This window comes from Solidesulfovibrio aerotolerans (assembly GCF_009856865.1).
GTDB lineage: Bacteria > Desulfobacterota > Desulfovibrionia > Desulfovibrionales > Desulfovibrionaceae > Solidesulfovibrio > Solidesulfovibrio aerotolerans.
The window spans coordinates 1-57,671 of record NZ_WVUD01000016.1 but is presented as its reverse complement, the minus strand read 5'-3'; the positions used below and the strand labels follow the sequence as shown (position 1 = coordinate 57,671).

General features: G+C 63.8%; 44 protein-coding genes (1 of these 44 running past the window's edge). 24 read left to right on the top strand and 20 right to left on the bottom strand.

Translation table 11 applies throughout. The features are described from left to right. The 6 genes from GTA51_RS10530 to GTA51_RS10505 all read left to right on the top strand — a co-directional run. Positions 1–183, top strand: the 3' portion of a protein-coding gene (locus tag GTA51_RS10530) for a hypothetical protein (protein ID WP_160960920.1). The gene continues 102 nt to the left of window position 1, outside the view; only the last 183 of its 285 coding nucleotides appear in the window; its start codon lies beyond the left edge, outside the window; the stop codon is at positions 181–183. 22 nt (positions 184–205) lie between these two features. Continuing rightward, positions 206–1,378, top strand: a complete 1,173-nt coding sequence (locus GTA51_RS10525) for a CpaE/TadZ family protein (protein WP_246198083.1) — start codon at positions 206–208, stop codon at positions 1,376–1,378. Positions 1,379–1,594: 216 nt separating this feature from the next. After that, positions 1,595–2,965, top strand: a complete 1,371-nt coding sequence (locus GTA51_RS10520; RefSeq protein ID WP_160960919.1) for a TadA family conjugal transfer-associated ATPase — start codon at positions 1,595–1,597, stop codon at positions 2,963–2,965. Positions 2,966–3,025: 60 nt separating this feature from the next. Next, positions 3,026–4,006: a type II secretion system F family protein gene (locus tag GTA51_RS10515; protein ID WP_160960917.1), complete on the top strand. Its 981-nt coding sequence runs from the start codon at positions 3,026–3,028 to the stop codon at positions 4,004–4,006. Positions 4,007–4,015: 9 nt separating this feature from the next. Further along, on the top strand, positions 4,016–4,960 hold the full coding sequence (locus GTA51_RS10510; RefSeq protein ID WP_160960916.1) for a type II secretion system F family protein: 945 nt from the start codon (positions 4,016–4,018) through the stop codon (positions 4,958–4,960). 150 nt (positions 4,961–5,110) lie between these two features. After that, positions 5,111–5,497, top strand: coding sequence for a hypothetical protein (locus GTA51_RS10505; RefSeq protein ID WP_160960914.1), 387 nt, complete (start codon positions 5,111–5,113; stop codon positions 5,495–5,497). Between the two features lie 236 nt (positions 5,498–5,733). On the opposite strand, the gene GTA51_RS10500 is transcribed toward GTA51_RS10505, so the two are convergent. From GTA51_RS10500 to GTA51_RS10485, 4 genes are read right to left on the bottom strand one after another with little or no spacing between them, the layout of a single operon-like run. Then, on the bottom strand, positions 5,734–6,060 hold the full coding sequence (locus tag GTA51_RS10500) for a hypothetical protein (protein WP_160960913.1): 327 nt from the start codon (positions 6,058–6,060) through the stop codon (positions 5,734–5,736). A gap of 20 nt (positions 6,061–6,080) precedes the next feature. Then, positions 6,081–6,536: a TadE/TadG family type IV pilus assembly protein gene (locus tag GTA51_RS10495; protein ID WP_160960912.1), complete on the bottom strand. Its 456-nt coding sequence runs from the start codon at positions 6,534–6,536 to the stop codon at positions 6,081–6,083. A gap of 25 nt (positions 6,537–6,561) precedes the next feature. Next, complete coding sequence (locus GTA51_RS10490; protein ID WP_160960910.1) at positions 6,562–8,004, bottom strand: VWA domain-containing protein; 1,443 nt, start codon at positions 8,002–8,004, stop codon at positions 6,562–6,564. Beyond that, on the bottom strand, positions 7,952–8,383 hold the full coding sequence (locus tag GTA51_RS10485) for a TadE/TadG family type IV pilus assembly protein (protein WP_160960909.1): 432 nt from the start codon (positions 8,381–8,383) through the stop codon (positions 7,952–7,954). The genes GTA51_RS10490 and GTA51_RS10485 overlap by 53 nt, the downstream gene beginning before the upstream one ends. A gap of 329 nt (positions 8,384–8,712) precedes the next feature. Between GTA51_RS10485 and GTA51_RS21245 the strand changes: the two genes are divergently transcribed. From GTA51_RS21245 to GTA51_RS10455, 6 genes are all read left to right on the top strand, one after another. Then, positions 8,713–10,029, top strand: coding sequence for a tetratricopeptide repeat protein (locus GTA51_RS21245; protein WP_343039504.1), 1,317 nt, complete (start codon positions 8,713–8,715; stop codon positions 10,027–10,029). A gap of 34 nt (positions 10,030–10,063) precedes the next feature. Further along, a complete protein-coding gene (locus GTA51_RS10475) occupies positions 10,064–12,175 on the top strand; it encodes an ATP-binding response regulator (protein WP_160960906.1) in 2,112 nt (703 codons plus the stop codon). A gap of 72 nt (positions 12,176–12,247) precedes the next feature. Further along, positions 12,248–13,840, top strand: coding sequence for an ATP-binding protein (locus tag GTA51_RS10470; protein ID WP_160960904.1), 1,593 nt, complete (start codon positions 12,248–12,250; stop codon positions 13,838–13,840). Between the two features lie 46 nt (positions 13,841–13,886). Continuing rightward, the gene (locus GTA51_RS10465; RefSeq protein ID WP_160960902.1) at positions 13,887–14,609 is read left to right on the top strand and encodes a lytic transglycosylase domain-containing protein; all 723 of its coding nucleotides are present in this window, start codon (positions 13,887–13,889) and stop codon (positions 14,607–14,609) included. Further along, positions 14,606–15,094, top strand: coding sequence for a peroxiredoxin (locus GTA51_RS10460; protein WP_160960901.1), 489 nt, complete (start codon positions 14,606–14,608; stop codon positions 15,092–15,094). The genes GTA51_RS10465 and GTA51_RS10460 overlap by 4 nt, the downstream gene beginning before the upstream one ends. Positions 15,095–15,209: 115 nt before the next feature. Then, positions 15,210–16,199, top strand: a complete 990-nt coding sequence (locus GTA51_RS10455) for a radical SAM family protein (RefSeq protein ID WP_160960899.1) — start codon at positions 15,210–15,212, stop codon at positions 16,197–16,199. 288 nt (positions 16,200–16,487) lie between these two features. Here GTA51_RS10455 and GTA51_RS10450 read toward each other — a convergent pair whose 3' ends face one another. From GTA51_RS10450 to GTA51_RS10425, 6 genes are all read right to left on the bottom strand, one after another. After that, on the bottom strand, positions 16,488–18,188 hold the full coding sequence (locus tag GTA51_RS10450; protein ID WP_160960897.1) for an FAD-dependent oxidoreductase: 1,701 nt from the start codon (positions 18,186–18,188) through the stop codon (positions 16,488–16,490). A 667-nt stretch (positions 18,189–18,855) separates the two neighbouring features. Then, positions 18,856–20,013 carry a BaiN/RdsA family NAD(P)/FAD-dependent oxidoreductase gene (locus GTA51_RS10445; RefSeq protein ID WP_160960896.1) on the bottom strand — a complete coding sequence of 386 codons (1,158 nt, stop codon included), beginning with the start codon at positions 20,011–20,013 and terminating at the stop codon, positions 18,856–18,858. 163 nt (positions 20,014–20,176) lie between these two features. Next, positions 20,177–20,821 (bottom strand): cytochrome b/b6 domain-containing protein, encoded by a 645-nt coding sequence (locus GTA51_RS10440; RefSeq protein WP_160960894.1) that lies wholly within the window; start codon positions 20,819–20,821, stop codon positions 20,177–20,179. Then, on the bottom strand, positions 20,818–22,488 hold the full coding sequence (locus GTA51_RS10435; protein ID WP_160960893.1) for a tetrathionate reductase family octaheme c-type cytochrome: 1,671 nt from the start codon (positions 22,486–22,488) through the stop codon (positions 20,818–20,820). Before GTA51_RS10435 ends, GTA51_RS10440 begins: the two co-directional genes overlap by 4 nt. 402 nt (positions 22,489–22,890) lie before the next feature. Beyond that, entirely contained in the window at positions 22,891–23,127 is a 237-nt protein-coding gene (locus GTA51_RS10430; RefSeq protein WP_160960891.1) for a YMGG-like glycine zipper-containing protein, read from the bottom strand. A gap of 16 nt (positions 23,128–23,143) precedes the next feature. Continuing rightward, the gene (locus GTA51_RS10425) at positions 23,144–23,518 is read right to left on the bottom strand and encodes a hypothetical protein (RefSeq protein WP_160960890.1); all 375 of its coding nucleotides are present in this window, start codon (positions 23,516–23,518) and stop codon (positions 23,144–23,146) included. 199 nt (positions 23,519–23,717) lie between these two features. Here GTA51_RS10425 and bioB point away from each other — a divergent pair, with 199 nt between their 5' ends. Next, positions 23,718–24,716 carry a biotin synthase BioB gene (gene bioB, locus GTA51_RS10420; RefSeq protein WP_160960888.1) on the top strand — a complete coding sequence of 333 codons (999 nt, stop codon included), beginning with the start codon at positions 23,718–23,720 and terminating at the stop codon, positions 24,714–24,716. Positions 24,717–24,817: 101 nt separating this feature from the next. Here the strand turns inward: bioB and GTA51_RS10415 are convergent, their stop codons facing one another. From GTA51_RS10415 to GTA51_RS10390, 6 genes are all read right to left on the bottom strand, one after another. After that, positions 24,818–28,093 (bottom strand): PAS domain S-box protein, encoded by a 3,276-nt coding sequence (locus GTA51_RS10415; protein WP_160960886.1) that lies wholly within the window; start codon positions 28,091–28,093, stop codon positions 24,818–24,820. A 275-nt stretch (positions 28,094–28,368) separates the two neighbouring features. After that, the gene (locus tag GTA51_RS10410; protein ID WP_160960885.1) at positions 28,369–29,148 is read right to left on the bottom strand and encodes a YkgJ family cysteine cluster protein; all 780 of its coding nucleotides are present in this window, start codon (positions 29,146–29,148) and stop codon (positions 28,369–28,371) included. A 123-nt stretch (positions 29,149–29,271) separates the two neighbouring features. Further along, positions 29,272–31,203: a HAMP domain-containing methyl-accepting chemotaxis protein gene (locus GTA51_RS10405; RefSeq protein ID WP_160960883.1), complete on the bottom strand. Its 1,932-nt coding sequence runs from the start codon at positions 31,201–31,203 to the stop codon at positions 29,272–29,274. 152 nt (positions 31,204–31,355) lie between these two features. Beyond that, positions 31,356–34,028 (bottom strand): ATP-binding protein, encoded by a 2,673-nt coding sequence (locus tag GTA51_RS10400; RefSeq protein WP_160960882.1) that lies wholly within the window; start codon positions 34,026–34,028, stop codon positions 31,356–31,358. After that, positions 34,025–35,038, bottom strand: coding sequence for an ABC transporter substrate-binding protein (locus tag GTA51_RS10395; protein ID WP_160960880.1), 1,014 nt, complete (start codon positions 35,036–35,038; stop codon positions 34,025–34,027). Before GTA51_RS10395 ends, GTA51_RS10400 begins: the two co-directional genes overlap by 4 nt. A gap of 226 nt (positions 35,039–35,264) precedes the next feature. Continuing rightward, positions 35,265–36,395, bottom strand: a complete 1,131-nt coding sequence (locus GTA51_RS10390) for an acyltransferase family protein (protein ID WP_160960878.1) — start codon at positions 36,393–36,395, stop codon at positions 35,265–35,267. Between the two features lie 145 nt (positions 36,396–36,540). Between GTA51_RS10390 and GTA51_RS10385 the strand changes: the two genes are divergently transcribed. Beyond that, the gene (locus tag GTA51_RS10385; RefSeq protein ID WP_160960877.1) at positions 36,541–39,990 is read left to right on the top strand and encodes a polysaccharide deacetylase family protein; all 3,450 of its coding nucleotides are present in this window, start codon (positions 36,541–36,543) and stop codon (positions 39,988–39,990) included. A gap of 107 nt (positions 39,991–40,097) precedes the next feature. On the opposite strand, the gene GTA51_RS10380 is transcribed toward GTA51_RS10385, so the two are convergent. Beyond that, positions 40,098–42,050 carry an autotransporter outer membrane beta-barrel domain-containing protein gene (locus GTA51_RS10380; protein WP_160960875.1) on the bottom strand — a complete coding sequence of 651 codons (1,953 nt, stop codon included), beginning with the start codon at positions 42,048–42,050 and terminating at the stop codon, positions 40,098–40,100. Between the two features lie 630 nt (positions 42,051–42,680). Here GTA51_RS10380 and GTA51_RS10375 point away from each other — a divergent pair. Genes GTA51_RS10375 through glpK form a run of 4 tightly spaced genes read left to right on the top strand, consistent with a single transcriptional unit; the run spans position 42,681 to position 47,667 of the window. Further along, positions 42,681–43,628, top strand: a complete 948-nt coding sequence (locus GTA51_RS10375) for a sugar-binding domain-containing protein (protein ID WP_160960873.1) — start codon at positions 42,681–42,683, stop codon at positions 43,626–43,628. 14 nt (positions 43,629–43,642) lie between these two features. Next, positions 43,643–45,370 carry a glycerol-3-phosphate dehydrogenase/oxidase gene (locus GTA51_RS10370; protein WP_160960871.1) on the top strand — a complete coding sequence of 576 codons (1,728 nt, stop codon included), beginning with the start codon at positions 43,643–43,645 and terminating at the stop codon, positions 45,368–45,370. A gap of 15 nt (positions 45,371–45,385) precedes the next feature. Further along, complete coding sequence (locus GTA51_RS10365) at positions 45,386–46,177, top strand: MIP/aquaporin family protein (RefSeq protein WP_160960869.1); 792 nt, start codon at positions 45,386–45,388, stop codon at positions 46,175–46,177. Next, positions 46,174–47,667 carry a glycerol kinase GlpK gene (glpK, locus tag GTA51_RS10360; protein ID WP_160960868.1) on the top strand — a complete coding sequence of 498 codons (1,494 nt, stop codon included), beginning with the start codon at positions 46,174–46,176 and terminating at the stop codon, positions 47,665–47,667. The genes GTA51_RS10365 and glpK overlap by 4 nt, the downstream gene beginning before the upstream one ends. A 571-nt stretch (positions 47,668–48,238) precedes the next feature. On the opposite strand, the gene GTA51_RS10355 is transcribed toward glpK, so the two are convergent. The 3 genes from GTA51_RS10355 to GTA51_RS10345 are packed head-to-tail and all read right to left on the bottom strand — an operon-like array spanning position 48,239 to position 51,629. Next, the gene (locus GTA51_RS10355; RefSeq protein WP_160960866.1) at positions 48,239–49,396 is read right to left on the bottom strand and encodes an iron-containing alcohol dehydrogenase; all 1,158 of its coding nucleotides are present in this window, start codon (positions 49,394–49,396) and stop codon (positions 48,239–48,241) included. A gap of 50 nt (positions 49,397–49,446) precedes the next feature. Then, complete coding sequence (locus tag GTA51_RS10350) at positions 49,447–50,655, bottom strand: serine hydrolase domain-containing protein (protein ID WP_246198082.1); 1,209 nt, start codon at positions 50,653–50,655, stop codon at positions 49,447–49,449. Between the two features lie 14 nt (positions 50,656–50,669). Next, positions 50,670–51,629 (bottom strand): YbgA family protein, encoded by a 960-nt coding sequence (locus tag GTA51_RS10345; RefSeq protein WP_160960864.1) that lies wholly within the window; start codon positions 51,627–51,629, stop codon positions 50,670–50,672. 129 nt (positions 51,630–51,758) lie between these two features. Between GTA51_RS10345 and GTA51_RS10340 the strand changes: the two genes are divergently transcribed. The 6 genes from GTA51_RS10340 to GTA51_RS10315 all read left to right on the top strand — a co-directional run bounded on the left by GTA51_RS10340 (position 51,759) and on the right by GTA51_RS10315 (position 57,347). Then, positions 51,759–52,391: an HAD family hydrolase gene (locus GTA51_RS10340; protein ID WP_160960863.1), complete on the top strand. Its 633-nt coding sequence runs from the start codon at positions 51,759–51,761 to the stop codon at positions 52,389–52,391. Then, positions 52,384–53,028, top strand: a complete 645-nt coding sequence (locus GTA51_RS10335; RefSeq protein ID WP_160960861.1) for a phosphatidylserine decarboxylase family protein — start codon at positions 52,384–52,386, stop codon at positions 53,026–53,028. The genes GTA51_RS10340 and GTA51_RS10335 overlap by 8 nt, the downstream gene beginning before the upstream one ends. Positions 53,029–53,071: 43 nt before the next feature. Continuing rightward, entirely contained in the window at positions 53,072–53,845 is a 774-nt protein-coding gene (gene pssA, locus GTA51_RS10330) for a CDP-diacylglycerol--serine O-phosphatidyltransferase (RefSeq protein WP_160960860.1), read from the top strand. A 121-nt stretch (positions 53,846–53,966) separates the two neighbouring features. Then, entirely contained in the window at positions 53,967–55,508 is a 1,542-nt protein-coding gene (locus GTA51_RS10325) for a 2-isopropylmalate synthase (protein ID WP_160960858.1), read from the top strand. Next, positions 55,493–56,752 carry a 3-isopropylmalate dehydratase large subunit gene (gene leuC / locus GTA51_RS10320; protein WP_160960857.1) on the top strand — a complete coding sequence of 420 codons (1,260 nt, stop codon included), beginning with the start codon at positions 55,493–55,495 and terminating at the stop codon, positions 56,750–56,752. The genes GTA51_RS10325 and leuC overlap by 16 nt, the downstream gene beginning before the upstream one ends. Before the next feature lie 97 nt (positions 56,753–56,849). Then, positions 56,850–57,347 carry a 3-isopropylmalate dehydratase small subunit gene (locus tag GTA51_RS10315; protein ID WP_160960855.1) on the top strand — a complete coding sequence of 166 codons (498 nt, stop codon included), beginning with the start codon at positions 56,850–56,852 and terminating at the stop codon, positions 57,345–57,347. Positions 57,348–57,671: the final 324 nt, after the last annotated feature.

Sequence of the window (57,671 nt, the reverse complement as noted above, 5' to 3'; positions counted from 1 at the left end):
TACGGCAAGGCCTACCATACGGTTTTTGAAAACCAGAAGCTCGATCCGGGCGCCGGCAACGATATCCCGATTGCCTCCATGGACGGCACCCGGGCGCAGTCGGCCTACGAGCGTTTGGAAAAGGCCGCGCCCGAAGAGAAAAAGGCATCCGGGGGCTTTGAAGCCTTTATGCAGCAGCGATGAGACGGCTGGCCGGGAAAGGGGCATGACCATGCAAGAAAAGCTCACCGTGATCCTGGATATGGATGCCTCGACCGCCCGGGGGGTGTTCGAGGAATGTTTGTCCGAAGACGGCGATTTCGAGGTGCTTGGGGCCGGGGAGGAATACGCCGATCTGCTGGTGCGCGAGATGGTGGCCGGGGGCGGCGAGGCGGAACTGGAGGCTGTGGCCGAGATGGTGGCCCGGCGCGGGGAGCGTGAGGTCTTTTTAACCGCTGCGGTCTACGACGCCGAGGTGCTTATGCGTCTCATGCGCCAGGGCGTGCGCGAATTTTTCCCCCAGCCCATAAACCATGAAGAAGTGCGCATGGCCTTGTGGCGCTTTAAAGAGCGCCGGGAAACCAGGCTTGGCCCAAGGCACAGCAAACAGGGCCGCATTATCAATATTTTCGGGGCCAAAGGCGGGGTGGGCACCACCTCCCTGGCCGTCAATCTGGCCGCCGCCTGCCAGACCCACAAGCCCGGGGCCACCGTCGCCCTCATGGACATGAATTTGCCCTTTGGCGAGGCCCAGCTCTTTCTCGACCTCTCCCCCAAATACCACTGGGGCGAGGTGCTCGGAAACATCAGCCGCTTAGACGCCACCTATCTCATGAGCGTCATGTCGCGCCATCCTTCGGGCATTTATCTGCTGGCCCCGCCCAGCCGCCTGGACGACCTGCAGATGGCCACACCGGAGAATATCGCCAAGCTGCTCGATCTCATGCGCCAGGTCTTTGATACCGTGGTCATCGATCTGGGCATGTACCTCGACGAGATCACGCTGAAGGTCATGGAGATGTCCGACGCCATTGTGCTCATTGGTGTTCAGAATCTGCCGTGCCTGGCCAACGTGCGCCGGTTTCTGGACAATATCCGCCACGCCGAGGCCGGGCTTGAGGAAAAACTGAAGATAGTGGTCAACCGCCACCTGGAAGAAAGCGATCTGGTGGTCGAGGATATGGAAAAGGCGCTGGGGCTGCCGGTCTTCTGGCGCATCCCCAACGACTACCAGACCACGCTTTCGGCCATAAACCAGGGCAAGACCCTGCTGGAGACCGCTCCCCGGGCGGCGGTGACCCGCTCCATTGGCGAATTGGCCGCTGTTCTGGCCCCCGCGACAGAGGCAAAACCGAAAAAGAGCCTGTTCGGACTCAAATTTTTACGGGGCCGGTCCTAGCGGCGCAGTGTTTGCCAGAGCGTTGCCGTATTGCCGAAATGCGGTGTTACACGGGATGGCTTGCCGGGCGACTGCTCCTGCCGGGAGTTGTCCTGCGCCAGGAGATGAGCCCGCCCGGCCGCCGGGACGCCCGGCCTGGACGGTGTGGCGGCTGGCACGGATCGGTGGTAGGGATAGGTTGCGGCGGAAGAGCCAGAACAGGGAAGGAGTTAAGACATGGAACGCGGCCGACCGCCGATTTTGCGCCACCAGATGCCCCGCACCCAGACGCCGGCGACGGAGCGCAAGGAAGCGGGCATCGCCCGGGATGAATATTACGAGATAAAGACCCGGATTCACGACCGGCTCATCGACCTGATCGATCTGTCGCTGCTCGATACCCTGGACGAATTGGCCCTTGGCAGCGAGATCAGCAAGCTCGTCGAGCGCCTGCTGCGCGACGAATTTTTCCAGACCGCGCTTAATCTGGTCGAGCGCGATCGGCTGATAAGCGAGGTCAAGGACGAGATGCTCGGCCTTGGGCCGCTGGAGCCGTTTCTCAAAGACCCCAGCGTCAACGACATCCTGGTCAACTCCTACCGCCAGATCTACGTGGAACGGCACGGCAAGCTCGTGCTGACCGAGTCGCGCTTTAAAGACAACGACCACTTGAAAAAGATCATCGACCGCATCGTCTCCCGGGTGGGCCGGCGGGTGGATGAATCTTCGCCCATGGTGGATGCGCGCCTGCCCGACGGCTCCCGCGTCAATGCCATCATTCCGCCCCTGGCCATCGACGGGCCGGCCCTGTCCATCCGCAAATTTGCCAAGGAAAAGCTCACCATCGAGGATCTCATCCGGTATAAGGCCATGACCCGCGACATTGCCGACGTGCTGCGCGGCATCGTCCTGGCCAGACTCAATATCCTCATCTCCGGCGGCACGGGCACCGGCAAGACCACCATGCTCAACTGCCTTTCCGGCTTTATCCCCCACGACGAACGCATCGTCACCGTGGAGGACGCGGCGGAACTGCAACTCAAGCAGGAGCATGTGGTGCGCCTGGAGTCGCGCCCGCCCAACATCGAAGGGCGCGGCGAAGTGACCCAGCGCGATCTGGTGCGCAACTGCCTGCGTATGCGCCCGGACCGCATCATCGTCGGCGAAGTGCGCGGAGCCGAGGCCCTCGACATGTTGCAAGCCATGAACACCGGCCACGACGGGTCGCTGGCCACCCTGCACGCCAACACCCCCCGCGACGCGCTCATGCGGTTGGAGACGCTGGTGGCCATGGCCGGGCTCAATATTTCGGCCCTGTCGCTTAAACGCTACATCGCCTCGGCCGTGGACGTCATTATCCAGATTTCGCGTTTCTCCGACGGCAGCCGCAAGCTCGTGAGCTTTCAGGAACTCACCGGCATGGAAGGCGAGGTCATCACCATGCAGGAAATTTTCGCCTTTGAGCAGCGCGGCATGTCGGCCGATGCCAAGGTCAAGGGCGCCTTTGTGGCCCGGGGCATCCGGCCCAAGTTCGCGGTTCGGGCCGAGACCAAGGGGATCAAGATGCCGGAAGGCATTTTCGATCCCCGCAACGTGGCCGAGGTCTGATCCGCCGTGTGCGGCCAATCCCCAACAGCCGGCCGGCGGCCGGGATAGGAGCGAGACGCCATGGCGGGCGGCCTGCCAAACATCCTGTCTTTGGCCTTGCTGTTGTCGCTGGTCTATCTGTTTATCGCCTTGGCCGTGGCGGCCATGCGGCTGACGGATACGTCGGACAAGGAAATGCGCCGGCGCATCGAGCAGTTGACGCGGGGGGAGGGCCTTGGCCTGGAACCCGCCGATATCGTCAAAAAGCACGAGCTCAGCGGCCTGCGCTGGCTCGACGTGTTTTTAGCGCGCCATGCCTGGAGCGGGCGCATGAACAAGGTGCTCAACCAGGCCGACATAAAGGCCCCGCTGGGCATTTTTGTGCTGTTGTCCCTGGTTTTTGGGCTGACAGGCTATCTCGGGGCCGGGCTTTACATCGACAACCGGCTGATCCGGCTTGGTCTGGCCCTGTTCCTGGGCTTTTTGCCCTTTAAATGGGTGGCCCTGCGCAAGGCCAAACGCATGGGCGATTTCGAGCGCCAGTTGCCTGAAGCGCTGGAACTGGTGGGCCGGGCGCTGCGGGCCGGCCACACCTTCACCAGCGGCATGGGCATGGTGGTGAGCGAATTCGCCGATCCCATCCACACCGAGTTTCAGACCACCCTGGAAGAAATCAACTTCGGCCTGGGCGTCACCGTGGCCCTGGACAACCTCATGGACCGGGTGGATTGCCCGGACCTCAGCTTTTTTGTGGTGTCGGTCAAAATCCAGAACGAATCCGGCGGCAATCTGGCGGAAATCGTCAGCAACATTTCCTGGCTCATCCGCGAGCGCTTCAAGCTCAAGGGCCGCATCCAGGTGCTTTCGGCCGAGGGCCGCATGGCCGCCTGGGTGTTGTGCCTGCTGCCGTTTGGCGTGGGCGGCGTGGTGCAGATGCTCAATCCGGGCTATATGAACCTGCTGTTTTCCCACCCCATCGGCATCATGATGATCTATTTGATCTTCGGGCTTGTGGTCATGGGCGTCCTGGTCATCCGCAAGATGATCCGCATTGAGGTTTAGGAGGCCGCCATGGACTTGCTTGTCATCGCTTTCCTGGTTGCCGCAAGCGTCGGTCTTTTCGCCTACGCCGTGGCCACCTTGCGTGAAGAGGGCCGCAAACGCCAGGAGATCGCCGGCCGGGCCTATTCCGTCCTCAATCCGGTGCGTTCGTCCGATGCCGGCCGGCCGGGGCTGCTTGGCTGGCTGGAAACCATAGCCCGGCGGGCGGCGGCCTGGTTTGGCGATGTGGTCAAGCCCAAGGAGGCGGTGGAGCTTTCCAAGGCGCGCACCACCCTGATCCAGGCCGGCTACCGCCAGGCCAGTGCTGTGGAAATCTATTGGGGCATGAAGGCCGGGGCCGGGCTGATCGGGCTGGTGCTGGGGGCGCTGGTGGCCATGTCCGGCCGGGTGTCCGGGCAGTACAAAATGATCGTGGTGGTCCTCCTGGTCGCCATTGGCTTTTATCTGCCCGGTTTCATTTTAAATTCGAGGGTCAAAGCGCGGCAAAAGGCCATCACGCGCAGCCTGCCCGACGCCTTGGACATGCTGGTGGTCTGCGTTGAGGCGGGCATGGGCCTGGACGCGGCCATTTACCGGGTCTGCACCGAGCTGTCCCAAAAAGATCCCATCTTAAGCTCCGAACTGCGCCTGCTCACGCTCGAGCTGCGGGCCGGAAAATCCCGGCGCGAGGCACTGAAAAACCTGTCCACCCGGGTCGGCCTGGAAGATCTGGGCAGTTTGGTGGCCATGCTGATCCAGACCGATATGTTTGGCACCTCCATTGCCCAGACGCTGCGGGTTTATGCCGATTCCATGCGCACCAAACGGTTCCAGCTGGCCGAGGAACTCGCCGCCAAACTGCCGGTCAAGCTCCTCTTCCCACTGATGTTTTTTATCTTTCCAACGCTGTTGATCGTTATTTTGGGACCGGCCGGCATCCGCATCGCCGAAATGTTCGGGGGCATGCAAAAATAAGTCGCGTCGGTGCGGGCGCATACCGGCCCGGTTCAGGCCGGCCGGCGCGGCCGGCCTGAGGCTCAACGCGGCCGGCGCGCGCATCCGGTGTGCCGGACAAGGATGGCAGCGGGCCAAAGCGCCCGCGATGCTCGGGCAGGGGGAGGGAGTATGGGCCAGGCGGCCGACATCGCGCGCTCGGCAAAGGAGCTGCAAGGCGGCCAGCAACAACTGCTCGACGCCGTTTCCGGGCTGGGTTCCGGGAGCAGCGGCTTTTTTTCGGGCGTAAACGCCTTTTTCCACAATATCGACAACCTGCTGGCCCTGGGTATCTGCCTCGTTTCGGTGGTGGGCATCTATCGCCTGTTGCGGGCCGAGCATATCATTCCGGCCCCGTCCCGGCCAAGCGGCCCGGACCTGACCGGTCTGCTGTCCGGTCCTTTGGCCCGCCGCATGGTGGTGCGGGCGCTGTTTGCCCTTGTCCTGGCCGCCCTGGGGCTGGCGGCCGCCTCCGGCCGTCTGGCCGGGTTGGTGGAGCGGTTGCAAGCCTTCTTCTAAGCCCGCACTGCCGCTTGCGGCCTTACCGGCCGGACGGCGCACGCAGAAAATCCTTCGGCTGGCTCCTGGCCGGCAGGCGGCCAATAAATTGAGCAGGGCCGGCCGGGAGTGCTCCTCCCGGCCGGCCCTGCTGTGTCTGTGCCGCGCCGCCCGGGAGGCCGTCCCGAAGGCGCGGCGCGCGCCTGTCTGCTCTCCCGCGCCCGCGCCGCTGCCGCGACGGGCCGCCACACCGCCTTTTACTCCCGGAAGGGCCTGTATTGCAGCAAAATCTTGTCGTTGACCGCGAGCTTGAGCGCGGCGACATCGGTGTCTGCGGCATAGCTTTCGGCAGCGGTCAGGGCGTCGGCCGCATCCTCGAAGCCGGCCTCTTTGGCAATGGCGTCGAACTTGGCGTCATAGGCTTCGGGCTGGTCCCGGGACAGGGTCACGAAGTCGCTGGCGCTGACCAGGGTGAGATAGCTTTGGTAGAATTTGACAACAGAGTCCTTGGTCGCGGCCGCACTCGCCTGGGCGGCGAGCAGGAGCAGGGCGGCCAGGGCGATGGTGGCAACTCGGTTCTTCATGGCGGCTGTCCTTTGGCTGCCTACCACGGCTCGGAAATCTTGCGGGCCGAGGCGGTGAGCTTGATGTTGTCGAAAAACGGCTGCATGAGGGCGGTCATGGCCTGGTAATTGTAAGTGATCTTTACTTCGTAAGGCGTGCACGGCGTGGCCTTGCAGGTGGTGGTCGTTGCGGGCGTGAGCGTCAGGACCGGGGTCGGGGCCGCAGGGGATTGCTGCACCCCGGGCAGCAGGCCGTTGGCGTTCATATACTGCTCGGCCGAACCCTGGGTCGTCTCATGCATGGCCGCATCATGGGCGATGGCGGTCACGGCGCTGTCCATGGTCAACTGGATGCGCATGATATTGGCAATCTCGATGATGCCAAGGACCAGACTGAGCAGAATCGGCAGCACCAGGGCCATTTCCACAGTCAGGCTGCCTGCCTGGCTGCGTGTGCCGTGGGGCGGCTTTGGGTGCGCGTGGTATCCGGTCTTCATGGCGGGCTCGCTTCCGTATTGCCTGTTACGGCGTGCCGGTGGTGGCTTCTTTCTTGGTCATAAGGCGCTGGCCGAGCTGCTGGCCGATCTTTTTAAACATTTCCTGGATGCCCGCTTCGTTCGGTGCGTCGAAGTAATGGTCGTCGGTGCCGGCCTTGGACGAGGCGATCTGCTTCATGAGATTTTTATCCGTGGTGTCGGAGTCGCCAAAGCGGATGGAAAAGATTTCCACGGGATAGTTGAGGTCGTTTTTGGCCAGGGTGGCTTCGTTGAGCACGTACTGGTTGAGCAGGCCGCCGTCCTTGCAGTCCGGGATCTGGGCCAGGGTCAGGGCCGCCGTGGAGAGGGTGGAGTAGGGCGAGGCGCCCGTGTCGGGCTTAAGGCCCTGGCCGAAGTAGGCGTTGGTCCAATAGGTGTTCACGGTCTTGGAGCCTGAGGCGAAGTTGCCGCCGCACCGGCCGTCCTCGGTGTCGCCGTCGGTGAGCACGATCATGATCTTGCGCACCTTTTTATCAGTGCTGCCCTCGACGTAGGGCGCTTCGGGGGACAGCACCTTGCGGCCCCACTTGATGCCTTCGGAAATGATGGTGCCCGAGGTCACGGCACCGGCATTGAGGGCAGTGATGTTGCTGAGGATGTTGCTCTTGTTCGAGGAGAGGGCCCGGATGGGCGACATGCCGGAGCAGGTCTTGTCCGTGGAAGTGCTCACGCCGCTTAAGGTATAGCCGTAAAAGATGTTGGTCTTGGTGGTGGTGCGGGAATATTCCACCTTGAGCTTGCCGTTGTTGACGGTATCGTCGGCGTTGCGGCAGCCCGGGCCCTTGCCGTCGGGGTTTTGCTCGGCGGCCACCGGATCGTTGCCGTCGATGCGCACCTTGCCCTGAAAGGGCACGAGTCCGATCTTGGACCGGGTGGCGGCGTCGGAAGAGGCCGGCATGATCAGATTGACCAGACTGGTGGCTGCTTCCTTGACGTTGGCGATGGGCGTGCCCTTCATGCTGCCCGTGGCGTCGAGCACCATGACCAGCTCAATGTCGTTGTAGCCGGCGCAGGCCTCGGCCGCAACGATCTGGTCCTCTACGCCGATGACTTGGGAAATGGTCATATCCACGGTCGCCTTGGCCGATACGCACACGCTGCGGGTGGCCCCGCCGGATTCCACCACGATATTGGTGGCGTCGGCGTCATTGGCCAGCAGATTGGCCGTGGCGGCGGCGGCCGCCTTGCCGTTGCTGACATCGGGATCGTCGGGCAGTTGCAGACTGCCGGCCAGGGCTGCCGAGTCCACGGCGTTTTGCAGGCGGGTGTGCTCCACATAGAGACGGCCATAGTCCACGGCCACGCCGGCAGCGGCCATGACCGCGATGAGGCTGGCGGCCACCAGGACGCTGGAAGCGCCGCAGGCGTCGCTGCGTTCAGTTGGCGGCTGGCAGGGCCACAACGGTTGTGGTCGAAAGGGTGAACGCATTCGAGCCCAGAAGGCCGAAAATGCCAGAACTGCCGGACTGTTGCGAGAGAAATGGCGTGAAAACATGGTCCACCTGCACTGTTACGTTGTTGTTGGCATCGCGTGGGCCGATTGCAACCGTGGGCGCGGAGCCTTCGACGGTCGAGGAACCATCGGCGTTGCTGAAAAGACTGTTGATATAATCGGCAACGCCGGACGTGTCTCCGTTTTGCCGCGAAAGCATGCGCGCCCCTTCCATGGTTGCGTTTTGCAGCTGGGAATATTCCATCAAGGCCCGTGAACCTTCGATGAGGACAAGCAGCAGCGGGACCAGGATCAGCAACCCCAGAGCCGCTTCCACGGCTGCAATGCCTCGCTCGTCTGTATGCAGTCGTTTCATGGTGTTTTTCCTATGTTGCGCGTGGTTGGCTCTGGCGCGGTCGGATTTTTCTTAAAGTCTAGGAAGAATCGTGCCAAAACGCGATTTCCCGCTGTGTTGGCACGATCACCCGGTATTTAAGAGGGTTGCCGTGCACTGCAGCGAGCCGGACCGGCCTTGGAAAAAGCAGCCGTTCCAAGGTTTGTGGAATGGCCTGCGGCCAAGGGCCATTTTCCGGGAAACAGGAATCGGGCCAAATCCATTGGTCATGGAGCGCCCGGCCACGGCTCGTGTTTACCCCTGTGCCCGGGTCTGCTATGACCCGGGCTGCTCAGACAGGAGAAGGCAGGGTGAAAAGTCAATTCCGGGCGGCGCTGCTCGCCGTGGTCGTTGTGGGGTGTCTGCTGGGACTGGCCGGTTGCGGCGGCTCGGCTGCCAAGGGCAAGGCGACGGCAACGCCGGTTACAAAAAATAACGCCGGCAGTGACGCCGGCATCGCCGCCGGTGATGCCGCCCTGGCCCAGGGCAACCGCAGCGAAGCCGGCCGGCTCTATCTGGCGGCGCTCAAATCCGGGGCCGACGCCGCCACGGCCCATGGCCGCCTGGGCGACCTCTATCTCGGCTCAGGGGCCTTTCCCCAGGCCATGGACGCCTACCAGCAGGCCCTTAAAGCCAATGGGAAATACGCCCCGGCCCTGCAAGGGATCGGCTTTGCCCTCTATCTCGGCGGCAACAAGGGGCAAGCCGGCCAGTATCTGGCCCAGGCCCTGGCCCTGGACCCGTCTTTGTCCCGGGCGGCGGCTCTCTTGGGCACTCTGGAAAACCGCGACGGACGGCCCGAGGCCGCCCTGGCCGTGTCCGACGCCTCCCTGGCCGTCGCTTTTGACGCTGATGTGGAAAACAATCGGGGCATTTCGCTGCTGCTGCTGGGACGCGGCGAAGAGGCGGCCAGCGCCTTCCGCAAGGCGGCCTCAGTCAAGAAATCCGCCAAATTCTCCAATAATCTCGGTCTAGCCTTGTGCCGCCTGAACCGCTACGACGAGGCCTATGCCGCCTTTGCCGGGGTCGCGACGGAGTCTGCGGCCTTAAACAACCTCGGCGTGTGCTACATGGAAGCCGGCAATAAAGCCAAGGCGCAGGAATATTTTGAAAAAGCCATTGCAGCCAACTCCCGGTTCTATCCCCAGGCCCACGACAACCTGACCCGGCTCTCGGCCATGGAGGAAGTGACCCTGCCGGTCGTTCCCCAGGCGCTGCCGGCGGCCCCGGCCGGCCAGCCGGCTCCGGCCCCGCCGGCCCAGCCCCATCCGGCCCCGCCAGCCAAGGCGCAGCCGGCTGCACCTGCCCCGGCGCATCCGGCGGCTCCAGTCCCGGCCCTACCGGCTGCTGCTGCCCCGGTTCAATCGGCTGCGCCGGCTCCGGTCCAACCGGTTGCGCCGGTCCAGATGCAACCGGCGGCCCCGGCCCAGTCCGTCCCGGCCCAGCCGGTCCCGGTCCAATCCGGTGCGGCCCCGGTCCCCCCGACGGCTGGCAAAGCCGGCCAGGAACCCAAGCCGCTGACGGTGCAAAGCACCCCGGCCGGTGAGGCGGCCCCGGTCCCGGCCAAACGCCCAGCCACTGCCGCGCCCTCCGCTGTCGAGAAACTCGACCGGTCGGAGATGCCCTAACAGTGCCACAACAGGCCACGACGCAAGGAATGCCATGGGAGCTGCGCCAGCTGCACTTGAATCGATCCGCCTGCTCGTGGCCGACGACGAACCGCGTATCCTCGACCTTTTCAGCGAAATCCTGGCCCCGGACGACGATTTTCTCGACGGCCTCGATGGTCTTGGCGTCACCCAGCCCGCAGCGCAACAGCGCTTTGAACTGACGCTGTGCCGCCAGGGCGAGGAGGCCGTGGCGGCCGTGCAGGCTTCCCTGGCCCGGGGCCGCCCGTTTGCCGTGGTCTTTATGGACGTGCGCATGCCCCCGGGGCGCGGCGGACTGGCCGCGGCCGAGGAAATCCGCCGCCTCGACCCCTGGGTCCAGATCGTGGTGGTAACGGCCTTTACCGACGTCGATCCGGTGACCATCGCCCGGCGCGTGCCCCCGGCCGACAAGCTCCTCTACATCCAAAAGCCCTTTCATCCCCAGGAAATCCTCCAGTTTGCCACCTCGCTTACCGCCAAATGGCAGGCCGAGCGCGATTTCAAGACGCTCAAAAGCCGGCTGGAAACCCTGGTCTACGAACGCACCGCCGCCCTGGCCAGCGTCAACCGCAAACTCACCCAGGAGATGGAGGAGCGCGAGCGCGTCACCGGGCTTATCGAGTCGGCCAAGCGCGAATGGGAGGGGATCTTCGACTCTGTCCAGGATCTGGTGGTGGTCATCGACCGCGACGGGGCCGTACGCCGCCTAAATCTCGCCATGGCCCACCGCCTGGGCCTTCCCCCCCGCGACGTGGTGGGCCGGCCGTGTTCCTTTGTCTTTGACGCCGAAGATGCGCCCGGCCAGCTCTGCGCCGACATCCTGACCATGACCGACGGCTGCTACCATTCCCGGGAAATTGCCATTCCCCGGCTGCACGGCGAATTTCTCGTCACCTCCTCGCCCCTGACCCACGCCGATGCCGCGCCGCTGGGCACCGTGTTTGTGGCCCACGACATCACCGAGCGCAAAAACCTCGAACAGCGGCTGCGCCAGAGCCAGAAAATGGAAGCCATAGGCACCCTGGCCGGCGGTATCGCCCATGATTTCAACAACATTCTTGGCATCATCATGGGCTTTGCCGAAATGATCGAGGGCGAGGCCCAGCCGGAAAGCGGTTTGGCGCGGCGCGTCGGCCATATCCTGTCCGCCTGTCGCCGGGCCCGCGATCTCGTGCTCCAGATCCTGTCGTTTAGCCGGCAAAGCGATCAGGCCGCCAATCTCCTGCACGTCGGTCCCCTGGTCAAAGAGACACTCAAACTCATTCGGGCCACCGTGCCCAATGCCATCGCCATCCGCGAAATCATCCGGCCGGGCCGCGACGCCATCCTGGCCGAACCCTCGCAAATCCAGCAGATCCTTATGAATCTGTGCTCCAACGCCGCCCACGCCATGCGCGAAACCGGTGGCACCCTGGAAGTGGGCCTGGAGGAACAGCCGGCCGGAGCCTGTCCGCTGCCGGGCGATGCCGCCATGGGCGAGTGCCTGCATCTGTGGGTGCGCGACACCGGTCCGGGCATTTCACCGGCCATTATGGAGCGTATTTTCGATCCCTTTTTCACCACGAAAAAACCCGGCGAAGGCACCGGCATGGGCCTGTCCGTGGCCCATGGCGTGGTGCGCAAATACGCCGGCGAGATCAAAGTCAAAAACAACCCCGAGGGCGGGGCCGTCTTTGATGTCTATCTGCCCCTGGCCCGTGACGTGGCTGATGTGCCGGTCGTCGTCCCGGGGGCTGCGGCCATGGGGCGCGGGCGCATCCTGCTGGTGGACGACGAGCCGGCCCTGGCCGAAATTACCCGGGAACTCGTGGAATCGCTGGGCTATAGAGCCCAGGCCGAAAACGATCCGAAAAAGGCCTTGCAGCGTATGCGCGCCGATCCCGCCGCTTTTGATCTGCTCATTACCGACCAGAACATGCCGGGGCTGACCGGAGCGGAACTGACCCGGGCCGTCCTGGCCCTTCGCCCGGATATGCCGGTAGTCATGCTGACGGGCTTTAGCGAAACCATGGGCCAGGACGGGGCGCGGGCCTTGGGCGTGCGCGAGCTGCTGCTCAAGCCCGTCTTGCGCCGCGATCTGGCCGCCGCCATCGAGGCGGCCCTCAATCCGGCCGCGAGGGTGTAACGTTTATGGCGTAGGCCGTGCCCCTGGCCGCAGCAGCGCCGGGGAAGCAAACCAAGGGATGCGGGGAGGCACATGGACAGGCGGGAAATCGGCTACGTGGCCACGGTGGAAGGCGCGGAAGTGACGGTGGTGCTCGGGGCCGACGTTTTTGAGCAGGTGGCCGTGGGCGATATGGTCGTCATCCCGTCGCCGCGCTCCATGGTCTTTGGTCTGGTGCAGACCCTTACCACGCCTGCCCCTTCGGCGCTGTCCACGCCCGGGGACCGGCATCTGGCCCGGGTGGCCCTTTTGGGCGAAAGCCTTGGCACCGAGGACAGGGAGTTTACCTTTCAGCGCGGCGTCTCCCACAACCCGCGCCTGGGCGCGGCGGTGCGCCAGGCCGCCACCGGCGATCTGGCCCGCATCTATGCCAAACCCACCAAATCCAGCGTCATGGTCGGCAGCCTGCACCAGGACCCGGACGTGCCGGCCTACATTATCGTGGACGATTTTCTGGGCAAGCATTTCGCCGTGCTCGGCACCACCGGCTCGGGCAAATCCTGCACCGTGGCCGTGCTGCTGCGCTCGGTGCTCACGGCCCATAGAAACGGCCATATCGTGCTGCTTGATCCCCACGACGAATACGCCGCCGCCTTTGGCGACATGGCCGAGCTGGTGACCCCCGACACCCTGGTGCTGCCCTATTGGCTGCTGGATTTTGAGGAGATGGTGCAGGTCTTTTGCAGCTCGGGCCAGCCGTACCGCGAGGTCGAGGCCAATATCTTAAAAGAATGTGTCATGACGGCCAAGGCCGAGTATCTGCGGGGCGGTGCCGCTCCTGGCGGGGCCGACGAGATGGGGCTGACCATCGACACCCCGGTGCCGTACCGGCTGGCCCGGGTGGTGGAACTGCTCAAGGTCAATATGGGCAAGCTGGACAAGCCGGAAAGCTCCATCCCCTATCTGCGTCTGACCGGCCGCATCGACGCCCTGCGCCGTGACCGCCGGTTTTCTTTCATGTTTGGCCAGCTCACCGTGGAAGACATCATGGGCGATGTCCTGGCCCGCTATATCCGCCTGCCTACTGAAGGCCGGCCCATGACCATTTTCAATCTGGCCGGCGTGCCCTCGGAAATCGTGGATGTGGTGGTGTCGGTGCTGTGCCGGCTCATTTTCGACTTCGCCCTGTGGAGCAAGCGGGGCAGCGGCGTGCCGGTGCTGCTGGTGTGCGAGGAAGCCCACCGCTATGTGCCGCGCGACTCGGCCGCCGCCTTTGCCCCCACCCGCCGGGCCCTGTCGCGCATCGCCAAGGAGGGCCGCAAGTACGGTGTGTCCCTGGGGCTGGTCACCCAGCGCCCCTCGGAAATTTCGGAAACCGTGCTGTCCCAGGTCAACACGCTGTTTTCCCTGCGCATGAGCAACGAGCAGGACCAATTGTTCGTGCGTCGGGCCATGCCGGAAAACGCCGCCGGCCTTTTGGCCGCCCTGCCGGCGCTGCGCACCCAGGAAGCGGTGGTGGTGGGCGAGGGCGTGCCTGTGCCCATGCGCATCCGGCTGCGGGAACTCTCCGGCGAGGAGCGCCCCCGCAGCGACACGGCCCGATTTTCCGAAGTCTGGAGCGGACCGAGTAACGAAAAGGCCTTTATCCCCGACACCCTGGAACGATGGCGTCGGCAGGTGCGCTAGCGCCTTCCTTGTAAAAGCCTGCCGAAGGGGGTAGGGGGGGCGGATAATGGACCAAACAAAGAGTTTTCTTCTCCGGGCGGCCGTGCCCGTGGCAACGATCCTGGCGGTCGGTCTGTGGGCGTGGCCAGCCTTGGCCGCCGGCCCGAAAATGGTGAGCGCGCCGGCAGCCGGTGCCATTGAAATCCACGGCATGACGCTGCCTGACCCGGTGGCTGCCGGGCGGCGCGACAAAATGTTGCGGGAGGCCGGGCATAAGTTCACCGACAAAAAAACCGTGGCCTGCAAATACCCGGAAGTCATCGTCGATACCAAGCTGCTGGGGCTGGTCAACAGCCACAGCAAGAAAAACGGCCTGGACCCCAGGCTCGTCTATGCGCTTATCGAGCAGGAGTCGCGGTTTAATCCCTGCGCCGTGTCGCCCAAGGGTGCCCAGGGGCTTATGCAGATCATGCCCGACACCCAGAAGATGCTGGGCCTGACCGAGCCTTTTGATCCCGAGCGCAATATCGCTGCAGGGACGCGGTATCTGCGCGCCATGCTGGACAAATTTCAGACCGAGGTCATGGCCCTGGCCGCCTACAACGCCGGTCCCGGTGCCGTGGCCAAGCACGGCGGCGTGCCGCCGTATGAGGAAACCAAGGATTACGTGCTCAAGGTCGTTGACCGCTATTTCATGTTGCGGCTACGCTACCCCGACGAAGGGATCGGCGCGATCCACCAGAAATTGGTGGCCGGGGATTTGCAACCGGCCAAAACGGAGAAGCCATGAGCGAAACCCCCTGGCCGGTCGAAGGCGATCCGGCCCCGGATTTCAACCTGCCCGACGCTGACGGGCGCAGGCGCGCCCTGGCCGATTATACGGGCAAGTGGCTGGTGCTCTATTTCTATCCCAAGGATTCCACCAGCGGCTGCACCACCGAGGCCGTGGAGTTTTCCGGGCTCCTGCCCCGGTTTCTGGCCCTTGGTGCCGACATTGTGGGTGTCAGCCGCGACAAGCCGGCCAGCCATCGCAAATTTATCGACAAGCACGAACTGACCGTGACCCTGCTCTGCGATCCGGAGTTGGCGACCCTTACCGCCTACGGTGCCTGGCGCGAAAAAAAGGTCTGCGGCAAGGACTGCGTCGGTACGGTGCGCTCCACTTTTTTGATCGACCCCAAGGGCGTGGTGCGCGGCATCTGGCCCCAAGTGGGCAAGGCGGCCGGGCACGCCGAAATGGTGCTCACCACCCTGACCGGGCTGGCCGGGAGCTAGAGTCGCATTCACACAAAAGCATTGCTGTTTTTTTGTGAATAAAAAGCATAAATGCAACGTGTTGCTGCCGGACAGACCATATCGGAAATTGCCGAACGCAACATGAGGACGCCGCATGTCGTTTGCCGTCGCCCGTCTGCGCGCCGGGGGGCTTATCACCTCCTACCAGTGCCAAAGCGCCTGCCCGCATTGCCTGTATCGTAGCGGGCCGGGGCGGGAGACGGCCTCTATTTCCCAGGACATAGCCGCTGCCTGCTTTACCAAGGCCCTCTCGCTTGGGGCCGGGACCATGCATGTGGGCGGCGGCGAACCGCTGGCCGACCCGTTGGCCCTGGCCGGGGTGCTGGCCGCTGCGGCCGAGACAGGCATGGGTATCGAATACGTGGAGACGAGCGGCTCGTGGTACGACGACGCCGAGGAAGCGGTGGAACTGTTAACCGAACTGCGCTCCATGGGGCTCACCACCTTGCTCGTGTCCATAAGCCCCATGCACAACGGCTTTATTCCCCTGCAAAAGACCCGGGGCGTCCTTAACGCCGCGAAGCAGGCCGGGGTGGCGATCTTTCCCTGGCAAGAGCATTTCCTCAAGGATCTGGAAGTCTTCGCTCCTGACACGACGCATCCGTTCGCCGAATATCTGCACCATTTCGGGCCGGACTATCCGGCCGCCATCCTGCGCCGCACCTGGATCCATATGGGCGGGCGGGCTTTCGATCTTTTCGCCCCGGTGCTCGGCCGCCAGCCGGTGGAAACAATCCTGGCCCAGGCCTCGCCCGACTGTCTGGCCGAACTGACCGACACCAGCCATTTTCACATGGACCTTGCCGGCGACTACGTGCCCGGCCTGTGCTCCGGGCTGGCATTGCGCGTGGACGATCTGGGCGTGCCGCTCGACCCCGAGCGCTATCCCATCCTGACCACCCTGGCCGAATCCGGCATCAACGGCTTTTACGAATACGCCGCCGCCCTGGAAGAATACCTCCCTCGCCCGGATGGCTACGTCAACAAATGCGAACTGTGCCAGGACATCCGCCGGCATCTGTCCGAACGCGGCTGGTTCGAGTCCACGGAGTTATCTCCGCCCGAATTCTACGCTGTGCCGTAACGACGAGGCGAAGGCAGAAGATGCCTCCGGCGGCCGGGGGGATGATCCCCCCGGCCCCCCCAGCGGGAAAAGTTATAATGGGTTTTGGGCGTTGGTTTTCAGTTCTTTCGACTGCGGACCGGGAAAACTGCAAGAGCGCTTAACGGGAACCACTGTCACGGCAACGCCGTTCCCCTTTAACCTCCTGCCTTCCATGAGGGATTCCAAAGGGGCCACCCCTTTGGCCGCCGGAGGCATCTTCTGTCTTCCGTCTTCGCTTCTCTTCTCTCCGCTCCGCTTCTCGTCTGCCTAACTGACCGCGCCTTTTTTCCAGTAGGGATTGGCGATGTCTTCAAAGGCTGACAGCGCCGCTGTGGAACCGTCGCCTACGGCGTTAACGATTTGCTGGGAACCGCCGGTGACGTCGCCAGCGGCGTAGATGCGCGGGATGGAGGTGCGTTTGCCCGGATCGGTGACGATGTAGCCGTGGGCGTCGATGGTCAGCCCCAGTTCCTGGGCGATTTCGGTGTTGGGATTAAGGCCGATGGCCACGAACACGGCGTCGGTCGGGATATCCCGTTCGTTGCCGCTGGCCGTGTCGAGCAGCCGAACGCCGGTCACTTTCGCTTCGTCGCCGACAATTCCGGCCACCGTGGCACCGAGAATGGTGGCGATGCCTTCCTTGGCCACGGCATCCTGCAAGTGCTTTTCAGCCCGAAATTCCGGTCGCCGATGCACCAGCGTCACGTCCACGCCGAGGTTTTTCAGATGCAGCGCGTCGGTGAGCGCCGTGTTGCCGCCGCCCACCACCACCGCTTTCTTGCCCCGGTAGAGATAGCCGTCGCAGGTGGAGCAGTAGCTCACGCCAAAGCCGAAATAGCGGTCCTCGCCCGGCGCACCGAGCTTTCGCCAGGTCGCGCCCGTAGCTAAAATCAGCGCCTTGGCCACGTACACGGCCTTGGCGGTATAGATCTCGATATGCCGGCCCACCTTGACCTCGTCGATGCCCTCGCCCTCGTGGATTTCGGCATAGGCCCGGGCCTGCTCGGCGATCATCTCCATGAGCCGCTTGCCCGGCACATTGGCGAACCCGGGATAGTTCTCCACCACGGGTGTGACGGCCACTTGTCCGCCGATGACGTTTTTTTCCAGCACAACTGCGGTCAGGCCACTGCGAACGGCGTAGATGGCGGCGGTCAGCCCGGCCGGTCCGGCTCCGGCCACCACCACACCCACTTCGCGCACTTCCAGGCCTTGGGGCGCGGCCACGCCGGCGGCGCGTTGCTGGGCCAGCAGATCTTCGGCATGTTTGAGCGTCACCAGTTCCACCGCGAAGCGTTCCTCGGGCAGCAGCCCCATGGTGGTAAAGGTCTCGTTGATGGTAGTCTGGGGCACGCTGCCCACCTGGAACCGCTCGGCCAGGGCGGGATGCTGGGAGGCATCGACGCACACGGCCGAAACGAGGTCCGGGCGTTCAATGGCGCAGCGAAAGGCGTTGCCGACCTGGCCCGGACAGTAGGGGCAGGACGGATTGACGAAAACCTGGACGTCGCGCTTTTCTTCAAGCTCCTGGAGCAGTTGCCGGGAAATCTGGGTGAGGCCGCTTTTGCCGAGTGATAAACGCATAATGGTTTCAATGAGCGTGCGGGCTTCTTCACCCAACGGCGCGCCGAGATAGCGGATATGGTAGCGGGCCGGGGAGAGTAGCAGGGTGGGGGAAAAATCCACGCCGTGGCTTTTGGCCTCTTCGCTGTCGAGGCTTAAAAAGCGCGCCGTGATCTTGGGGGCCAGTTCTGCCAGCTCCCGGCACAAGGATTCCATGAAGCTGTTATAGGGCGCGTTGTGGTCGGCGTCGGTAAAGACAAGCAGTTCTACCGGCTCCTGCATGCCGTCGAAGAATTTGGTCAACTCCGCCAGATTGTCTTCCGGGATAAGCCGCTTGGGCGCGTCTTTGGCCTTGGCGTCCTTGGCTGCTTTTTTCTTCTTTGTATCGTTTCCGAAAAGGGCCATGTCGCCGCTCCTTGGGTCGTTCTTTGTTGGTCTTGCTCCATTGTGTAGCCCAAGCCGTACCGTTAGGCAAACAATTGCAGGGCAGGGCGCTGGTTTCTCTTGCGGGCCGCACAAAAAAGAATACAACGAGGTTCAGGGAACCAGGGAATCCGGTCCGGGGGGACCGGGATACGACACGGGGGATGAGGCCATGAAGGATGGGCTGGTTGCGGCCGCATTGGTCTTTTTTGCGGCCATCATGATGATTTTTCCGTTTGCGTGGGAGCGGGTCTCCGAAGCCGAGGCCCAACGTCTGTTTAACGAGTAACATCACCGGCCGGGAGGTTATGCCCCCCGGCCGGTCCTGCGTTCGGGCGACGACTTTTTGGCTGTGCGGTGTCTTTGTCTTTAAAAGAGGCCCGCGCCGCCGCAGTCTCTTTTTGTCTTTCGGCTGTCCCGGCCCACACCCGACCAGCTTGTCATCCAGCGACAACAACCCCTTGAAATACTTTCCCCATTTCAGGTGGTCCGGGGGGGGTGATCCCCGGACCACCGTCACGGCAACGCCGTTCCCCCTGAACCCCTTGCCTTCAGGTGGGATTCCAAAGGGCTCAGCCCTTTGGCCGCCGGAGGCATGCCTTTCGTCTTCGTCTCCCTCTCCCCCTCTCTCTTTCTCCCGCCCTTACCCTTACGCATACTCCCCGGCGGCGAAGCCGGAGGCGTAGGCCCAGTGCAGGTTATAGCCGCCCAGGCGTCCGGTCACGTCGAGCAGTTCGCCCACCACATAGAGGCCGGGGACGCTGGCCACTTCCATGGTTTTGGACGAGACGCTCGCCGTAGCCACGCCGCCGATGGTCACTTCGGCTTTGGCGAAGCCTTCGGCCTTGGCCGGGGTGAAGGGGAAGGCGGCGAGTCTTTTGGCCAGTTCCTGCCGGGCTTTGGGGGAGAGGCCGGCCACCGGCCCGGTCAGGCCCAGTTTGTCGCTGACCGCACTGGCCAAGCGTTTGGGCAGCACCCGGGCCAGGGCGTTTTTGATTTCCAGGCGCGGGGTTTCGGCCAGGAGCGCTTCGAGGTCGATGCCGGGCAGGAAGTCGATGGCCAGCGGGCCTTGCCGCCAGAAAAGGGACGCGTCGAGTACTGCCGGGCCGGAGACGCCCTTGTGGGTGAACAGCAGGCTGCCGGCGGCCTCGCAAGGGCCGCTTAAGCGCACCGGCAGGGACACGCCGGACAAGTCGCGGCACAAATCCGCCAGATCCGGCCCGGCCAAGAGTGGCGTCAGGCCCGGCAGCAGCGGCGTTATGCCCAGGCCAAAGCTGCGGGCCAGGGCGTAGCCAAAGTCCGTGGCCCCAAGGCCGGGCCAGGATTTGCCGCCGAGGGCCAGCACCAGGGAGGCGGCCCGCACCGGCCCGGCGTCGGTGTCGATGACAAATACGTCGCCGTCTTTGCGGGCGGCGGCGATGGTGGCCCCCAGGCGCATCTGCGCCCCGACGGCCTGGGCCTGGGCGGTGAGAAAGCGCACCAGACTGAGCGCTCCGTTAACGCAAAAATGCTTGCCGTTGTCTTCTTCCCGGGTGGCCACGCCGCCGGTGTGAATCCAGTCCAGGAATTCCCAGGAAGAAAGCCGGGCCAGGGCGGATTTGACGAAATGCGGGTTGGCGCAGACGTAGTCGGCCGGACTGATATCGATATTGGTGCAATTGGCCCGGCCGCCGCCTGAGGCCAGCACTTTGCGTGCGGCCTTGCGGCCGTGATCGATGACTAGGACGGAGCGTTTGCGCCGGCCGCAGGCAATGGCGCAGCACAGGCCCGAGGCCCCGGCTCCCAGGATGGCGACATCAACGTTCATGGGCAGCTTCCTCCGCTAGGCCGGGCTGCTACCCCAGGCCGGGGCAAAGGCCAACTGCTTTTTATCGTCGCCGGCCGATGTTGGACAAGGAAACGGGCGGGACAGCCTTGCCGTCCCGCCCGTTGTTTCTCGATTATGGGGCCTGGGCCTCTGAAAGCGGCGGCTAGGCCGTGCGCTTCTCCCATTCCTCGGGCTTCTCGGTAGCGACATCTTCCCAGCCCGTGCACATGGCTTTGACATGGGCCAGGGGGGTGTGCCCGGTGGTGGTCATATAGACGTGCACCACCAGGAAGGCCAGGATGGCGAAGGCGCCGATCAGATGGGCCAGGGCCACCACTGAAAGGCTCAACCCGCCAAGACCCAGGGCGGCCCAGTCGTTGTAGGCGTAGTAGAGCAGGCCCGTGGCCATCATAAAGGGCAGCAGCACGGCGGCCAGGGCCAGATAGGTCAGGCGCTGGAGCGGATTGTGCTTGGCGTCGGGCGTTTTGGGGCTGGGGTGCGGCTGGCCGATGAAGATGCCGTAGCCGTAAAAGCGCATGACCTCGAACATCTTCTTGGTTGTCGGCACGTACTGCTTCCATTCGCCAGTGGTGGCGACCCAAAAGACAAAGAAGGCAAAGGCAATAAGCCAGGCCACGCCGAGAGCCGAATGGACGGCCACGGCTTTTTTGTAGCCCAAAAGGGCAAACGTGCCATGCACTTCAAAGCCGGTTGCGGCCAGGGCGATGATCAGCGCCGCTTGCAGCCAGTGCCAGAAGCGCTCGTAGCGGGTGTAGAGATAGAACTTGCCGTTGGCGTCGCCGCTCATTGTCCCTTCCTCCTTGCGCTGGAAATCATGCGTCCGACACCGTGCCCGATAACGGCCAGCAGGGCGGCAATAACGGCCCCCCAGCCGACCATGGTCACGCCGGCATGGACATCGCGGCCGGGGATATAGACGCCGGGCAGGCCCTTTAAGCGTCCTTCCCGGGCATGGCACTGATCGCAGGCCACAACCTTGTCCTTGGGCGCGACCATATGGGTGATGGGGAAGAAGTATTCGGTCTCCACAAAGCCGACTTCGCCGGAAAAGGGCAGATCGACATACTTCATGCCCGAGGTGACGGCCCGCTTCCAGTCGTAGTTGGCCCAGTAGGCCTCGGAATCCTTGGGACCGAACAGGTGGGGGATGACCATGGTCGCATTGACCGGATCAAAGGGCTGTTTGCCGGTGTGGCGCTTAAACGGCATGATGCGCGACTTGGGATCGTCCGGCGAACCGGCCGGATGGTTGACGCTGAGCCGCTTGGACGGGTCCACGGTGTCGGTGACGAGCATGTTGCTCATGGCCCCGTTAAACCAGTAATAGGCCGGCTCGACGTTTTTTTCCCAGACGAAATCGCCCTTCTTGGAGTCGTAGACCGACTTGCCGTAGGGGCCTTCCTTCTTAAACGGCTTGCCGTCGGCGTTCATTTTCCCGGCCGTGGACCAGTCCCAGGACATCTTGGTGGGCAGCACCCGGGCGAATTCCGGGATATGGCAGGACTGGCAGGCCACCTTGTCGGTGTGGTCGTTGGCCTTGGCATCGGTCTTGTGGGGCTTTTGGCCGTGGCAGGATTCGCAGGCGATCTTGGAAGCCAGATCGGCTTCGGTGAGGCTGATGCGCTCGGGCGCGGCCGGCGAGGTGTAGAGCCGTCCGGCGATCTGGTGTTCCTTGGTGGTGTGGCAGCGTTGGCAGGCGAAGTTGAGCCCGTCGGCGTCCATATGCACGTCGAGGGACTTTTTGGGCATGCCCATGGAGCTGTCCAGGTCGCCGTGCTTCACGCCGTCGCCACCGCCGCCGTAGAAATGGCAGGCCCCGCAGTTGAGCCGGTCGGGCCGGCCCACCTTGGCCACGATCTTTTTGTAGTCGGGCGGCAGGTAGGTCTTGCCGTCTTCGGGAAACAGCGTCGGCTCGGTGACCGGATAGCCGGCCTTGGTGGGGAATTTTTCGTAGGTGTGGGTGGTGTCGTGGCAGGCCAGACAGTCGATGCGGTTTTTGGCCGTGAAATCAAACGACTTGTCCTTCCAGCCGTAGCCGATGTGGCACGAGGTGCAGCGCGGCTCGTTGGAGGGCACGGCAATGCAGAAATTGTTGATGGTCTTGCCGTACTTGCCCATGGACTTGCCGTCGCCGCAGTCCGGGCAGATCCAGGTCCAGTGGATGGAATGCTGGATCTGGTCCGCCGCCATCTGGTGGCAGGACAGGCAGGCGGCCGTCACCTCTTCGGGCTTGGTGAACTCTTTTTGCAGCGCCTCGAATTTGGAATGATCAGCCGTGGTCCAGCGGGCTCCCGGTGCCTGGGTGGCGCTTCGGGCCAACTGGCGTCCCGGAGCCTTCTCGGCCTCTTTTTCCACCCCGGCCGCGCTGAGCAGCCCTGGCGCGGCGGCATAGAGCAATGCGGCCACGATGGCCAGAGCGCCGGCTAAATGCCATGGTCGCTTGCACTGTCGCATGTTCCCTCCTCGTTTCGGCCCGCCAGCGGCGGGCTGGGCGGACGCGCAGCCAGCACGCAACAGCGCGCCCTGGTTTCGTGATGAACAGCAGGGACCGTGCCAGACGGAGAACTTTGGGAAAACCATAGCACATCATGAAATCATTGGGAATTATTTTTACTGTCAGCGGGGAAAAAGAATGGCGGCAGGGCAGGTGCGTAAGTTTTTGTACAAGTGCTTAAGCATGTGCACAAGTGTACGCCATAAAAAAGCCGGCGACCGAAGTCGCCGGCTGGACGCCGGCCGGAAGGCCGGCCGGCTCGTGGGGCGTTCTCAAAACGCACGGATGCTTTTTGAGAATAATACCAATGGTTACAGTTTATGGTTACTTCATAAAGATGCGGGCGTTTTCTGAACGCGAGGCTAGTAGCCGCGTTTTTCCTGGGAATTGCCGATCAGCGCGCCGGCCATGCCGCCAAGCGCCCCGCCGATGCCGGCACCGATGCCGGCATTGCCGCCGGACAGCGCGCCGATGGCCGCGCCGGCTCCGGCTCCGAGAGCAGCGCCAGACAGCGCCCCCTGCTGGGTTTTGCTCATATTGGTGCAGCCGAGGCTGCCGATCAGGGCCAGGGCCGCCACCGCGACAGACAGTCGTTTCATCATTGTTCTCCTTGGCCTAGGACTTGCCGGCCTTGGGCTTGGCCAGTTCATACCACATGACTTCCACCACCGGGCGGGCGAGCTTGTCCGGGTTCGCTGCGTACCACGCGTCTATGGCCGCAGTCATCTCGTCAAAGTTGTAGGCGCTTAAGCCCTTGCTCCAAACACCAATGGTGGTCTTTGGGGGCGGCGTGGCCCCTTGCACTTCCTGCTCCAATTCGATGATGGTGGCCGCGCCGATCAGAAACGCCTTGCGCTCCCGGGGCGTGGATTGGGTCCAGTTCTCGCCGGTCACCACCGGCACCTCGTAGTCCGCCGCCACAGCCGGTACAGCCACAAGCAACGCCAGCGTCAGCCAGCCCAACAGAAACCGCAGGGATTTTCGTTTCACGGGGAAACCTCCTTTCTCAGTCCAGGTGCGTATGACGCGCGGTGCGTCTCCTTCGGTCGCAGCCCAGGCGACCGCGAGCCTTATTTGGAATTACTGTGTGAAATAGCGAAAAAAAGCAAGACAGCTGCTGCCCCGGGGCAACACCTTCGCCCTTGCCCAAACGCTGCGCCAGGGCTATGCCGTGCTCCGAGGACGCCCTATGCCGCTTTTTTCCACCTTTGCCGATGCCCTGGTCCGCCCCCTGCTTGCCGGGGGTTTTCTCGCTGCTGGCGAGCGCGACCGCCTGCTGGACGAACTGCCCCGGATAGCCGGTGCCGACCTCGACGCCCTGGGCCGGGCCGCTGCGGCCGTGCGCTTAGCCCGGGTCGGTGACGCCGTCTCGCTGTGCGCCATCATCAGCGCCAAATCCGGGCGCTGCGGCGAAAATTGCGCTTTTTGCGCCCAGTCCGGCCATTTCCAAACCACCTCGCCGCAGCATGCCTTCCTGGCACCGACCCGCATCGCCCAGGCTGCCGCCGTCATGCAGGCCGCCGGCGTGGCCCGCTTTGGCCTGGTGGCTTCAGGCAAGGCCCTGCCCGAGGCGGAACTGGCCCAGGCGGCCACGGCCCTGGCCGCCATCGCCGCCACCGGCATGGCTGCCGACGCGTCGCTTGGCGTACTCCCCCGCGACGCCCTGGCCCGGCTCAAAGCTGCCGGCCTTGCCGCCTACCATCACAATCTCGAAACGTCGCGCGCCCATTATCCAAATATCTGCACCACCCGCACCTTCGAGGACAACCTCGAGGTGCTGCGCACGTGTCGCAGCCTTGGCATCCCCACCTGTTCCGGCGGGCTTTTCGGCCTGGGCGAATCCTGGGCCGACCGGGCCGATCTGGCCCTGACGCTGCTTGACGCGGCCGTCTTTTCCGTTCCGGTCAACTTCCTCTCTCCCATTCCCGGCACGCCGCTGGCGGAGCAGCCCGTCCTGTCCCGGGACGACGCCCGCCGCATCGTCATCCTGTTGCGCCTGCTTTTGCCTGATCGCCACATCCGCATCTGCGGCGGCCGGCCCACGGTCTTTGGGCCAACCACGGCCAATCTGGCCCCCCTGGCCTGCGGTGCCGACGGGCTTATGGTCGGCGATTACCTGACCACGGGTGGTGCTTCCCTGGAGCAGGACAAGGCCGGGTTGCAGCAGCTCGGTTTCGTCGGGGTCTAAAGAGGCGCAGGGGTCCGGGGGGATCATCCCCCCGGTGGGGTTCGGGGCAAAGCCCCGATTCTCTTCTCTTCACCTCGCCGTACAGCGTAGCGCGGCACCGTTTAGGGGCGCAGGGCCAGCCAGGTTTCCAGGGTGCTGACGAGGCGGGCTTTGGGGATGGGTTTGACCTGGAAGTCGTCGCAGCCGGCATCGAGGCTGCGCTGCCGGTGTTCTTCAAAGGCGTGGGCTGTCAGCGCCACGATGGGCGTGCGGGGGCGGCCCGTTTCCTGTTCGAGCTGGCGCACGGCCCGGGTGGTCTGGTAGCCGTCCATGCCGGGCATTTCCACGTCCATGAGGATGACGTCGAAGCGTTTGTCGCCAAGGGCGGCCAGGGCGGCCTCGCCGCTGGGAGCCCAGGTGATTTCGAAGGGGGTGCCTTCAAGCATAAGCCGCATGACTTCGGCGTTGGTGGGGCTGTCTTCAACGAGGAGCACGTTTGCGGGCTGGCTTTTGCCGTGGCGCGGGTTTGGCTGAACGTGGTCGGCCTCGGGGATGGAGGCCGGGCGCAGGGGCAGGGTGAGGGTGAAGGTGGAGCCGTGGCCTTCGCGGCTGGTCACGCGGATGCGGCCGCCCATCATTTCCGCGAGTTTTTTGCAGATTGCCAGTCCCAGGCCAACGCCGCCGTATTGCCGGTTGGCAGCGGCATTGGCCTGGGTGAAGCGGTCAAAGATCAGGGCTTGCTTGTCCAAGGGGATGCCGATGCCGGTATCCCGGACGGCCAGGCGGAATCTGGGACCGTCAGGCTCTTCTTCGCGGCCGATTTCAAGGACGATTTCCCCTTTGGGGGTGAATTTGAGGGCGTTGCCGAGCAGATTGACGAGGATTTGCCGGATGCGGTCAGGGCAGCACAACAGCCGTGGTGGCAGTGTCCCGTGAATTTCCAGGTGCAGGTCGAGTTGTTTGCGGGCGGCGTCGGGGCGCATCATATCCAAGAGTTGGTTGGCCATTTCCAGCGGATCGCAGATTTTTTCCTCCATGATGACGCCGCCGGCTTCAATCTGGGAGAGGTCGAGGATGTCGTTGAGCAACGAGAGCAGATTGCCGCCGGCCAGTTCGATGGCTTTGATGGCGTGGGCCTGTTCGGTGGTCAGCGGGGTGGCGGCGAGCACATCGACCATGCCGAGGATGGTGTTCATGGGCGTGCGGATTTCGTGGCTCATGGTGGAGAGGAATTCGCTTTTGGCCTTATTGGCGGTTTCAGCGGCATCCCGGGAGCGGCGCAGGGCCTGTTCCATGGCTTTGCGTTCGGAGATGTCCATGAGCACGGACAGGATGCAGGGTTCGCCGTAGGAGTGGTTGGGCACGGCCGAGTACAGCACGACAACAGAGGTGCCGTTATTGTGGCGCAGCTCCAGTTCCTTGCCGAGGATGGAGCCGTTGCGGGCCATTTCGGCCAAAAGCGTTTCGCGCTCCTGCGGGCTGTGCCACAGGCCTACTTCGGCGGTCGTGCGGCCCATGACATCGGCTTTGACATGGCCGAGCATGCGGGCGCAGGTTTCGTTTAAATCCAGGATGCGGCCGTCGCGCCGGGTGGTGACGGCAAGACCCACAGGGGTGAAGCGGAAGATCTTGGAGAGCTGGTCCTGGCTTTCGCGCAGGGCTTCTTCGTCGCGTTTGCGGCGGGTGATGTCGGTGTGGGTGCCGGCCATGCGGATGACGATGCCGCGCTCGTCCTTGAGACTGGCCCCCCGGCCGTGAATCCAGCGGTAGGCGCCGTCTTTGTGGCGCATGCGGTATTCCACGGCGAAATTGTCCACTTCGCCGTCGGCGCAGCGTTTGTTGGCCCGGATGACGGTTTCGGCGTCGTCGGGATGGATGCGTTTGGTCCATTCGTCGAGGAGCTGCTGGATCTCGTCCGGGGCATAGCCCAGAATTTCCAGATAGCGTGGGGAGTAATAGACGATATTGGTGCGCAGATCCCAGTCCCAGATGCCGTCGTTGGCTCCCCGCACCACCAGGGCGTAGCGGGCCTCGCTGGCGCGCAGGGCTTCTTCGGTGCGTTTCCGGTCGGTAATGTCGTTGCCGATGCACAGGATTTCCACAGCAGTGCCGGAGGCGTCGCGCAGGCTGCGCACCGCCCAGGCGATCCAGACGGATTCGCCATTGCGGCGCAGCTGTTCCCGGGTCATGGACACAACGCCTTCGGGGGCGTCGGCCAGTCCGGCCAGGATGGCGGGCCAGGGCGGATCAGCCGTCTGGGGCGGATCGATGAGCAGGCCAAGTTCCTTATCGAGGGTTTCTTCCAGGAAAAAACCGAAAAATTGCAGGCCGAAGGCATTGCAAAAGGCGACCCGGCCGGCGATGTCCAGGCGCAGGATGATGCTGGCGGCGCTTTGCACGAGTTCGCGATAGCGTTCTTCGCTTTGGCCCACGGCGGTGAGCAGTTGGTTGAGTTTGGACGACTGGCGGCGCACGGTGCGGCGCAGCATGGCGTTAAACGCCACCAGGATGGCGGCGATGGAGACGACCAGGACCAAGGCCCACAGGGAATAACGCATGGTATTGGACTGGAACAGCGTCGAGCCGCGCCATTTCTTGTCGATGTCGTCGTATTGGACCGGGGTGATACGGGAAAAACCGTCTTCGACGAGCTTTAAAAGGGCCTCGTTGCCCTTGCGCACAGCCCGGTGGAATTCACCCTGGTAGAGGGTGAAGGCCAAGCGGAATTCGTTTTCCAGACCATATTTGTATAAATAGTACAGGGCCGGCGGCTTATCGATGCAAAAAACCTTGACGTCGCCGTCCCGGGCGGCCCGCACGATGTTCTCGTAGCCGTCAAAGGCGACCAAAGGCAGGATACCCCGGCCGGAGAGGTAATCCACGGCGCTGTCGCCGCGTTTGACGCCCACGGTAAAGCCCCGCAACGTCTCCAGATCATGGATGCCGCTTAAATCGTTGTGGACGAACACCGGCACTTCAATGGTCGCGTAGGGCTGGGAGAAGCTGTAGAGCTTTTCCCGGTCGGCATTGCGAAACAGGGTGTCAATGATGTCGGCTTTGCCGTCCAGGAGATACTGTTGGGCGGCGTTCCAGTCCATGGGCCGCAAGAGAACCGGCACCCCGGTCTTTTCCTCCCACAGTTTCCAGGCATCCACCAGAATACCTTGGGCGGAGCCGTCGGAAGCCATGAAAATATACGGCGGATAATCCTTGTCCATGACGACGGTGATGGCTTTGGGCGAGGAGGGCTGCCGGGCGTCCGGCTGGGATTCGCCCCGGGCTGGCGAGGGGGGGGCGGTGCTGACGAGGAGCAGGACGCACACAATGCGGGACAGCGTTTGCAGCCGCTGGCGCAGCGTCCTGGGCGTGGCGGCAGGGCGGGGCAACGGGAAGGTCATAGGCAACCGGAACCGTGGCCGGGACCACGGCTGGGCAGGGGAAAACAGCCTGAAAGCACCTGTGCGAACATGACTATGGCTTTTTGTTTGTCGGGCTTTGCAGAAATACGACAGTCAACTCGCCCCTGGCATGCAGTCTTTGAGGCCAAGACCAGAGTCACTCTACGCCAAACTGATCCTGCCAGCAATGGGGGAAGGCGACGGTGTTGCGAATTCACTGGTGCCTGACCCGCCACACGCCGCCATATGGCGCGGCGACACACCGGGGCGGGGACTTAGCGGCTGAAATGGTCTGCCGTATGGCGTAGAAATGCGGTCAGCATGGCCGTTGCCGTGGTTTGGGGCGGCGTGTGGCGTTGGAGCAGGCCATTGACCAGCAGCAGGGCGGGCAGGGGGACCGGCCGGGACATCTGGGCGCGTAAGCCGTCAAAGGAGGCGGCGGCGCTGGCCAGATCGTAGGCCAGGGGCAGCTTGTGCACGAGGTGGTCGGCCAGGAAACTGCCATGGCACTGCACTGGGGGCGAGGTGGCCAGGTATTGCCGGCACAGCAACGGGCGGTAGGGATAGATGGCGCACCGTTCGTCCAAAAGAAACGGGCAGGGCAGTTGCATTTCCCAGTATCGCCGTTGCACGGCGACGATGCGGTTGCGGTCGGCAAAGCTGTTGGCGTGGCTGTCGAGCAGTTCGGCCAGCAGGCCGTGCGCTTCCAAGCGGGCGACGGTCGTCTGGAACGCCTGTCGGATGCGGGTTTGCGTCTCGTCTGGCAGCAGGCCGATCATGTGGGCGGCCAGCAGGGCCTCGTGGTCGGAAACGGCCACGAGATGCCGGCAGCACAGGGCGCAGCCTGCGGTGCAGGTCACGGCCTGCCCGCGCTCGGCCGCCTGCCGGGCGGCCTGGGCGAGCATGGCGTCGGCCACAGCGAACACGTCGGGCAGGATGTCCACAAAGGCCACCCTCCCTGGGGGCGGGCTGATCCGGCAGGTGATTTCCTGGCCGGGACCAAGGGCGACAGTCAGTGCATACCCGTCTGGCAGGCTGGCGAAACGAATGTCCATGGTGGCTCGCAGAGTTGGCCGGGTCGGGGTTGCCTGGGGCAACCCCGACCCGGCGGGGCGTGGGGCCGCAGCGTCGCTGGGCTTCCTCATTCCCCACACCGGCCAGGCGTTGGTGTCTCCGCTTTAAAATGTCTCGAAATTGCGGTCGTCGTCATCGTCGGCACCACCGGCCTCCCCGAGGTTGATGCGGACCTCGCCGGCGGCTTTCCGGCCGGGGCTGGGCAGCGCTTTGCGCGATCTGGCCGGCAGGGCCGATCTTGGCGACCTGATGGCGCGCTGGGACCGGGTCGGGCGCTGGGTTTCAATCTGAAAAAACGCAATTGTGCTGCGCAGTTGCTCGGACTGCCCGGAAAGCTCCTCGGCTGTTGAGGCCAGTTCTTCCGAGGCGCTGGCGTTTTGCTGGATGGTCTGGTCAAGCTGCTGCAGGGCCTTGTTGACCTGGGCCGCGCCAGCGCTTTGCTCCTGGCTTGAGGCGCTTATTTCCTGCACCAGTTCGGCGGTGTGCTGGATATTGGGCACGAGCTGGGTGAGCAGGGCTCCGGCCCTGACCGCCACATCGGTGCTGTCCTTGGCCAGTTTGGTGATTTCCGAGGCGGCTTGCTGGCTGCGTTCGGCCAGCTTGCGCACTTCCGAGGCCACCACGGCAAAGCCCCGGCCGTGTTCGCCGGCCCGGGCCGCTTCCACGGCGGCATTTAAGGCGAGCAGATCGGTCTGGCGGGCGATTTCCTCAATGATACTGATCTTGCCGGCGATCTCCTTCATGGCCGCCATGGTCTGCACCACGGCTTCACCGGACTCTTTGGCGTCGTGGGCCGCCTTGACGGCGAGGGCTTCGGTCTGCCGGGCATTGTCGGCGTTTTGCTGGATGGCCGAACTCATCTGTTCCATGGAAGCGGAGGATTCTTCCACGGCCGAGGCCTGTTCCGAAGCTCCCTGGGAGATGGACTCGGCCGAGGCCGAGAGTTGTTCACTGCCAGCGGCCACATTGTCCGTGCCGGTTTGCACTTCGATGATGACTTCGATGAGGGTTTCGATCATTTTGCTCAACGATTCGAGCATGATGTCGTCTTGAGACCGTTTGGCGACCTTGATGCGCAGATCGCCTGCGGCCAACTGTTGGGCGGCGGCGGCCACGGCACGCTGCGAAGCGACCAGTTCGCCCATGGACAGGAGCAGGGTATCCTTGGGGCTACGCGGATTGATGGTCACGGACAGGTCGCCTTTGGCTATTTGGGCCGTCAGTGCGGCCACGTCTTTTTCCGAGGCGGCCACCAGGCGCAGGGCATCGGCGAGCTGGCCCAGTTCGTCGCGCTGGTTGACCTCCAGGGTCTGTTCCAGGTCGCCCTGGGCCAGATGCTTGGCAAAGGCGATGCCGGCGGTCATGGGCCGGGTGACGGCGCGCGCGGTCAGGATGGAAATCACCAAGGCCAGAAGGGCTCCCAGGCCGGTCATGATGATGGTGACGCGGCTGGCGGAAGCCCGCAGGGCGTCAAAGGCCTCGTCGCCGGCGATGTTTTCCTTGGCCAGGGACTCGGTGATGGCTTCCAGGGGCTTTATGGTGGCGGTACGGATGGTGTCCACCTGGCCGTCCAGTTCCTTGGATTCCGCTTCCAGGGCCGCGATGTCTTCATTTTTTTGAGCGGCCTGGGCGAGTTTTTCCAGGACGGGAAGCATCTTTTTTTCAAAATGCTCCAGGTAGTTTTTGTAATCGTCGGTAAAGCGGCCGGCGAGCGCGCGTTCCTCGGCGGTGTCGGCCAGGGATTCCACCAGCCGCATGTCCTCCTTGGCCTGATCCTTGGCCTTGGTGAAATCCGCTTTGGTCTGGGCCAGTTCCCGGTTGATTTCCCCGTCGGCGATGATGGCGTACAGGCCTGCCAGGCGCACGGAGACCTCCATAATCGCCTTGGAATCCTGGGCTCGCTTGGCCCCGGCGTCCTGGATGGCCCCCAGGTGTTCGATGGTGGTCAACTGATAAACGGCCAGAGCGACGAAAATGGCGATGACGAGGGTAAACCCGCCGAACAATTTGTAACCCACTTTGAGATGCTTAAACATTTTGATCCCTCACACTAGGTGTTCCACTGTTCGGGTTGCGTCATCAGCCACACGATACACCAAGACACTCGCCGAATACTACTACGTTTTACACATTGCACTGGACGGTTGTCCATAAAAACAAAGGCTCACCGCCTGTTGCCGGGTGCAGCTCAAACCCGGCCCGTTGCCCGCGCTCCCAGCGCACAAGCGACAACCTCCTGCAAGGTGAAGAGATCCACCGGCTTGGAAATGTAGCCGTCCATCCCGAGGGCCAGAAACTTTTCCTTGTCCCCGGTCATGGCACAGGCGGTCATGGCCACAATGGGGACATCGGCCTTGCAACCAAGATCGGTCGAGTTTCGGATCAACCGGGTGGCTTCCACACCGTCCATGACCGGCATCTGGATGTCCATGAGCACGAGGTCGATGTCGTGCCCGGCCAGTCGTTCCACCGCCTGCCAGCCATTGGCCGCGACGATGACCTGGTACCCGGCCTTTTCGAGGATTTTGCGGCCGGCCATGAGGCTCACCGCATCGTCCTCGGCCAGCAGGATGCGTAGCGGTACATGGTCGCTGCCCGGCAGGGCCAGGGGGGCAGGGCAGCGCAAGGCCTGCCTCGCCGCCCCGGGGCTGGCGGGCAGGGCCAGCGGCAGGCTCAGGTACAGGCTCAGGCCGCCGCCCGGAGGGTTGTCGATGGCCAGTTCGCCGTCCATGAGCCGCACGAGTTTGCGCACGATGGAAAGGCCGAGCCCGGCTCCTTGATGGTGGCGCGTAAACGTCGCTTCCGCCTGCACAAAGGGTTCGAAGATGTCTTTAAGCTGTTCGTCGGAAACGCCGATGCCGCTGTCTGTGACGGTAAAAAGAACCCGCACCGGTTTGGCCGGGGCGCCTGGCAGGGGGGCCAGGGAAACGGCCACCGAACCCTGGTCGGTGAATTTGATGGCATTGCCCACCAGATTAAACAGAATCTGGCGGATGCGGGCCTCATCACCAATGAACCGGGGGGGCAGATCGGGGCTGATCGTGAACTCCAGCACAAGGCCCTTTTCCTGGGCAGCGGGGCGAAACAACTCCAAAATGGCGTCCCGCAGATCGACCACCGCGAATTCCTCGCCGGCAATTGCCATCTTGCCGGCTTCGATTCTGGAAATGTCGAGGATGTCGGAGAGCAGTCCGGTCAGGCGCTTGGACGCCGTCACGGCCTGGAGCAGATACTCCTGTTGCTCCGGGGACAGCGGTGTGGTCTGGAGCAGGTGCAGCATGCCCAGAATGCCATTGAGCGGCGTGCGGATTTCATGGCTCATGTTGGCCAGAAATTCGGATTTGGCGTGGCTGGCGGCCGTGGCCGCAGCCGTGGCCGAGCGCAACGCCTCCATGGCCCGCTTGCGTTCGGTGATGTCGGTATGTGTCCCCAGCATGCGCAAGGCCCTGCCCGCAGTGTCTTTTTCCATCACCTGCCCGCGCGTCATGATCCATTTCCAGGTGCCGTCACAGGTGCGCATGCGAAGCTCCGATTCATACGGCTCACCCGTTTCCAGGTGGGCCAGAATCAGCGCTTCAACCTGGGGCAGGTCCTCGGGATGGAGCAGGTTGCGCCATGTTTCATAGCGTGGGGCAAAGGCGTCCGGCGGATAGCCCAGCATGGCGAACCAGCGGGGACTGAAATAGACGTCGCCGGTGTCCATCCGCCAGTCCCATAAGCCGTCGCTGACGGCGGCCAGGGCCATTTCCAGGCGTTCCTGGCTGTTGGAAAGGTCGGCCTGGGCCTTTTGGCGCGTGGCGATTTCGGCTGTAAGATCGTGCATGGTCCCGAGCAGTTTGCCGGTCATGTCGTTAAACGTCTCGGCCAGCCGTTGCGTTTCGTAAAAGGAGCCCCCCGGGGCCTTGGCCCCGATCTCGCCCCGGCCAATGGCCAAGGCGGTGCGGGTCAGGGCCTGGATCGGGGCCACGATACGCCGTCGGGCCGCCAGGGCCAGGACCGTCGCCCCGAACAATGCGCCGCACAGCACCAGGGCGTAGACGCCAAGCATCTGGTAAAACGGGCGCAAGACCGCCTCACCAGCCACCACGACCACGGCCGAGAGGACCGGCTCGCCCAGAAGCACGGGCGTGGCCACGGAAAGGGCAGACTCGCCGTTGAGATCGGGGGCCAGTATGGGCCGGTCCTGGGCCGTAAAATGCCGGCCGGCCAGGGCCAGGGAAAAATCCGGGGCAGCCAGAATCCGCCCGCTTGGGCCGGTAATGAGCACCTCGACGTCCGGGGGATGGCTGAACTTTGTCACCAGATCCTGAAAAACCCCCAGGCGCAGCATGCACAACATGACTGCCCGGGGTTCCCCCGTGCGGGGGTCGGACAGGGCGATGGCCAGGGGCATAAGCGGCTCCCCGACATCGGCATCGATGGTCACGGGGCCGAAGGCGCTGCCCTGGGAGCGCATGACTTCCCTAAATTCCTGGCGAAATGCAATATTTTCCGGTATATAAAGGCCATAGGCCTTGAAATTGGATACTTTGAGGCGCTGTTTTCCATCCGGGCCGGCAAAGGTGATTTCGTGCACGGCCGGCAGGCTGGCCAGCAGTTCCAGCAGCCACTCCCGCTGCATCTCGGGCGAGGCGCTGAAAAAGTCGCGATAGCGGTTGATGGAGCGGATGTCGTTTTCGATGCCGGTCAGTATTTCCTTGACCTGGAGCGACACCGAGACGGAAAGCCCCTGGGCCTGCCGGTATTCGGAAGCAAGCTGGTTGTGGTAGAGGCTCACGCCCAACACACCGCCCAGGGCCAGCAGGGGAAGCAGGGCCAGAACCAGGAAGGTGGAGGTGAGCAGCGAACCCAGGCGCGTCATGGAACCGACCTCTCCGGGTGGGCGACAACGATGCGTTGGGCCTGTTTGAGAAAGGACTCCGGGACGTCAAGGCCGATGCGGGCCGCTGTTTCCAGGTTGATGGCCAGATAGTCGCGGGCGGTCTCCACCGGAATCCCCGAGGGTTTGACGCCTGTCAGGGCCAGCCGGGCCATGCGGGCGGCCTGTTTGCCGATGTCGGGGCCGCTAAAGCCGTAGCCGGTCAGGACGCCCTGCTCGACATGGTCCAGGCGGGGGGAACTCATGGGCAGCCGGCGCGCCTCGGCCACCGTCATAAATTCCCTGAATCGGGACAGAACCAGCCCTTCCCGGGGCAGAAAGATCGCTGAGGCCTGCGGCGGAACCAGGGCGGTGTTGATGGCAAAATCCGGGGCCGCACTGATGGGGGCCACGGCCAGTTCCACGCCAAGGGCGGCGGCCGCTTCCCTGATCTGGCGCAGGCTCGCCAGGGCGCTGGCCTCGGCGGGGTTGTAGGGCACGAAAACGGTCTTGGTCCGGGGGGCGAGCTGGAGCAGGGCCTGGAGTCTGCGGCCTTCGCTCGGGGCCAGACGCACGCCGGTCAGGTTGGCCTCGGGTTGGTGGATATTGTTGACCACACCCGAGGAGACGGGATCGTTGACCGGCCCAAAAATCACCGGGATGCGGTTTTGGGCCGTGGCCTCCTTGGCCGCCACGGCTGCGGCGGTGGGGGAGGCGAAAATGAGGTCGGGGTTTTGGGGCAGCAGGGCGTCCAGGGTCTGGCGCAGCTCGGTTGCGGAGGTGGCTGGTTCGGGGATCAGATAGGTCACATCATGGCCTGCAACGAACCCGGCTGCGGCCATGTCTTCCTGAAACCCGGCCAGGGTATCAAGGTTATTGGCGGTAAATTGGACGACACCGATAACCAGCGGGCGTGGGGGTTGCTTTGGCACAAGTCCCTGCCAGGCGGCCAGTCCACCGGCAGCCAGGACCAAAACGAGGAGGGCTGTGGTCTTATACATCGCTACCGTCATGCGGATGGTGCCGGCCTGAGGCCAGCAACTGCCTGGAAAACGTCTCGCGCCCAGGGCGCGGCGTCGGCCCGCCAAAGACACTTTCGGTAACACTGTCACATTTACACAGTTACGCCAAGGCGGAACTGGCCGCATGAACAGGGTGCTGTGGGGCAGGCCGGTTTGGCGGCAACCGCAGCGGCCCGAGGTGACGAAGCGGTTGGCTTTGGGCGGAAACGAGCGGCGGTCACAGCGTGATAACGATGCGGCGGGCAGAAAGCGCCCAGGCCCCCAGGAGCATGACCAGCAGGCACAGGAGGGACCAGCCCAGCGACGCCCAGTCGCTCGGTGCCTGACCGGCGAAAAGGCCCTGGTACAGATACGCCTGCAGGCGCATAGAACCGTTCGGGCCGCCGGGCAGGTGGATATGGCGCAGGCTGGCGGCCAGAAACGAGGCGGTGGCATAAACGGCCAGGGCATTTGTCCCCAGCATCGTCAGCGGTCTGGCCCAGGCAGCCCAGGCAGGCCAGACGGCCCGGCCGCGCCCGTTCAGGAGCCAGTGCGTCGCCGCGAGGAGCACCACCCCGGCCCCGCCAAGGACCAGCACAAACGAACTGGAGCAAATGGATTTGTTCAGGGGAAACCAGAGGCTCCAGAGACGCCCCAGGCCCAGCACGGCCAGCCCCAGGCCGGCCGCACGGCCGGGTGCCGGTGCGCCCCGGCGCAGCCAGCGCCCGGCCAGCACCCCGATAAGGCCCAGGGCGATGGCCGGAAGGGTGGACAAGACACCCTCCGGGTCCCAGGTGGTGCCGAATTTCCAAATATGGCTGCCCAGCAGCAACTGATCCAGCCAGCCTTGCAGATTGCTGTCCGCGTCGAGGCTTGGCCGGCCAAGCCCCGGTACGGGCACCCAGCCCAGCAGCAGCCAGTATCCCGTGAGCAGTGTGAGGATCAGCGCGGCAAGGGCCCGGCTGCAAAGGCGCACATGCAGCCAGGCCGCCACCAGATACACGATGGCGATGCGCTGCAGCACGCCGGGAAGGCGCAGACTTTCAAAACTGAAACGCCAGTAGGCGTTTTCCAAAAGGCCCAGGGCGAATAGTATGCCGGTGCGTCTGCCGACCTTGGGCCAAAAGCCCGCCGCCTGCCCGGCCCGCACCCGGTCCCGGTCGATGGACAGGCCAACGCTTGTGCCAACAAGCACTAAAAACAAGGGAAAAACGCAGTCGGCCAGGGTCAACCCGTTCCAGGCGGCATGGCGCAGTTGCGGGAAGACGTGTTGGCTGTCGCCGGGATTGTTGACCACGATCATGACGGCCACGGCCAGTCCGCGCAGGCAATCCACACAAGTCAACCGCGCTTTGCGTTCTGTGCTCATGGAATTTCCTTTATTGCCAGTTGGCAGCGTTAACAAGGGCGCGCCCGGCCCCTTCGCCGCGTCTGCCAGTACCTCTCCTTTGCGCCGTCGTCGGTAACGGCGAACCCGCCTGCCTGGGCCAAATTCAACCTCTGACGAGAATGACGTGTCCCAACCAAGAAATCGTCCGGTCTTTTTTGATCCCAACCACAAACGCTGGCCCAGGGTCAAAGCGGGGGTCTTTCTGGCCGCCGCCCTGATCTCCGCCATCCTGGTGGTGCTCGTGGCCAGCGTGCTGCTCAACCCGGCCCTGGAATCGCTGTCCCTGCCCTCGGCCCGTTTTTTGCCCCGGCGCAACCATACCGCGCCACCTGTGGCCAAGGACGCGCCGCCTGCGGTCGATACCCGGCTGGCCAAACTCAAAAAGGGGCTGGCCAAGGAAATAAAGGCCGCCAAACAGGTCGCGCCCCTGGTGGATACGACTCCAAGTCAGCCGTATGCCACCAAGGCCATTGGCTTTTTTGTCAATTGGGATGATGCCAGCCTCAGTTCGCTCAAAAAAAACATCGACAACCTCGATCTGCTCGTGCCCGAATGGCTGCATCTGGTCGGGCCGGACGGCACCGTCGTTGCCGACGACCCGGACAAGACCCGGGAGGCCCTGGACTTTATACGGCAGCGCAAGCCGTCCCTGCCCGTTATGGTGCTGGTCAACAACTTCACCGACCAGATCTGGCACGGCGACGCCGTGGCCCGCATGACGGCCAAAAGCGAGGCCCGGGCCAAATGTATCGGGATGCTCCTGGATTTCGTCCAGAAAAACAATTTTGCCGGGGTCAGCCTCGACTTTGAAGACATCCCGCCGGCCGGGCTGAAAAACTATCTGCGTTTCGTGACCGAAGTCGCCGCCACCTTCCATGCCCGGGGGCTCACCGTTTCCATAAACGTCCCGGCCGATGATCCGGCCTTTCCCTACAAGGCCATAAGCGACGTCGTCGATCAGGTCATCGTCATGGCCTACGACGAGCACTGGCCCGCCGGCAAACCCGGCCCCATCGCCAGCCTGCCCTGGTTTACCAAAGTCCTGCGGGCCCGGGCGGCCCAGATTCCGTCGCAAAAGCTCGTGGTGGCCCTGGGCAGCTACGCCTACGACTGGGCCAAAGGCAAACAGGGCGAAGAAGCGACCTTTGAGGAAGCCGTGCTCACGGCCAAGGACTCCGAAGGGAGCATTGCCCTGGACCCGGCTTCATCCAATCCCCATTTCGACTACCAGGACGAAAACGACGTGACCCACGACGTCTGGCTCATGGACGCCACCACGGTCTATAACGGCATGATTGCGTCCATGCCCCTGCAACCGGCCGGCTTCGCCCTGTGGCGGCTTGGCGGCGAAGACCCCTCCATCTGGACCTTTTTCGGCGTCGATTGGAAGTTCGGACCCCAGGCCGCCAAACGGCTGGAAGAAATCCGGTTCGATTACGACCTGGACTACGAAGGCCAGGGGGAAATCCTCAAGATCGCCCAGACGCCGCGCATCGGCCGGCGCACCGTGGCCGTCAATGACAAGACCGGATTGATTACGGCCGAGAATTTTGAAGTCTACCCCTCGCCCTATGTCATCGAGCGGCACGGCTTTGTGCCCAAGACCGTGGCCCTGACCTTCGACGACGGCCCCGATCCCAAATACACCGCCCGGATTCTGGATGCGCTCAAAGCGGCCGACGTCAAAGCCACGTTTTTCATCATCGGCGGCAATGCGGAAAAATATCCCGAACTGGTGCGCCGCACCTTTGCCGAAGGCCACGACATCGGCAACCACACCTACACCCATCCCAATATTGCCGACGTCTCGACCACCCAGCTCAATCTCGAAGTCTCGGCCACGGCCCGGCTCCTGGAAAGCGTGCTGGGCCGCCAGACCCACCTGTTTCGGGCGCCCTATGGCGAGGACAGCGAACCGGAAACCCAGGATCAGGTGCGGCCTATGGATGTGCTCAGCCAACAGGGCTACGTTTTCGTGGGCATGCGCATCGACCCCAATGACTGGAAACAGCCGGGCGTGGACGCCATCGTCGATGAGGTGGTGCGCCAGGCCGAGACCGGCGAAGGCAACGTCGTACTGCTCCACGATTCCGGCGGCGAGCGGGCCCAGACCGTTGCCGCCCTGCCGCGCATCATCGAGAGCCTGCGGCAGCGCGGGTATCGGTTCGTGACGGTATCCGAATTGTTGGGCCAGAGCCGGGATGCCGTCATGCCCGAGGTCAAGGATGAAAACCCGGTGGTGTCCTACGGCAACCGGCTCGGATTTTTCCTGCTGTTTGTCTGGTCGGCCGGGTTGCGCACGCTCTTTATCGTAGGCACGGTCCTTGGCATCGGGCGGTTGCTGATCCTGGTGGTGCTGGCTGTCTGGGAGAAGCTCTTCGGCCGCCGGTGTCCCGTGGCGGCAGGCGTAGCAGGCATGGTTGACGCGGCAGGCATGGAAGACGCGGCCGAGCTGTCCGTGGCCGTGGTGGTGCCGGCCTACAACGAAGAGAACGTCGTGCTCCAGACCGTGCAATCGCTTTTAGCCTGCCAGCATCCCAAACAATTTGAGATCATCGTGGTGGACGACGGCTCCAGCGACGACACCTACGGGGTATTGTGCCAGGCCTTTGGCAACAACCCGCTGGTGGTTGTGGTGACCCAGCCCAATGCGGGCAAGCCGGCGGCGCTCAATCACGGCATTTCGCTGACCAAGGCGGATATCGTGGTGACCCTTGACGCCGATACGGTCTTTGCCCGGGACACCATCCTGCGGCTGGCCGCCTGGTTTGGCGATCCCAAGGTGGGGGCTGTGGCCGGCAACGCCAAGGTGGGCAACCGGATCAATTTCCTCACCCGCTGTCAGGCGCTGGAATACGTCACCAGCCAGAATCTGGACCGGCGGGCCTTGACCGTTTTGGACAGCGTCACGGTGGTTCCCGGGGCGGTGGGGGCCTGGCGGCGGGACGTGGTGGAACGTGCCGGCGGCTTTTCCGGCGAAACCCTGGCCGAGGACGCGGACCTCACCATTCGCATCCAGCGCATGGGCTACGCCGTGACCTACGAAGAGCGGGCCATTGCCCTGACCGAGGCACCGGATACCCTGCGCGGCTTTTTGCGCCAGCGCTTTCGCTGGATGTTTGGCACGTTGCAAGTGGCCTGGAAACACAAGGACGCCCTGCTGCGGCCGCGCTACGGCCTGCTCGGCTTTTTCGGGCTGCCCAATATCTGGCTCTACCAGATCATTTTCCAGTTCATTTCGCCGATCATGGACCTGTGGCTGGCCTACACCTGTCTGGCCGCCGGGGTGATGTGGGCCTGGCATCCCTTGGCCTGGGAGCCGGACACGCTGTTGCGGGTGGTCTTTTACTATGCGCTGTTTATGGCCGCCGACATCCTGGCCGGCATCGTGGCCTTTCTCCTGGAGCGCGACGAGGACAAGAGCCTGCTCGTTTGGCTTGTGCCCCAGCGGTTTCTCTACCGCCAGCTCATGTACGTGGTGGCCCTTCGCACCTTTGTGGCTTCGCTGCGCGGCCGGGAAATGGGCTGGTCCAAGCTTGAGCGCAAGGCAACGGTGGATTCGCGCCATTTGTAAGACTGGCGGCAGGCTCGGCCCCAAGACGCTGGGGAGCGCCTGGGAAACGGACGGCACGGTCTTGGCAGGCTGCTTTTGCGGCCCACGCTCGACCGTTGTCGCACCTTTTAGAAACTGACGCTGAGCCCCAGTTCCCCGCCATAGCTGACGGTCTGGGGATTAAAGGCCATGGCCGAGGCCGCGCCCCGGACCATGACCCGCTCGTTGATTTTATACGTTGTGCCGACCATTCCCGTGGCCCAGTCCGTGGCCGTCGGGGCGGCGTCCAGGGTATAGGGCGCGGCCGTGGCCGAGGTCAGGGCCGCTTTGACCTGCCGGCTGCCCTGATCGATCAGCTCATGGTTCCACTTGGCTTCGACAAACGGCCGCCAGTCGGCCAACGTGGCCGACACCCGCCAGCCGAGTTGGCTGACGGCCGAATCCCGCAGTTGTTGGCCATACGACAGGGCGGTTACGCCATTGGCCCCGGTGAGCGCGCCGCTGGTGCCGGTCTCGGCAAAGCCGTTTATGCGCACCTGCTGGAGCACCAGCCCGGCCACCGGGCCGGTGGTCAGCGGCCCGAGCGGGATATCGCCGCCGGCCCGCAGGGCCAGGGCCAGGGAGTTGCCCTGGGTGGTCGCGGTATTGTGATCCGTAAAAAGTCCCAGGGTAACATCGCGTTCGATCTTGTCCTGCAGCCAGCCGTAGGAGGCCACGGCGTTGCCCCATACCGGCCCGGCCTGGTAGGCGGCGTAGAGGCTTAGGGCCTGATCGTTTTGGTCGAAATGTCCGCCGCCCAGGGAGAACTCCTGGGTTTGGGTGCCGGCCGAGAAGGCCGCGCCCAGGATCAGCCCGCCGGGCGTCTGGTAATCGGCTCCCAGCGACCCGGCAAACGGCACACCGGACAGGCCTGGAAATCCCGAATCATTCTGCAGCGTAAGCGCCGAGGCCCCACCGCCGATCCAGACGTTGACGCCGGCCCTGCCGCGATGCTGGCTGGTCAGCTCGATTTGGCCTTGCAGGCTGGCGGCCCGGGCCAGACCGCCCTGGACTGCCAGCTCGGGCAAAAGCGCCATGAGCCGTGGCGCAACGAGCAGGCTGGTCTCATAATCCGACTCGATCTGCTGGCCGGCCGTGGTCAGATGCTTGCCGTCCAGAAAAAGATAGGTCTGGAGCTGGAGCGGGGTGACGTTGGCCCAGCTGGTCGTCAGCGCGCTCACCGAAGATGGGGCGTTGGCCGCCAGCACCGAGGCCGGGGTGAAGCCGAAAAGGGCCGGGTTGGTGGTCACAAACCCAAAGAGGCTGGTCAGGTCGGCCGGGATAAACCGCACGCCGGCATTGGTCAGGTCCGACCATTTGAGATTCCCATAGCCCACGGCCCGCAGATAATTGTCCAGGTTGGCGGCCGGGACAAGGCCGCCAGGGCCGGCCAGGGCGGCGGTGTAAAACGTATTGGGAACCATGATGGTGCGCGCCCCGGCAGCCTGCAGGGCGGCCACGCCGATTGTCAACTGGGCCGAGACGCCGCGCAGGAAATCGGGGTTGGCGGCAATCCAGGCCGCGCCCTGGTTTTGCACGAAAATCAGATCATTGTTGCCGCTGTTGACAACATAAAGGGCGTTGGCATTGGCGGCCCCGCCCGTGGTGGCGAGGTAGTTGGCGATCTGCTGGGTGGTGGCCACGTTGCCGGGCAGGGAACCCGGGATGGCGGCGGTCGTTGTAGAAGCGGTGAGCGGGGCGGTGTAGGCGCTGCCGTTGGCAAAGTTGGTGCCGCCCAGGCTTGACGGTTCGACCCCCAGGCCAAAGCGGCCGGCCAGCAGGGTGCTGGTCATGATGCCGGGTCCGGCAAAGCCGCCGGCAGCGCCATGGGCCACGGCAGCAACGAGGGCCGCATCGACCGCCGCATTCCCGGTCGTCGTGTAGCGGAAATAGCCGGAATCCAGAGTGCTGTCGCCAAACCCCACGAACTGGTTAAAGGCCCCGGCTGCGGCGGCTGGGCCGGCGCTGACAAGGACGGCCAGGAGTACGATGGCGGCCCGGACCAGGGACGGGAAGGGCGGGGACTGCGAAAGCTGGGGCATGGCGTTGTCTCCGGGATTGCCGCGCAGGCGGTCGGCGGCCAGGCTTGACCCCGCCGCACAAAGTTCAATTTTCTAAATAAATAAGCAATTTTAGCCTAGCACATATTCAGGCTGTCGTAAAGCTGGCGGCCCAAACGGGCCGGTGGGAAAGCGCCAGCCGCCCCAGGGATTGGGGGACCGGAGGCGTGGTGCCGGCCCGAAGGCGCCGTCGGGAACCGGAGCCGCCGCGTCTGGGCATCTGCTCTTTTTTGTCAGCCCAAGGCTTGGCTGCCCGTCTGCCGCAAAGGCAGCCTGACCGGGTCGCACGGCGGCCTGGCCCCGGCCGCGCCCAAGCGCCTGGGGCCGATCTGCCCGGCAACAAGTTGCACCAAAAAAATACAGATGATTCAAGGGTTCGCCAGTTCTCGTGGTGGCCGTCGTTTTCTCAGGTATTCCGGGAGCGGTTTCCATGTCGGCTGTCGCCCTGTTTCGGAAAAGCGCAGGAACATTCGCGCCTTTGATCAAGTTTGTGAAGAAGGCGAATTTTTGCTGATGAACTATTGACCTGATCGTTTTACAATTGTAACAAGACTGCCAAAGCAGCCCGCCCGAAATGCGCGGCAAAATGGACCAACGGCAGCGGAGGCCCCCGTGGCATGGATTGATGTAAGTGAACACCAGCTCATCTCCCGGGTTGCCTGGCTCTATTTCAATGAGGAGCTGACCCAGGCCGAAATCGGCGAGCGCCTTGGCCTGACCCGGCTTAAAGTCAACCGCCTGCTCCAGGCCGGACGCGAAGCCGGACTCATCCGCGTCGTTATCAATACCGCCTTTAAAGACTGCGTGGCCCTGGAAGCCGGACTGGTGCGCGAATTCGGTCTGGTGCGCGCCATGGTCGTGCCTACGCCCGAACGCGACGGCCTGGCCCGCTACGACACCATCGGCCGGCCGGCCGGTGAATACGCCTCCCTCCAGCTTCAAGACGGCCAGCGCCTGGGCGTGGGCTGGGGCTATACCCTGTGCGCCGCCATAAACGGCATGGTCATCCGCAATTTCCGCAACGTTTCCGTCACTTCCCTCTACGGCGGCGTGCCGCGCAGCCCGGTCAATCCCTTTGATTCAACGGCGATGTTCGCCAGAAAGCTGCAAGCCGTGGTCTGCAACCACCTGCCCGCCCCCATGTTCGTCTCCACTCAGGAAGTGCGGGCCACCATCGCCGACCAGCCCTTTTTCCGCACGTTTTATGAGGAAGCCCTGGCCGTGGACATGATCCTCACAGCCGTGGGCGATATGACCGCCCAGGCCACCAACATTGCCCTGGGGGCCATCACCCAGGACCAGCGCCGCGAGCTGGCCCGGGCCGGGGCCGTGGGCGAATTTTTCGGCCGCTTTCTGGATGCGCAGGGCAATGTCGTGGACCACGAAGTCAATCAGTGCAGCATGTCCCCGGATTTTGACGGGCTGTTGCAGGTTCCCCACATCATCCTCGTTTCCGGCGGCATGGCCAAAGTTCCCATCCTGCAATCGGTGCTGCGGCGCGGCTGCGTCCACGTCTTTGTCACGGACGCGCGCACAGCCCACAGCCTGCTCAACCCGTAAGACAAGGCGGAGTCATGAACAGACAGGAACACTTAAACCGTCTTAAAGACGGTGAACCGTTTGATCTGCTGGTCATTGGCGGCGGGGCCACCGGCTGCGGCATCGCCCTGGACGCGGCCACCAGAGGCCTTCGCGTCGCGCTTATCGAACGCGACGATTTCGCCCAGGGCACCAGCAGCAAAAGCACCAAACTGGTGCACGGCGGGGTGCGCTACCTCGAAAAGGCCATCTTAAAGGCCGACAAGGACCAGTTCAATCTTGTGCGCGAGGGCCTGCGGGAACGCGGCCGGCTGCTGCGAAACGCCCCCCATCTGGCCCATGCCATCCGGCTTATGACCCCGGTCAAGACCTGGTTTGAGGCCGCCTACATCTTCGCCGGGTTGGTCCTTTACGACCTCCTGGCCGGGCGGCTGTCCCTGGGGCGCAGCCGGCTGGTCACCCGGGCCACGGCCCAAAAGCTCTTTCCGCAGCTCAATCTGGACGGCTATGTGGCCGCCGTCAGCTACACCGACGGGCAGTTTAACGACGCCCGCATGGCGGTCACCCTGGCCCGTACCGCCGCTGCCCATGGAGCCGTATGCGTCAACCATGTGGAAGTGACCGGACTGGTCAAGGAGGGCGGCCGCATCCGGGGAGCCCAGGTGCGCGACCGCCTCGATGGGCGCACCTGGACCGTTGCGGCCAAGGGCGTGGTCAACGCCGCCGGTCCCTTTGCCGATGCCGTCCGGCGTCTGGACGACCCGCAAGCCCCGGATACGCTCAAGGTCAGTTCCGGCATCCATATTCTGCTCAAAGCCGGAACCACCCCCGACGATTTGTCGCTCATGATCCCGAGCACCGAGGACGGGCGCGTGCTGTTTATGATCCCCTGGCAGGGGCATGTGCTCTTTGGCACCACCGACGAGCCGGCGACCGTTGCCTTTGATCCGGTGCCGCAGCGCAAGGACGTGGACTATCTGCTGCGCTACGCCAGCGCCTATCTGCGCCGGCCGGTGACCCGCGAGGACATCCTGGCCGTGTGGGACGGCCTGCGCCCGTTGGTTTTTGATCCGAAAAAGAAATCCACCCAGGAACTGGCCCGCACCCACGTCCTGACCCAAAGCCCTTCGGGCTTATTGACCATGGCCGGCGGCAAATGGACCAGCTACCGGGCCATGGCCGAGGACGCCGTGGACGCCGCCTGCCTGGCCTTTGGCCTGGGGCAGGGGCGGGCCTGTGTCACCCAGGAACTGCGCCTGCTTGGCTCCCAGTCCTATTACCCCGACGGCTGGCGGGATCTGGCCGCCCGCCAGCGTATTGCCCCGGATCTGGCCCGCTCCCTGTTCGCCCTCTACGGCGACGAGGCCGGGCAGGTGCTGGCCCTGGGGCGCGACCCCGAACTGCTCCAGCCTATCCATCCGGCCCATCCCTATATCGGCGCCCAGGTCGTTTTCGCCGTGCGCCGGGAAATGGCGGAACATGTCAGCGACGTCTTATTGCGACGACTCCCCCTGGGGTTGGTGGACATGGCCCATGCCCTGGAGGCGGCTCCCGTGGTGGCGGCGATCATGGGCCGCGAACTCGGCTGGGACGAGACGCGTCGCGTTAGCGAGGTGGACAGCGTCCGCCGGCTGCTGGAGGCCTGGTTTTCCGGGCAGACTCCGGATGCAGGCCGGCAGGCGCATACTGCGGCAGAGGCGGACCTGGAGGGACAGTCTCTTCTTCGTTCGCGGGAGAAGAGGCCAACAGCGCATGTGATGTAAGAGGAGGGGTACGGCATGAGTCAATCGGCATTGGGCAAGGAGATGTTCTCCGAATGTCTGGGAACCATGGTTCTCATCATTTTCGGAGCCGGCTGCGTAGCCATGAAGGTCTTTTTTGGCGAAGCGCTCAACATCAGTTGGGATACGATTACCTTCGGCTGGGGCATGGCTGTCTTTTTTGGTGTATTGGCCAGCCTGCGCTCCGGTGCCCACATTAACCCGGCCGTGACCCTGGCTTTGGCCGTCACCGGCCGCTTCCCCTGGGGCAAGGTGCTGCCCTACGCCCTGGCCCAGACCGTGGGCGGCTGTATCGGCGCGTCCATCGTCTTTCTGGATTTCAAGGCCAAATGGCTGTTGTTTGACCCCCAGTTGGTCAAGACCGCCGGTATCTTTTGCACCTTCCCGGCCGTGCCCGGTTTCTGGCCCGGCTTTATCGATCAGGTCATCGGCACTGCCGTGCTGATGTTCGGCATCCTGTCCATCGGCGATTTCGGGGCCAAAAACAAAGTGACCTGGATCGGACCCGTGGCCGTGGCCATGCTGGTCATGGCCATCGGCATGAGCCTTGGGGCCATGAACGGCTATGCCATAAACCCCGCCCGCGACTTCGGCCCCCGCTTTTTCGCCTTGATCGCCGGCTTCACCCAGCCCAACCTGATGGATACGAGCATTGTCCTGGTGCCCATCCTCGGCCCCCTTGTCGGCGGTCCGTTGGGCGCGATCATCTATGACAGAACCACCGGAGCCCTCAACAAAGACCCCGACGTCTGCTATTGCGAAGACGGCGCGCAGGAGTGTGATTCATGAGCCGCTATATCTTAGCCCTCGACCAGGGCACCACCAGTTCCCGGGCCATCCTGTTCACCCGCGAAGGCGATATCAAACAGATTTCCCAAAAGGAATTCACCCAGATCTATCCCCAGCCGGGTTGGGTGGAGCACAACGCCAACGAGATCTTTGACACCCAGTCCTTTGTCATGCGCGAATGCCTGACCCATGCCGGCGTGGACGCCTCCGAAGTGGCGGCCATCGGCATCACCAACCAGCGGGAAACCACCGTGGTCTGGGATAAAAACTCGGGCGCGCCCATCCACAACGCCATCGTCTGGCAGGACCGCCGCACGGCCGGCTTTTGCGACGAACTCAAACAGCGCGGTCTGGCCGACACCATCCGCCAGAAAACCGGTCTGGTGCTCGACGCCTACTTCTCCGGCACCAAAGTGCGCTGGATTCTCGACAACGTGCCCGGGGCCAGAGCCAAGGCCGAAAACGGCGAACTGCTCTTTGGCACCGTCGACTCCTGGCTCATCTGGAACCTGACCAAGGGAGCCGTCCACGTTACCGACGAGTCCAACGCCAGCCGCACGCTGCTGTTTAACATCAACACCGGTGCCTGGGACGACGAACTGCTGGCCATTATGGAAGTGCCCCGGGCCATGCTGCCCCGGGTGTCCATGTCCTCGGAAGTCGTCGGCGAAACCCATCCCGAGTTCTTCGGCAAAGCCCTGCCCATCGCCGGCAACGCCGGAGATCAGCAGGCCGCCACCTACGGCAACGCCTGCCTCAAAGAAGGCATGGCCAAAAACACCTACGGCACCGGCTGCTTCATGCTCCTAAACACCGGCAAGGCCCCGCGCGCCAGCCAGAACAACCTGCTGACCACCATGGCCTGGGCCACCCCCTCGGGACGGTTTTTCGCCCTGGAAGGCAGCGTCTTTATTGCCGGTGCCGTGGTGCAATGGCTGCGCGACGGCCTGGGCATCATCCAAAGCGCGCCGGAAGTCGAACAGCTCGCCCTGTCCGTGCCGGACAACGGCGGCGTCTACTTGGTCCCGGCCTTCGCCGGCCTGGGTGCGCCCCATTGGGACCAGTACGCCCGCGGCACCATGGTGGGCATCACCCGGGGCACCACCAAAGCCCACATCGCCCGGGCCGCCCTGGAATCCATCGCCTTGCAGACCCTCGATATTATGGACTGCATGCAAAAAGACGCCGGCATCACCCTCGATACGCTGCGCGCCGACGGCGGGGCCACCCGCAACAACCTGCTCATGCAGTTCCAGGCCGATGTCCTGGGCGTGCCGGTGGAGCGGCCCATGGTGACCGAAACCACCGCCCTGGGCGCAGCCTATCTGGCCGGGTTGGCCGTCGGATTCTGGAAAAGCGAAGAGGAAATCGCCGCCATGTGGCAGCTCGACCGCCGGTTTGAGCCAAACATGGACCAGTCCGTGCGCGACAAACTGCTCCACGACTGGCAGCGCGCGGTTGAACGCGGCAAGAACTGGATCGAAACCTAGACGACACGGGGAGCGAAAGGCAGAAGATGCCTCCGGCGGCCGGGGGGGATCATCCCCCCCGGACCCCCTGGATGGGGGCATTGGGTAGACGGGATAAGGGGCTGCTGCGAGGGCGGAAAGTCGGGAAGACTTTTGGGGCGCGGGAGCGCTTGGCGGCTGCGCCGCGTGGGTGGCTGCAATTCGGGCCGCCGACACTCCCCGCGAAGCGCGGGGAGCACGGCGGCCCCAATTGCAGCCACCCGGTTCGCCCGGGAAAGACAAGCATCAATTGACCCTCGCGCCCAGGTTTGACCTGTCTGCTCGCTCTTTCTCCAAGCAAATGCGGCCCAAAGGGCCGCTGGCGAGTTGGGGGTCGGGATTTTGGTTGCGAAAGCTGCCGGGCTTTGACGGCAGCTTTCGCAACCAAAATCCCGACCCCCATCTTCTCCCGCTCCCGCTCCCGCCAACGACCGCCCTCCCCAACCCGCTTCCCGCAACCCCGCCACCCATACGGGGGGTCCGGGGGGATCATCCCCCCGGCCGCCGGAGGCCTCTTCTGCCTCCTTCTTCCTACCTTCCATCTGCCGCTCCCTCAGCCCAGGGCGGTCGTAACGATGGCGGTGAGTTCCGTCTCGGTTAAGGCGATGGGGTTGCCTTGCATGCTGCTGGCTTGGGCTGCTTTGGCCACGACAAGCGGGATGTCGCTGCTCGTCACGCCAAGTTGGGCGAGGGTGGGGGCGGCGAGCTGGCGGCAGAGTGCGGCCAGCCAGACGACGCCGTCTTCTGGGGTGGCGTTGGGGGTGCCGGTGACGATGGCGGCGGCGGTGGCGTAGGCGGCCAGGGCCGGGGAGGCGGGGGCGCGGCTGCGCAGCGCCCTGATATTGGCGGCTGTTACGACAGGGAGCAGGCTGGCGCAGATTTGTCCGTGGGGGGCGTTGAAAAGGCCGCCCAGCGGTGCGGCGAAGCCATGGACGGCCCCGAGTTTGGCGTTGGCCAGGGCCATGCCACCCAAAAGGCTGGCCAGGGCCATATCCTCGCGGGCGTCGCAGTTGCTGCCATCGGCGTAGGCGGCCGCCAGGGACCGGGCTGCCCGGGTGAGGCCCTCCCGGCACAGGGCATCGGTCATGGGATTGGCTTTGTTGGAAACGAATGCCTCCAGGAGCTGGGTCAGGGCGTCGAGGCCCGTGGCTGCCGTTACGGCCGGCGGCATGGAGACGGTCAGCAGGGGATCAATCAGGGCAACTGCGGGCAACATCAGGGGCGAGCGCAGGCTGACTTTGACGCGCTCGCCGGGCACGGTCAGCACGGCGTTGGCCGTGGCTTCGGCCCCGGTGCCGGCCGTGGTCGGCACGGCCAGCACCGGCAGCGGTCGCTCGGTCAGGGGCCGGCCGGCCCCGACCACTTCCAGATAAGTGAAAATATCTTCGGTATTGGTTGCCAGGGCGGCCACGGCCTTGGCTGCATCAAGCGCCCCGCCGCCGCCCAAACCAATGACGATGTCGCAGCCGTTCTCCCGGGCCAGGAGCGCGCCGGCCATGGCCGTGGCGACGGTTGGTTCGCCGGCAACGGAGAAGCGCGTCACGGCAAGGCCGGCCTGGGTAAGGGCCTCAAGCAACCCGGCGTGGCGGTCTGGGTTGGCACCCGTGATGACCAGCGGGGCACGCCCGAGGCCGGCTGTGAGTTGCGGCAGTTGCCGGGCCGTATCCCGGCCGAAAACGACTTTGCCAGGGGTTTGGAAGGTGAAGTGCATGGCGGCAGTGTGTCCTGGTTGCGGGTTGGGGTAGTGTTTGCGCCCGGCGCTTACCCGGCGGATTTGCCTGTGAGCAGTTCCAGCAGCTTCCAGCCTTCTTTGGAGAAATCGCCTTCGGTGTCGCAGAGAAGCACCACCCCGGCCCTGTCGGCCGGCGACATGAGGACCAGGGCGTAATAGCCGCCGGAGCGGCCGGCGTGCAGCACGTAGTCCTTGTCGCCGAAATTCATGATGTTCCAGAAATAGCCCAGGGACAGGGTCGGGATTGCGGCTACGTGTTTGCGGGCCAGATGGGCCAGCCGGGCGGCCGGGAGCAGCGGCGTGGGCGTAACCCCCAGGTTGGCGGCGGCGTAGCTCAGGAGATCATCGGCGGTGGAGCGCAGCGCACCGGCCCCCTCCAGCCCGGTCACGATCCAGTTGGGCACCACCTTGCCGGCGGCATTATGGCCGTGGGTCATGCGCGCGTTCTGGTCGTCGGACAGTGTGATCCGAGTGTCGAGCATCCCCAGCGGCGCACAGATTGCGTCCACCGCCAGCCGCTCGTAATCCTTGCCGGCTGATCGGGCCAGCAGATAGCCGGCCAGGGCCGCACCAACATTGCTGTAGTAAAAATTCTGGCCGATGGGGGCCAGCAGGCTGGCTTGGCCCAGATAGCGCAGCAGCAGGCCCGTGGAATAGCCGGCCAAGGGATTTTGCGGATCGGTGGAGGGCAGGTTGTCGGGCGCTTCGGGCAGCCCTGAGGTGTGGGTGGCCAGATCGAGGTAGCTGACCCAATACAGCGGCGAATCCTTGGTTATTGTCCCGGGCGGCAGGGACAGGCGGATGGCGTCGGTGTCGCGCAACTTGCCGGTCATGACGGCCTGGGCCAGGAGCAGGCCGGTGAAGGTCTTGGTAATGGAGCCGATTTCAAACAGGGTGCGGCCGTCCGGGGCGTTGGCGTAGCGTCCTTCGCTGCGTCGGCCAAAGCCGTAGGTGGCCCGGCCGGCCGGGCTGACGTAGCCGACGACCAGCCCGTGCACCCGGCCCGACTTGGTCAGGCCCTCGACGAGATGGGCCGTGGCCGCGCGACCGGGCAGGGGGGCGGCCTGGGCCGTGGCCGGGAGTGCAACTAGCACCAGCAGGGCCGCCATGACGGCGAGGGAGGCTCGGGCAACTCGGCTAACTCGGACAGCTCGGGCAACGAGGACAGTTCGGGCGGTCAGGGCGGTCAGGGCGGTCAGGGTGCCCAGCGGGAGCGGCAGGGGCGAACGGTGCGGCATGGGCAGACTCCGGCTCAGGCGTGGTTTCGCAGCTTGAGTTCGATGGGATGCGGCGTTAGGTAGGCCTGATCCTTTAAATAGGCCACGTCGTATTTACGGGTGTAGTGGCCAAGCAGGGTGATGGGCACGATCAGCGGCACAAGGCCCAGGCGGTAGTTGTCGATGACTTCGTTTAATTCAACTTTTTCGTCAGCGGTCAGGATTGTTTTGAAATAGCCCATGATGTGCTGGAGCACGTTGGCGTGTTTGGCCGGGGTGGCGGGCAGGGAAAGCGCCTGCATGAGGAGTGTTTCATAGGATTGGAGCAGGGCGTCGGCAGGCCAATTTTTGGCCTCGGCGGTCAGCCGCCCGATCTGCCGGGCCAACTGCGGGCTGTGGGCCATGAGCAGCAGCTTGTGGCGGCTGGTGAAGGCGATGACGCGGGCCGTAAGCGAGGTCTGGCCGTCGCCGGCCAGGGTGTCGCGCCAGCGCTTGAGCGTAAAGATACGTTCGATGAAGTTTTCCCGCAGCTTGTCGTCGTGCAGGCGGCCTTCGTCTTCCACCGGAAGGCGCGGAAAGCGGTCGAGGAAGGCCCGGGCGAAAAGCCCCACCCCGCGCTCGGCCGGCGCGCCCTTGTCGTTGTAGACCTTGACCCGGGTAAAGCCGCTGGACGGGGATTTGGACTTGAAAATAAAGCCGCACAGGTTTTCTTCGGCCAGGGCCTGGGCCCGGGCGACGGCAAAGGAACGCATGCGTTCGGTAAGGTCCACGCCGGTTTTAATGGTCATAAGCCGCGGCGCGTCCGGGTCGCCGACCAGCCGCATGGCCTCCCGGGGCACGCCCAGGCCGCATTCGACTTCCGGGCACACCGGGACGAACTCGAAATAGCGCCCCAACGTATCGGCAACGTAGCGGTCGCATTTGTGGCCGCCGTCGTAGCGCACGGGCTGGCCGAGCAGGCAGGCACTCACACCCACGCGAATTGGTTCTGTCATGATGGCTCCTGCATTAAAAATTCCCGACTTGCCCGAGGCCGGGTTACCGGCTAAAGCCTTCCAGGCGTTGGCCAGTGTACGGGCTTTGAACCTTTATGGGAAGCGACGCTGCGAAACGCAAGGGGATGTATGCGCGAACTCTGTGGACTTGCTGCTGTTTTCTTCGATTTCGGAGGCGTTCTGGCCGAGGAGGGGTTTCGCGAGGGCCTCATCCACATCGCCACGGCGGCCGGGCGCGATCCGGCCGAGGTGCTGCCCTTGGCCTATGAGATGGCCTGGAGTACGGGCTTTGTCCTGGGCAGCGTGGACGAGGCCGGCTTTTGGGAAGCCTTTCGCCGGGCCACCGGCATTGCCGGCCGGGACGAGGACCTAAGCGCTGCCGTGCTGTCCCGGTTTGTGCCCCGGCCCTTCATGTTCGCCGTGGCCGACGCGGCCCGGGCCGCCGGCCTTAAAACCGCCATTTTGAGCGATCAGACCGAGTGGCTGGCCCGACTGGACGCCGCCCATGACGTTTTTTCGCATTTTGATATGGTTTTTAACAGTTACGACCATGGCACGAGCAAGCGCGAGGCGGCTTTCTTTCATATCGGCCTGCAAACCCTGGGTGTTGCCCCGCAAAAGGCCCTTTTCATCGACGACGCCGCCCACAATACGGACCTGGCCGCGAGCCTGGGCTTTAAAACCATCCTCTACCGGGACCGGGCCTCGTTTTTTGAGGAACTTTCCACCCTGTGCCCGCCCCTTGGAGCCACCCATGTATAATCCCATTTGCGGTCTGGCCCGCGACGGCCTGCCGATCATCGGTTTTTTCGCCCTGGCTGCGCTTATCACCGGGCTTCTGCGCTGGCCGTGGCTGGCCGGGCTTTTTTTGCTGCTGACCGCCTTCTCGCTCAATTTTTTTCGCGATCCCGACCGGACCATCCCGGCTGAAGCCGGCATGGCCGTGGCCCCGGCCGACGGCGTGGTCTGCAAGATGGGCGAGGAGATCGACCCGGCTTCGGGCGAAAAACGCCAAGTAGTGTGCATCTTCATGAACGTGGTCAACGTCCACGTGAACCGCTCGCCGGTGGCTGGCGTGGTTTCGGAAGTACGCTACATTCCGGGAAAATTTTTCAATGCCTCACTGGATAAGGCCTCCACGGACAACGAGCGCAACCTGATCGTGGTGACCGACGCCGAGGGCGCGCGGTTTACCGTGATCCAGATTGCGGGCCTTATTGCCCGGCGTATCGTGTGCCCGGCCAAGGTCGGCGACCGGCTGGCCCAGGGCGAGCGCTACGGTATGATCAAGTTCGGATCGCGCCTTGACGTCTATCTGCCACAGGGGTATGAAGCGGCTGTCACAATGGGCCAGAAAACCACGGCGGGTGTCACCGTCCTGGCACGAAAGGCCGGATAGCGGCGGGTTTTGCCCCGGCAGCAGCAGCGAAAAAGCGGAAACGATGGAAGAGAAGATCCCCCAGAGCCGGGCTCGCAGGAGCGTTTACATCCTGCCGAATCTGTTCACCATGGCCAGCCTTTTTGCTGGTTTTCTTGGTGCGCTGTGGGCCATCGAAGGCCGCTTTGACATGACCGCCCTGGCCATCCTTTTCTCCTGCCTCTTTGACGGACTCGACGGCAAGGTGGCCCGGCTCACCAACACCAGCAGTGATTTCGGCGTCCAGTTCGACTCCCTGGCCGATCTGGTCGCTTTTGGCGTCACCCCGGCCATCATGGTCTACCAGTGGCAGTTGGCCCGCTTCGGCCGCCTGGGCATCTTGGCCGCCTTTATGCTCGTGGCCTGCGGCGCGCTGCGGCTGGCCCGGTTCAACGTCATGTCCGGCAAGGCCACCGCCTCCAAGAAATTCTTCGTCGGCCTGCCCATCCCGGCCGCCGGCTGCATGATCTCGCTGTTTTTCATGTTCGAGCAATATCTGCCCGACGACATCGCCGCCGCAGTGATTCCCAAAGCCTGTCTCGTCCTTGTCTACGCCCTGTCCTTTCTCATGGTCAGCCGCGTGCGCTACGCCTCGTTTAAGGAATTCGGGCTGGTCAAGGCCCATCCCTTCAGCGCCATGGTGACGGCCCTGCTCCTTTTCGTGGTCGTGGCCTCCGAGCCCTGGCTCATGGGCTTCCTGCTCTTTTCCGCCTACCTCGCCTCCGGCATCATCTACACCTTTTTTGTTCTGCCGCGCCGCGCCTCCAAGCTACGGGAGCCCCACCAGGAGCTCTCATAATACCATTATCCCCTTTTTGACATTTCTTGTCATTGTCCCGGCCCCAGGCTAACCAGAGCCCTGCCGTGTGCTTACACGTGCGCATTCCTCTCCGCAAAACGCGGGGAAAGGGGAGACTCCTATGCCCGATGACAACAGGGTATTTATTTTCGACACCACGCTTCGGGACGGCGAACAGTCGCCCGGTGCCACCATGACCCGCGAGGAAAAAGTCCGCATGGCCCGCCAGCTCGAAACGCTTGGCGTGGACATCATCGAAGCCGGCTTTCCCGCCGCCAGCGAAGGCGACTTCCAGGCCGTTTCCGCCATTGCCGCATCCGTTAAAAAGCCCATCGTGGCCGCCCTGTGCCGGGCTTTGGCCTCGGACATCGACCGGGGCTATGAGGCCATCAAAGGGGCCGAGCGTAAGCGCATCCATACCTTCCTGGCCACCTCCGAACTGCACATGGAGCACAAGCTCGGCAAAACGCCGGCCCAGGTGCTGGATATGGCCGAAGCGGCCGTGCGCCACGCCGCCGGCAAAGGGGTCGAGGTCCAATTCTCGGCCGAAGACGCTTCCCGCTCCGATCCGGCCTTCCTCGTGGCCGTGTGCGAACGCGTCATCGCCGCCGGGGCCACTATCCTTAACATCCCCGACACCGTCGGCTATGCCCAACCGGCCGAATTCGCCGATCTGATCCGCCATCTGCGCGCCACCGTGCGCGGGGCCGAAGGTATTACCTTCGCCGTCCACTGCCACAACGACCTGGGCTTGGCCGTGGCCAACACCCTGGCGGCCCTGCACGCCGGGGCGCGGCAAGCCGAAGTGACCCTTTCCGGCATCGGCGAGCGGGCCGGCAACGCCTCCCTGGAACAGGTGGTGATGAGCCTGAACACCCGTCCCAACTACTATAATCTGACCACCTCAATCGTCACCGTGGAGCTTTTCCCCTCGTGCCGCCGCCTTTCGGGCATCATCGGCCAGCCCATTCCGCCCTATGCCCCCATCATGGGCCGCAACGCCTTTGCCCACGAATCCGGCATCCACCAGCACGGCATCCTCAAGGATCGCCGGACCTACGAGATCATGACCGCCGAACACATCGGCCGCAAAGGGGCCGTTGTGGTGCTCGGCAAGCATTCCGGCCGCCACGCCCTGGACGCCAAGGTCAAGGAACTCGGCTATACGCTGACCGACGAAGAGTTGCTGGTCGTCTTTGACGCGGTCAAGCAGTTGGCGGATCGCAAGCAGCGTATTCTCGATGAGGACATCGAAGCGCTTATTCTCGAAAAAGTCCTGCGCCGCCCCGATGTCTATGCCCTGCAGTATCTGTCCGTACACTGCGGCAATGTGGAACTCGCCCCCTTTGCCGTCATCGAAATGCTGGTGGAAGGCCAGTCGGCGCGCCACTATTCCGCCGGTTCCGGTCCCGTGGACGCGGTCTTTAACGCCGTGTGCCAGGCCGTGGGCCGCAAGCCCGAACTGGAAGAATACCATATCAACGCCATCACCGGCGGTACCGACGCCCAGGGCGAAGTGACCGTGCGCATCCGCGACGGCGCCGCCACCACCGTCGGCCGGGGCGTCCACGACGATGTCATCATGGCCAGTACCCTGGCTTTTATCAATGCGCTCAATCGTTTGGCCAAGAAAGAGGAGGAACGGATATGCCCGCAACTTTAGCCGAAAAAATCCTGCAGCAGCACAGCGACGAGCAGATTACCGGACCCGGGCAAATCGTCCGTTGCCGGCTCTCCCTGGTCCTGGCCAACGACATCACGGCACCGCTTGCCATCAAGTCCTTTGAAAAGATGGGCGCTGCCGCCGTCTTTGACAAAGACAAGATCGCCATCGTGGCCGACCACTTTACGCCCAACAAAGACATTGCCTCGGCCGAACAGGTCAAAGTCTGTCGCGAATTTGCCAAAAAGATGGGCATCACCCATTACTTCGAGGGCGGCAACGTCGGCGTCGAACACGCGCTTTTGCCCGAACTCGGCCTCGTCGGCCCGGGGGATGTCATCATCGGTGCCGACTCCCACACCTGCACCTACGGCGGCCTGGGAGCTTTTGCCACCGGCATGGGCTCCACCGACATCGCCGCCGGCATGGCCCTTGGCGAAACGTGGTTCAAAGTGCCGCCCACCATCCAGGTTATTTTGACCGGCACGTTGCGCCAATGGGTCGGGGCCAAAGACCTCATGCTGGCCCTTATTGGCACCATCGGCGTGTCCGGCGCGCTCTACAAAGCCCTGGAATTTACCGGCGATCTCGCAACCGCCCTGTCCGTTGAAGGCCGCATGACCATGTCCAACATGGCCATCGAAGCCGGCGGCAAGGTGGGCCTGTTCCCCGCCGACGCCAAAACCCTGGCCTACGCCGCTGCCCACGGCCGCACCGGCGACGTGGCGCTTGCCGCCGACCCCAAGGCCGTCTACGAGCGCACCGTCACCATCAACGCCGACGGCATGGAGCCGCAGATCGCCTGCCCGCACCTGCCCGACAACGTCAAACCCGTGTCCGCCGTGGCCGGGTTGCCCATCGATCAGGCCGTTATCGGCTCATGCACCAACGGACGCATCGAAGATCTGCGCGAAGCCGCCGCCATCCTTAAAGGCAAAAAAGTCGCCGACTCCGTGCGCTGCATCGTCCTGCCCGCCACACCCAATATCTGGCGTCAGGCCCTGGCCGAAGGACTCATCGAGACGTTTATGGCCGCCAACTGCATCGTCGGTCCCGCCACCTGCGGCCCGTGCCTGGGCGGCCACATGGGTATCCTGGCCGGCGGCGAACGCGCCATCGCCACCACCAACCGCAACTTCAAAGGCCGCATGGGCAGCCTGGAAAGCGAAGTCTACCTCTCCGGCCCGGCCGCTGCCGCCGCCGCCGCCATCGCGGGCGAGATCATCGACCCGGCGAAGGTGTAAGTTGGTAGAGGGAAGAAAAGAATAAGATGCCTCCGGCGGCCGGGGGGATGATCCCCCCGGACCCCCCAATGGGGCAAGCGAGATAAGGAGATATCCTATGTACCACGGTACAGCACATACGGTCGGGGCGCATATCGATACCGACGCCATCATTCCGGCCCGGTTTCTGGTCACCACCGACCCCGACGAACTCGGGGCCAACTGCATGGAAGGCCTGGAAGCGGGCTGGATCAAGAAAGTCAAAAAAGGCGACATCATGGTCGCCGGCGAAAACTTCGGCTGCGGCTCGTCGCGCGAACACGCCCCGGTAGCCCTGCTCGGTGCCGGCATCCCCGTGGTCATCGCCCACAGCTACGCCCGCATCTTCTACCGCAACGGCTTTAATATGGGGCTGGTGCTGCTGGAAATCGGCGACGACGTGTCCAAAATCCACGACGGCGACGAACTCAAAGTCGATGCCGATACCGGCGTCATCCAAAACGTCACCACCGGCACCACCATCCAATGCAAACCCGTGCCGCCGTTCATGCAGGGCATCCTCGACAAAGGCGGCCTCATCCCCTACGTCCAGGATCGCTTGGCCGAGCGGGCCTAGCGCGAAAGCGCAGGCAGAAGGCAGAAGGCAGAAAGCGAAGAGTGCCTCCGGCGGCTGGGGGGATAATCCCCCCAGACCCCCTGAAATGAAGGGGGGTAGGGGTTAGGACGGCAGGTTGGAATGCGTTCCAGCAGCCTGACAACACCGGCAGCCTGCCAGTTGAAGCACTCCTCTTTTATAAAACTTGCCTCCATTCAGGGGGTCCGGGGGGATCATCCCCCCGGCCGCCGGAGGCCTCTTCTGCCTCCTTCTTCCTACCTTCCATCTGCCGCTCCCTCAGCCCAGGGCGGTCGTAACGATGGCGGTGAGTTCCGTCTCGGTTAA

Coding starts and splice junctions, on each gene's coding strand:
- glpK (WP_160960868.1), top strand. CDS start 46,174: ATGAGCCGCTATATCTTAGCCCTCGACCAGGGCACCACCAGTTCCCGG.
- GTA51_RS10505 (WP_160960914.1), top strand. CDS start 5,111: ATGGGCCAGGCGGCCGACATCGCGCGCTCGGCAAAGGAGCTGCAAGGC.
- GTA51_RS10405 (WP_160960883.1), bottom strand. CDS start 31,203: ATGTTTAAGCATCTCAAAGTGGGTTACAAATTGTTCGGCGGGTTTACC.
- GTA51_RS10345 (WP_160960864.1), bottom strand. CDS start 51,629: ATGACAGAACCAATTCGCGTGGGTGTGAGTGCCTGCCTGCTCGGCCAG.
- GTA51_RS10475 (WP_160960906.1), top strand. CDS start 10,064: ATGGGAGCTGCGCCAGCTGCACTTGAATCGATCCGCCTGCTCGTGGCC.
- GTA51_RS10510 (WP_160960916.1), top strand. CDS start 4,016: ATGGACTTGCTTGTCATCGCTTTCCTGGTTGCCGCAAGCGTCGGTCTT.
- GTA51_RS10410 (WP_160960885.1), bottom strand. CDS start 29,148: ATGGACATTCGTTTCGCCAGCCTGCCAGACGGGTATGCACTGACTGTC.
- bioB (WP_160960888.1), top strand. CDS start 23,718: ATGCCGCTTTTTTCCACCTTTGCCGATGCCCTGGTCCGCCCCCTGCTT.
- pssA (WP_160960860.1), top strand. CDS start 53,072: ATGGAAGAGAAGATCCCCCAGAGCCGGGCTCGCAGGAGCGTTTACATC.
- GTA51_RS10315 (WP_160960855.1), top strand. CDS start 56,850: ATGTACCACGGTACAGCACATACGGTCGGGGCGCATATCGATACCGAC.
- GTA51_RS10470 (WP_160960904.1), top strand. CDS start 12,248: ATGGACAGGCGGGAAATCGGCTACGTGGCCACGGTGGAAGGCGCGGAA.
- GTA51_RS10400 (WP_160960882.1), bottom strand. CDS start 34,028: ATGACGCGCCTGGGTTCGCTGCTCACCTCCACCTTCCTGGTTCTGGCC.
- GTA51_RS10500 (WP_160960913.1), bottom strand. CDS start 6,060: ATGAAGAACCGAGTTGCCACCATCGCCCTGGCCGCCCTGCTCCTGCTC.
- GTA51_RS10325 (WP_160960858.1), top strand. CDS start 53,967: ATGCCCGATGACAACAGGGTATTTATTTTCGACACCACGCTTCGGGAC.
- GTA51_RS10370 (WP_160960871.1), top strand. CDS start 43,643: ATGAACAGACAGGAACACTTAAACCGTCTTAAAGACGGTGAACCGTTT.
- GTA51_RS10340 (WP_160960863.1), top strand. CDS start 51,759: ATGCGCGAACTCTGTGGACTTGCTGCTGTTTTCTTCGATTTCGGAGGC.
- GTA51_RS10495 (WP_160960912.1), bottom strand. CDS start 6,536: ATGAAGACCGGATACCACGCGCACCCAAAGCCGCCCCACGGCACACGC.
- GTA51_RS10515 (WP_160960917.1), top strand. CDS start 3,026: ATGGCGGGCGGCCTGCCAAACATCCTGTCTTTGGCCTTGCTGTTGTCG.
- GTA51_RS10520 (WP_160960919.1), top strand. CDS start 1,595: ATGGAACGCGGCCGACCGCCGATTTTGCGCCACCAGATGCCCCGCACC.
- GTA51_RS10395 (WP_160960880.1), bottom strand. CDS start 35,038: ATGACGGTAGCGATGTATAAGACCACAGCCCTCCTCGTTTTGGTCCTG.
- GTA51_RS10490 (WP_160960910.1), bottom strand. CDS start 8,004: ATGCGTTCACCCTTTCGACCACAACCGTTGTGGCCCTGCCAGCCGCCA.
- GTA51_RS10390 (WP_160960878.1), bottom strand. CDS start 36,395: ATGAGCACAGAACGCAAAGCGCGGTTGACTTGTGTGGATTGCCTGCGC.
- GTA51_RS10335 (WP_160960861.1), top strand. CDS start 52,384: ATGTATAATCCCATTTGCGGTCTGGCCCGCGACGGCCTGCCGATCATC.
- GTA51_RS10455 (WP_160960899.1), top strand. CDS start 15,210: ATGTCGTTTGCCGTCGCCCGTCTGCGCGCCGGGGGGCTTATCACCTCC.
- GTA51_RS10430 (WP_160960891.1), bottom strand. CDS start 23,127: ATGAAACGACTGTCTGTCGCGGTGGCGGCCCTGGCCCTGATCGGCAGC.
- GTA51_RS10415 (WP_160960886.1), bottom strand. CDS start 28,093: ATGACCTTCCCGTTGCCCCGCCCTGCCGCCACGCCCAGGACGCTGCGC.
- GTA51_RS10435 (WP_160960893.1), bottom strand. CDS start 22,488: ATGCGACAGTGCAAGCGACCATGGCATTTAGCCGGCGCTCTGGCCATC.
- leuC (WP_160960857.1), top strand. CDS start 55,493: ATGCCCGCAACTTTAGCCGAAAAAATCCTGCAGCAGCACAGCGACGAG.
- GTA51_RS10440 (WP_160960894.1), bottom strand. CDS start 20,821: ATGAGCGGCGACGCCAACGGCAAGTTCTATCTCTACACCCGCTACGAG.
- GTA51_RS10485 (WP_160960909.1), bottom strand. CDS start 8,383: ATGAAACGACTGCATACAGACGAGCGAGGCATTGCAGCCGTGGAAGCG.
- GTA51_RS10380 (WP_160960875.1), bottom strand. CDS start 42,050: ATGCCCCAGCTTTCGCAGTCCCCGCCCTTCCCGTCCCTGGTCCGGGCC.
- GTA51_RS10365 (WP_160960869.1), top strand. CDS start 45,386: ATGAGTCAATCGGCATTGGGCAAGGAGATGTTCTCCGAATGTCTGGGA.
- GTA51_RS10450 (WP_160960897.1), bottom strand. CDS start 18,188: ATGGCCCTTTTCGGAAACGATACAAAGAAGAAAAAAGCAGCCAAGGAC.
- GTA51_RS10465 (WP_160960902.1), top strand. CDS start 13,887: ATGGACCAAACAAAGAGTTTTCTTCTCCGGGCGGCCGTGCCCGTGGCA.
- GTA51_RS10355 (WP_160960866.1), bottom strand. CDS start 49,396: ATGCACTTCACCTTCCAAACCCCTGGCAAAGTCGTTTTCGGCCGGGAT.
- GTA51_RS10350 (WP_246198082.1), bottom strand. CDS start 50,655: ATGCCGCACCGTTCGCCCCTGCCGCTCCCGCTGGGCACCCTGACCGCC.
- GTA51_RS10460 (WP_160960901.1), top strand. CDS start 14,606: ATGAGCGAAACCCCCTGGCCGGTCGAAGGCGATCCGGCCCCGGATTTC.
- GTA51_RS10525 (WP_246198083.1), top strand. CDS start 206: ATGACCATGCAAGAAAAGCTCACCGTGATCCTGGATATGGATGCCTCG.
- GTA51_RS10445 (WP_160960896.1), bottom strand. CDS start 20,013: ATGAACGTTGATGTCGCCATCCTGGGAGCCGGGGCCTCGGGCCTGTGC.